The following is a 57,671-nucleotide window of genomic DNA, read 5'->3' on the forward strand; positions in this document are numbered from 1 at the left end:
CGTTCGTGTCCGGGGTGATCGGCCGCACGCAGACGCACGAACTGCGCTCCCGTTTCACGTTCCTGAGCGAGGACGGCCGCCACGCGTTCAACGAGGCCGTCGAGATCATCACCTACGCGCCGGGCGAGGAACCCCTGGCGATGCGCTTCGCGAACCACCTCGAACTCGACGACGACGGCCTGATCAGCAGGCTCGACATCTTCTGGAAGACCCCGCCGGTCATGCCGCCGGACTGGATCACCGTCGACTCCGTCATCGGCGAGCGCAAGGCCGACGCGTGAGCGCCGCCGCGGCGGGGACCCCGCAGGAGAACGCACCTCCTCTGGGGCCGTCGTCGGCCGGGCTCGACGGGCGCGTCGCCGTCGTCACCGGAGCCGCCCGCGGCATCGGTGCCGCGACCGCGGTCGCGCTCGCGCGGTTCGGGGCGGACGTGGCGATCTGCGACCGTGACGTCGCGGGAATGGAGCGGACCGCCGACGAGGTGCGGGCGGCCGGACGGCGGGTGCCGGTTCGTGAACCGGACGTGCGGGACGGCGCCGGCGTCGAACACTTCCTCACCGACAGCCGGGACGCGCTCGGCCCCCGGACACCCTGGTCAACAACGCCGGCGGCGGGTTCCGGGCGCCGTTCCAGGACGTCACGGCCAAGGGCCGGGGGGCGCTGGTCGACGAGAACTTCACCTCCGTCACGCACGTCGTGCGCCACGGCGTGCCGCTGATGAACGACGGCGGCTCCATCGTCAACGTCACCACCGTGGAGGCGTTCCGGGCCGCCCCCGGCTTCGCCGTCCACGCGGCGATGAAGGCGGCGGTGGAACAGCTCACCCGATCCCTGGCCCTGGAACTGTCGCAGCGCCGAATCCGGGTGAACTGCCTTGCCCCGGACGCGATTCCCACGCCCGGTGACGCCGGCCTCGGCGCGACCGTGCCGCACGACGGCGGCGAGGACTACGAGGCGTACGCGGCGAAGGTCCCGCTCGGATTCGGGACGACCGACGACTGCGCGGCGGCGATCGTCTTCCTCGCGAGCGACATGTCCCGGTTCATCACCGGGACGACGCTGCACGTCGACGGCGGGTCGCCGGCCGCGTCCGGCTGGACGCGCCGTGCGAACGGAACGTTCATGTTCTGACGCCGGATCAACCGTCCGCCATGGCGGACAGCGCCTGGGCCAGCCGTTCCAGCAACAGCGGGAGCACATCTCGGTCGGCGGGGCTCCAGGGCGCGGCCGCCTCGCCCAACAGCCGTGCCCACGCTTGCCAGATGTCGCGCAGCGTGGACGCTCCCGAGGCGGTGAGTTCCAAGGTGGCCGCGCGTGCGTCCCGAGGGTCGGGTGTGCGTTCGACCAGGCCGGCGGCGACCAGGTCGGTCACCTGTCGGCTGAGCGTCGTGCGACCCATTCCCATCTGGTCCGCCAGGTCGCTGAGACGGATCGGCTGGAAGTCCCCGATCCGGGTCAGCGCCAGCACCAGGTGGGTGGGCACGTCGACCCGTGCCTCCCGGCCGACCCGTTCCAGCAGACGTTCGTCCCGGGCCGCCCGCACCAGGTCACGCAGCGGCGGAACGAGCGCGGCCAGCCAGGTCGCCTCGCCGATGTCCGGCGGCGTCTCGGGCCCCGGAGCGGTGTTCCCGTCGTCGATCATCCGTGCCCTGTCCCGTGCGGTCTCCTACGGCCGCGACCATCGTAGCGATGTGGTTGCGCCATGAACGCAACTTGATCGGCGGAGCGCCCGTGCCGCCGCACGCGACCACCGGAGCCCGCCCGACCCGTTCTCCGGAGGACCGCATGACACACCGGCAACCGAGGATCGGCGAAGCCGACGGCACCGACACCCCACCGGGCGCGGCCCGCGCGCCGTCCGCGACGCCGGGACACTGTGGGAGTTGGTGGAACGTCGCGCGGCGGCGTCGCCGGACACCCCGATGCTGCTGGATGCCGACGACCGCAGGTTCACGTTCCGCGAGATCCGCGACCGGGCCGAGCGGGTCGCCGCCGGCTATGGTGCAGAAGATCCCCGAGCAACTCGAGATCGTCGACGCGTTGCCGCGCAACGACACCCTGCGCATGGTCCTCAAGTACCGACTGCGCGACGAGTACGCCGCGAAGCCCTGGACCCCGCACCACCCCTGACGACGAGGACATCGGCGGCAACTGCGGCTTCTCCCTCGCCCCGCTCAAGGCCCGGGACGCCGACTACACGCGCCGGATGACGGCCAAGGTCGAGGGCATGGCCCTGCCGGCACTGGAGAACGGCATCGACTGGAGCTGGGAGACCGCCGTAGGCTGATTGGTGGTGGCCAGTGCGTGCGGGCGCGTCCGACGCACGGATCCGGGCCGCGCGCAGTCTGCGGATCGCCTGTTCGGCCCCGGTGAAAGCGCGGTGAAAGGACATCGATGACTCAGCCGTCGAAGGCCGCGTCCTCGCGCGGTCGTGGCCGTCCGCCGCGACTGTCCCGCGAGAAGATCGTCGATGCCGCCGTGGCACTGGTGTACGAGGATCCGGGCATGCCGCTGACGGTCAAGCGGGTCGCGGAAGCCGCCGACTCGGCGCCGATGGCGCTGTACCGGTACTTCCCCGACCGGGACGACCTCCTCCACGCGGTGGCCGACCGGGTGGCGTCCGACATGCGGTTCGACAAGCCGACGGGCGCGACCTGGCAGGAGCGGTTGCGCGGCTGGATGTTGCTGAGCATGGAACACCTGCGGCCCTATCCACAGTTGCTGCCGTACATCGCCTCCACCCGCCAACCGAGCTGGCTGCCGTCCTTCGCACTGCTGACCGAGATGCTGCGGCCGTTGCGACTGGGCGACGAGGATCTGGCCATGGCCATCGCTCTCATCGGCACGACCATCATGGGCCAGGCGACCCTGGCCGCCTCGCGCGTCCCCGCGGCCGAGATGTCCGCCGTCCTGCGGGAGGCGCTCGGCGAGGCGGATGCGGTGGAGCAGGCCGAGGTGGGTCCGGTGGTCGACGCGCTGCCCGGTGCCTTCGATCGCCTCTACGACGTTGTCATCGACATCACCATCGCGGCGGTCGAGTCCCTCGCCGAAGACACCTCCGGGACGAGCCCCACGCCGAAGCGCGTCCGTGCGGCGCCGACGAACCCGATATTCAGCAGTGCTTCGTCGGCGTAGCCCATCGGGCGGTTCGTCGTGGGTTCGCGGCATCGAATGCGCCGGCGCTCGGCGGGTCCAGGGTGGGAGCGTCGTGCTCAGCCCGCGAGTCCCGGGGTCTGGGGGAGGGCCTGCTCGGCCCAGATCGTCTTGCCGGATTGCCGGTATCGGCTGCCCCAGCGCTGGGTGAGTTGGGCGACCAGGAACAACCCGCGGCCACCTTCGTCGGTGTTGCGGGCCCGGCGGAGGCGGGGTTGGGTGTTGCTGCCGTCGGAGACTTCGCAGACGAGGACGTTGCCGCGGATCAGCCGCAGGGAGACGGGGCCGTCGCCGCCGTAGCGCAGGGCGTTGGTGACCAGTTCGCTGACGACCAGTTCGGTGGTGAAGGCGAGTTCGTCCAGTCCCCACGTGGCGAGTTGTCGCACCGCCAGGTCGCGGGCCTGCCCGACACAGGCGAGGTCGTCGGGCAACTCCCATACGGTGCTGTCCCGGTCGGTCAGCGGGCTCACGCGGGCCAGCAGCAGGGTGGCGTCGTCCTCGCGGGGCTCGTGGGCCGGTGCGTCGAGCAGGTCGCGGGCGACCTGGTCCAAGTCCCGGTGCACGGCGTCGACTTGCTCGATCCGGTCGAGCAGCCTGCGCATGCCGCCGTCGAGGTCGTGGTCGGGGCCGGTGACCAGGCCGTCGCTGTACAGCACCAGGACGCTTCCCGGCTCCAGGGCGATGTCGGTGAGCTCGAACGGCATGCCGCCGACGCCGAGCGGCGGCCCGGGCTCCAGTTCGACGTACCGCGCGTGTCCGTCGGGGCCGACGACAACGGGTGGCAGGTGCCCGGCGGAGGCCATCCGGCAATGGCCGGAGACCGGATCGTACTCCGCGTACAGGCAGGTCGCCCCCGCGATCGCCGCCGAGCCTCCCGGGTCGCCGGGGAGCCGCAGGATCAGGTCGTCGACATGGGTCAGCAGCTCGTCCGGCGGCAGATCCAAATCGGCGAGGGCCTGTACGGCGGTGCGCAGGCGTCCCATCGTGCCGCTCGCCGCGAGGCCGTGGCCCACCACGTCGCCGACGACGAGGGCCAGCCGTAGGGAGGACAGCGGGATCGCGTCGTACCAGTCGCCGCCGACGCCCGCCGCGGACGCGGTCGGCAGGTATGCGCCGAACGTCTCGGCGGCCGGCGCACCGGTGCTCGCCCCGGCCAGGAGGCTGTGTTGAAGGGCCAGCGCGACGCGGCGTTCACGGGTGTATCGGCGCGCGTTGTCCACGCTCAGGGCGGCGCGCGAGGCGACCTCCTCCAAAAGTCGGGCGTCGTCCTCGTCGAAGGCATCCGGGCGCTCGGTGCGCCACAACTGCACCGCGCCGAGCATGTGGCCGCGGGCGAACAGCGGTACCGCCAGGATGCTGTGACCGCCCGCAGGCAGGATTCGGCGGAGCAGGTCGGGATCCTGCCGCGATCCGACGACCAGCTGCGGGGTCAGCAACGTTGCCCCACGTTCGAGGGTCAGGGCCTCCGGCCTGCCCGGCGGGACCGGGGGTTCCTGGCCGACCTGCACAAGATCGGCCGGCCACTCGGCGCCGCCCCGTGCGACCGCAGCCCGGACCGCGGGCGTGTAGCCGGTCGCCGGATCCCGCACGGGCTCGTCGCCGTTCAGGACGGCCCGGGCCAGGTCCACGGCGGCCAGGTCCGCCCAGCGTGGCACGAGCAGGTCGACCAGTTGCTGCGCGGTCTCCGTGACGTCCAAGGACGCGCCGATGGTCGCTGCCGCTTCGTGCACGATGGCCGCTCGTGACTCGGCGCGCACCTGGTCGGTCACGTCGTAGAGAGTCATCAGAAGCCCGCGCGGAGGAGCGTCGCGCGGGGGGATGCGAATGATCGCGATCCGCAGATACCGCGTGCCGTCGCTCGGCGTATGGGCGGCGAGCGGTTGCCGGCCGACGACCGGGGCATCGGCCGTCAGCGCGTGCCGGAGCTGCGCCCCGGCATCGTCGACACCGAGGGCGGCCAGCAGGGTGTCCGCGTGGGTGCCGACCCGGACCGGAGCGTGGCGGAAGAGTGCCGCGCCGGCGTTCGCGGCGATCACCCGCAGATCGGCGTCCAGGACCACCAGCCCGATCGAGTCCTGGATGAACAAGGAGGCGGTCAGCTGCTCCGCCCACTCGGGGGGCAGCCCGAGCCCCGCGACGAGCCGGTGCTGTTCGTACATGCTCGGACCGCTTTCAGTACCCCGGAAACCGGCGGGTGCTCTCCAGTATCTCCCTCCGTGGCCCGAACGAGCAGGTGCAGCCGATCCGCCGCGCGGCGGATACGCGCTCGGGGCGGCGGGCCGAGGGGCTCGCAACGGCATGGCCCGGGGCCGCCCGCCCCGAGGCGGTCGCGGACGGCACGACCGGTGAGTGGACGGATCGATGTCGGACGTCTGCATCGGATCGGTACGCTGACGACATGCCCGCCCCCACGCGCCGTTCCGCCGATTCCGCAGGCCGCTCCTCGGCCCCGGACCTTCGTGCCCAGCAGAAGCGATATACCCGGCAACGACTGATCGAGGCCGCAGCCGGTCTGTTCGAGGCGAAGGGCTACGAGGCCACGACCGTCGACGACATCGTCGCCGAGGCGGGAGCCGCCCGGGCCACGTTCTACCTGCACTTCACCGGGAAGGGCGACATCGTCGCCGAGCTGGCCGACCGTATCTGGGCGGACACGGCCGCGATGTTCGCCGCGTTCGGCGAACTGCCCGACTGGTCGCACGCGAGCATCCGGGCGTGGTTGAGCGCGTACGTCACGCGGGGCGAGGAGAACCGGCAGGCGCTGCGGATCTTCGCCGAGCAATTGCCGCACGCATTGCGCAACCAACACCAGGATCACGTCAAGGAGTTCGTCGCCCTGCTCACCCGGCCGCCCGAGCGCTGGGCACATTTCTCCAAGCCGGAGGCCAAGCGGCGCGCCTACCTGCTGATCACGCAGTTGGAGACGTTCATGCCCTCGTGGATGGCGGGCCGCTGGAGTCGGGAACGCTCGGCCATCCTGGACACGCTGACCACCGTCTGGCGCAACACCCTGGAGGCCGACAACGATCCCCGCGCAGACGTCGATCGGGCGACCGCACGCGGGTGACCCACGCCGGTCGCCGGCCGACGTCCCGCCCCGGACTCCCGACGCCGCATGCCCGGCAAGTTATGTGTAGCCTGTACGCAAAACCAAAAGACGAAACAGGATCGGCATTTTACGACGTCATCATGGCTATGATGACCATCATGTGAACGGGGCTGCACCGGCTCTCGACCGAGCCAAGGCCCCCAGCGAACGAGGAGTTTCGGCATGCCCGCACCCGAGGACGATCCCGTATCGCGGCGAATCACCCACGTGGAACTGCTGCACCGTCCCGGCGAGCGCGCGCAGGCCCGGCGGCTGCTCGAACTGCTGGGGTGTCGTGTCCTGGACCGGGGAGGTCACTTCTTCAGCGCCTTCGTCGAACCCGGGGTGACCGACTACCGGAGCAACGTCCTGTACGCGTCCGAGGTGACCCCCCAGCAGTGGGCCTTCGAACAACAACTGGACGCCGAGGCCGCCGACGGGCCGCTCGCCCGAGCACGGTCGGCCTGGAGCACGCACATGCGGGCGCATCCCCAGTACACGTACCACTTCGGGTTGCGGCTGCCGTCCGAGCAGGCACTGGACGCGGCCTTGGCGCACATCGAGGCGGCCGGTCGCGAGGGCGGCGAACTCGCGGGCCGGGTCGAGGTGGTGGCGGTATTCCGCCCCGGTGATCCCGGCGCCGCGACCGACACGATGGTCCAGGCGTTCGTCCGCACCGACGTCGTGGCATGCGGCCTGGTCGGCCTCGGGCAACACATCGAACTGCAATGGCACCTGCCCTCGACCACCTGACCCCCGCGACCGCTTCGATCGTGGCCACCGCCACTCGAAGGCATCGACCGGGCGCGACCTCGCAGGCAAGGTCGCGCAGGTGATCGAAGGCGTCAACGCGTATGGCGGCCGGCGCCCGGAGGGGTCGGATCGGCGTATCGCTCCCGAAGGTCTCGCTTGAGGACCTTGCCGCTCGGGTTCTTGGGCAACGACCGGGTCGGCACGACGGTTTTCGGAACCTTGAACCCGGCCAGAGTCGACGCGCAGTGTTCGATCAGCCCCTCGCCGGTGACGGTGGCGCCGGGACGCAGGACGACGGCCGCGGTCACCGCCTCGACCCAGTACGGGTGCGGCACGCCGAAGACGGCGGCCTCGACCACGTCGGGATGCATGTGCAGGACTTCCTCGACCTCGCGGCTGGAGACGTTCTCGCCTCCGGTGTTGACCATGTCCTTCTTGCGGTCGACGACGTACAGGTAGCCGTCCTCGTCGAAGCGGCCCAGGTCGCCGCTGTGGAACCAGCCGCTGCGAAACGCCTGGGCGGTGCGCTCGGGGTCGTTCCAGTAGCCGTACATGGTGTGCGGGCCGCGGTGGACGATCTCGCCCACCCGACCGGCCGGCACGGGGTTGTCGTCCTCGTCGACGACGCGGGTCTCCACGTTGAGTCCGGGGCGCCCCGCGGAACCGGCTCTGCGTCGTTGGTCGGCTGGGCCCAGTACGGTCGCCACCGGGGACATCTCGGTCTGGCCGTAGAAGTTGTACAGCCCCAACTCCGGTAGCCGGCGCCCGAGTTCGGCCAGCACCTCGACCGGCATGGCGGCCGCCCCGTAGTAGCCCTTGCGCAGGGAGGACAGGTCGCGGCGGGCGAAGTCGGGGTGGCGCAGCAGGGATATCCATACCGTGGGCGGGGCGAAGAACTTGGTGGCGCGCTCGCGCTCGATCGTCTCCAGCACCCGGCCGGGCTCCGGTCCCGGCAGGACGATCGAGGTGGCACCGAGGTGGACGTTCGGCGTGAGGAAGCAGTGCAACTGCGCACAGTGGTAGAGCGGCAACGCGTGGATCTCGACGTCGTCGCGGGACATGCCGCCGTCCACGATCGCGCTCGTGTACTGCGCCGTCAGGTTGCGAGTGGTCATGACGGCACCCTTGGGCCGTGACTCGGTTCCCGAGGTGTACATGATCTGCACGGGATCGTCGTCGTCGATCCGCGCCTCGAACGCGTCGCCCCGTTCCTTGCCGAGGCTGTCCAGCCGGACCCAGCCGTGGTGGTCCGTGTCGCCGATCACCACCCGCAACGGTGCGATGGGCGTGGCGAGTTGCAGCGCCTCGCGCGCGGTGTTCAGCACGTCGTCGCCGGCGATCATGCCGACCGCCCCCGAGTGTTCGAGCACGTAGGCGACCTCTGCGGCGGTGAGCATGAAGTTCACCGGTACCGAGACGGCGCCCACGCGGGCGAGGGCGAAGTAGGCCACCACGAAGCCGTGGCTGTTGCGGGACAGGACGACCACCCGGTCGCCCTTGGTGATGCCTCGGCGGGCGAGTGCACCGGCCGTGCGGCGCACCTGGGCGTCGAGTTCGGCATACGTCTGGCGCAATGCCCCCGCGACCACAGCGGTCTTGTCCGGGTCGCGGGCGGCGCTGCGCGCGAGCAGATCGGCGATGCCGTGGCGGCGCGCCCGCGTCACGTCGGCGGGCAGAGGGCGCTCGATGGTCATGACAGTGCTCCGGTCGAGGATTCGGGTGGTTGCGGCGACCGCGTCGTCACCTCGCGGTTCGCCGCCGCGAGGTGACGGTGGGGGAGCGGACCGCGTTCGCCTCCGGGAAGGGGCGGGAGGGGCTCGCTCCGGTCGGCCCGGTCAGGTGAGGAGGTATTCGTTCTCCTGCGGCGCGCGGGTCATCCACCAGTAGTCGACCAGGCGCCAGGGGTTGGAGACGACCACGCGGCCGGAACTGTTGCGGTAGTAGCCGCGGACGGAGGAGTGGCTCCAGACGAGACCGTCCAGGGCCCGGTCGACGGTCTCGTTGTAGGCGTCGTGGGCCTGTTCGGTGGGTTCGATCGCGGTGGCGCCGCGGGCGTGCATGAGGCCCAGGCAACCGAGGATGTAGTTGACCTGCGCCTCGCTGATGATGTTGACGCCGGCGCCGTGGTTCGGGCCGGAGTTGGGGCCGCCGATGACGAAGAAGTTCGGGAACCCGGGCACGGTGACCCCGCGCAGGGCTCGGGGGTCCTCCTCGCCCCAGACGTCGCGCAGGGCGACGCGGTCGCGGCCGGTGATGTCGATGCCGTCGAGCATGGGCAGCAGGTGGTACCCGGTGGCCAGGACGACGACGTCGACCGCGACCACCTCGCCGTCGGCGGTGGCCAGGCCCTCGGCGGTGGCGTGGGTGATCGCCGAGGTCTCCAGGCGCACGTGGTCGCGACGCAGCATGCGGTACCAGTCGCAGTCGCGCAGGATCCGCTTGCCGAACGGGGGGTAGGCCGGGACGGCCTTGGCGAGGAGGTCGGGCCGGCCGTCGAGTTCCTCGCGGGCGTAGGCGAGGAGCCACTGGCGGGCGTCCTCGTTGGCCTGGGACACCGATTCGGTCATGGTCCAGTCGGGGTCCACGACCACGCGGGGGTAGTTGCCGTCGGCGGTGATCCAGTAGGTGAGGGTGCGGAACCACTCGGCGTAGAACGGCACGTGCCGCATGGCCCAGCGGGCGCCGTCGGGGACGACGAGACCGTCGGCGCGGCGCGGCATGATCCACGAGGGCTGACGTTGGAAGACGGTCAGTTCACCGACTCGGTCCACGACGGCGGGGCCGAGTTGCATGGCGCTGGCACCGGTGCCGATCAGGGCGACCCGCTTGCCGGTGAGGTCGACGTCGGGGTCCCAGGCGGCGGTGTGGATCACCGGACCGGCGAACTTCTCCAGGCCGGGGAAGCCGGGACGCATCGGGGCCTGGAAGAACCCGATGGCGCTGATGACGGCGTCGGCCTGCTCCGTGTGTTCGACGCCGTCCGGTCCGCGGCTGGTGACGGTCCAACGGCGGGTGCTCTCGTCATAGTGGGCGCCGGTGACCTCGGTGTCGAAGGTGGTGTTCTCGCGCAGGCGGTGGGCGTCGGCGCAGGTGCGCAGGTAGTCCCAGACCACCTGGCCGTTCGAGTAGTACTCCGGCCAGTCGGGGTTGATCTCGAAGGAGAAGGAGTAGAAGTGGCTGGGGGTGTCCACCCCGATCCCCGGATAGCGGTTGGCCAGCCACGTTCCGCCGACGTCCGCGTTGCGGTCGTAGACGTGGTAGCTGTAACCGGCCTCGGCGAGCTTGATGGCCGCGCACATGCCGCTGAGCCCCGCGCCGATGATCACCGCGTGAAAGCCGTCCGGCGGACTGGCGCGGACCGTGCCGGGGACGGCCTCGCGAGCGCTGAAACCGCCCTGCTCGCGCAGCAGCGGCAGGAACTCGACGTCGACCGGCTCGCCGACGCAGACGGAGGCCATGCGTTGGAACAGCTCGTCGGGCAGCGGCCGATCGGCCTCCGGCGGGGCGGGACGGGTCAGCGCCTCGGCGAGCAGGTCGCGGGCACGGCCGGCAAGGTCCGCCCGGTCGGCCGCTTCCGTCGTCGGCGCGACGGCCGGGGCGAGTTCCTCCAGGAGCGCCGCGTCGCGGGTGAGCTGGATCAACGCCATCAACACGATGCGCGGGTCGGCCTGTGCCAACTGCCGCCGGATCTCGGCCCGATCGGTCTGCGGCAGGGGCAGGGCCGCGGCGCGAGGGCGCGGATACGCGGCTTCGACGGAGCGCATGGGCGTGGGCATGAGGGGCCTCCGGGAACGTTCTGCCTCGATCGTGGTCGGCCGTGCCCGGGACACCTCCCGCCGGCTGACCAATGAGGATGGTCAATAGACACGCTGTCCAGCGAGAAAAGAATGCCCACCCGGGCGACAACTGTCCAGAGCCACCGCCGAACATCGGACCGTGCGAGGTCACGAATTTGTGTACTGACCTCTCGAAATCAACCCGGTCCACCCGGTGGAATCGCCGAAACGCCGCCGCATGGTGGTCGGACCCCGGCCGTCGCGCTTCGGCGTAACCGGTCCACGAAACACCCGCAGCGGATGCCGGTGCGGGTGGCTGCGGAGGTGGAACGGACAGGCGATCCCTCGAATCGGCACCGCGCGCCCGTTCGCCCCTTGCGGAAGGGGGCGGGACGGGCGCGCGTTCCGCGGGACGCGTCAGACCACGCCCGGTGTGGCCCAGTCGGTGGTGGGGGCGATCGCGTAGGTGGCGATGAGGGCGCGGATGAAGTCCTTGTCGTTCATGGGGTCCGAGGGTTCGGCGACCTCGACTCCCCGGGCCCGCAGGTCGGCGAGGAGGCGTTCGAAGACGAGGTCGTGGGTGAGGTCGTCGGTGTGGTCCATGTTCTTCTTCAGTTCGTCGTGGTCCGCGTAGACCTCGGCGTTCCAGTGCACGAGCAGGCGCATCTCCTCGGGCCGGTAGCGGCGGATCGCCTCGCCGTCGGTGGTGATCGCCCAGTCCTCGCGGGAGGCGTCCCAGCCCAGGAGCGAACGGTTCTTCAGGCCGGGTGTGTCGCGCTCCTCGGGGCGGCCCACCGGGTCGCCGCGGTGGAACATCGACTCGTTCTGCACGACCACGCCCTTGTTCCACAGGGGGTGGTCCAGGCGCTTGGGCTCGCCGTGCGGCCCGTCGGGCCAGTAGGTGAAGGTGCCGTTCTCGCCGAGGTACCACCACGTGATGACCTGGGCCATCTTCACCAGGTGGTCGGTGAACAGCCCGGAGCGGCCCATGACGTTCATCAGCCACGTGGGGGAGTTCTCGTAGCGGATGCCGCGGAAGGTGACCGCGTCCAGGTGCGAGGTGAGTCCGCTGTGGTGCGGGCCGCAGAAGTTGAACAGCATCATCGTGGGGCGGGCGTACTCGCCGCCCCAGTACGCCTTCGCCAGGTCCAGGAAACGGGAGTTGTAGAAGCAGTCCGCCAACTCCGGGTACAGCACCGTGGAGTTCTGGGCGAAGAACCCGCGGAAGTGGGCGCCGGCGACGTCGTCGAGCGTGAGGTCGAGGACCTGGTCGTTGTCCGGGCCGCTGGAGGTGGCGACCAGTTCCTCGATCGAGTCGAAGGTCTGGGCGATGATCGTCCGCCACGGGCCGTGCTGCTTGAGGACGTCGAGGATCCGGCGGTGCTGGTCGTCGGTGTACACACCCTCCACGACTCTGGGCGGGGCCACCGGGCGCAGGATGTCGTTGAGCTGTGTCAGTGTCCGGCTCATTGTGTGTTGTCCTTTCCGGGCGGCCGACGCTCGGTGGCCGCCTGCGAATACTTGATCCGTACACAAATTCCGCCCCGCGTCACGCCGACTCCTCGTCGGGTGCGGCGAATCGCCGGGCTCGGCGCACGGGGCCGGCCGCGGGGGATCGCTCCCGGATCGGGAGGATCGTCGACGCGGGCGGGACCTCGACCCGCGGTTCGGGTCGACGGGTTCGTTCGGTGATTCCGGGGCGGTCGAGACGCCGGGAGCAGCCCGTCGGGGGCGGTGGTTCCCGGCACAGTAGGACGACGGGAAGGCGAGGTCAACGGGCTCGACCGTGTGACCGAGGTCATCCGGGTGAAGCCGTCGGTGGCCAGGATATCAATTTTGCGTTGCTGATACGCGAAATCCTGCCATCCGTCGGCGCGACCCGCCACCCCGGATCGTTCGAGATCGGCCCGGGAGGCGTGGAGCGCCGCCCGGTAGTCTTTCCTGTACAGGAATAGGTCGAGTCGGATGTGCTGCCGGTGTTCGCCGGGGAACGGGCAGGTATGAGCACGAACATCGAGGACAGGTCGTGGCGTGGTCCCAAGGCGTCGCAACGGCTGGCGCAGGTCCTGGCGCGGCCGATTCTCACCGGCGCCCTCCGTGAGGGCGACCGCCTGCCCAACGAGCAGGAGATGATGCTGCGCTACGAGGCCGGCCGCCCGACCGTGCGCGAGGCGCTGCGACTTCTGGAGACCCGCGGTCTGATCGTGCTCAAGAGCGGCCCGGGAGGGGGGCCGGTCGTACGACACCCGCGCAAGGACAGCCTGGGCGAGTCGCTCAGTCTCCTGCTCCAGATCGAGGGTGCCTCCTTCGGCGACGTCGCGGACGCCCGTCGCGCGTTGGAGCCGATGCTCGCCCGGCGGGCGGCGGAGCGGATCACCGCGGAGCAGGTGGTCGAACTCGACGAGACGGTACGCCTGCTGCGGGAGAACCCCGGCGACCAACAGGTGTTCGCCGTCCAGAACCAGCGATTCCACGCCGTGGTCGCGGAGGCGGCGCGCAGTGTCGTGCTGGACGTGTTCGCCAGTTCGCTCAAGGCGCTGGCGGACGGCGTGCGGGTGGGCGTGACCTATTCGGCCCGCAAACAGGCCGCCGTGGCGACGGCCCACGAGGTCATTGTGGCGGCCCTGCGGACGGGCGATCCGGACGCCGCGGAAGCGGCGATGCGCGAACACCTCGAAGAGGCCGAGCGGTATTGGCGTCGCCGATACCCGGACCTGATGGGCCGCCCGGTCGAGTGGACGTATTGAGGTCTCGCGACCCGGGCCCCGGCCGCGCCCGACGTGCCGGGGCCGGCCACCGTCACAGTTGCAGCGACTGCAGTTCGTAGTACTCCTCCAGCCCCGCGCGGCCGAACTCGCGGCCGCGTCCGGAGCACTTCACGCCGCCGAAGGGGGCGGCGGTGTGGAAGCGCCCGCCGTTGACGTCGACCTGCCCGGTGCGCAGCCGCAGCGCCACGGCGGCGGCGCTCTCCCGGTCCGGGCCCCACACCGCGCCGGAGAGGCCGTATCGGGTGCCGTCGGCGATCCGGATGCCTTCGTCGACGTCGTCGTAGGGGGTGATGGCCAGGACGGGTCCGAAGACCTCCTCCTGCCCGAGTTCCGACTCCGGCGCGACGTCGGCGAATACGGTCGGGCGCACGAAGAACCCGCGTTCGAGGCCGTCCGGCGCGTGCGCGCCGCCGACGGTGAGCCGGGCGCCGTCGGCGCCGGCGCGCTCGATGAATCCGCGGACGCGGTCGCGCTGGGCGGCCGAGATCAGTGGCCCCTGCTTGGTGGCCGGGTCGGCGGGATCACCGAGGGTGAAGCGGGCGGCGGTGGCGGTGGCCGCCTCCACCGCCTCGCGGTAGAGCGAACGGTGCACCACCAGGCGGGTCAGCGCGAGGCAGGTCTGGCCGGAGTTGAGGAAGCAACTGTTCACGGTGGCCCGCGCGGCCGCGACCGCGTCGGCGCCGGGCAGTACCAAGGTAGCGGACTTGCCGCCCAGTTCGAGCTGTACGCGCTTGAGCCCGGCCGCGGCGTGCACGGCCCGGCCGGCCGCCGTGGAGCCGGTGAAGGAGACCATGTCCACCTCGGGGTGGCGTACCAGCGCGTCGCCGATTTCGAGGCCGAGGCCGGACACCAGATTGAACACCCCGGGCGGGAAACCGGCCGCGTCCACCGCCTCGGCGAGCAGGTGCGGGACCAGCGGGGCGACCTCGCTCGGCTTGAGGACGACCGGTGAGCCGCTCAGCAGCGCGGGCACGACCTTGGCCACGATCTGGAGCAGTGGATAGTTCCAGGGGGTGATGGCCACGACCACGCCGACGGGTCGGCGGTGCACCAGCGAGTTCGCGACCCCATGGGGTTCCTCGATGCCCTCCGCCGCGGCCAGGAAGTCGGTCACGGCGCCGATCGGCAACATCGTCTGCAGCGGACCGGCCATGCGTACCGGGGTGCCGACATCGCGCACCGCGGCCGAGGTCAGCTCGTCGGCGCGGGCGGTGAGCGCGTCCCGGAGCGTGCGCACGAGGGCGATGCGCTCGGACTGTGGGGTCGCCGCCCAGGTGTCTGCCGCGCGGCGGGCGGCCAGCACGGCGTCGTCCGCGTCCCGGGCGGTGCCTCGCGGGACGTGGTCGTAGACCTGTTCGGTCGTCGGGTCGATCACGGGGACGGTGGCCGGGGACGAGGAGTCGCGGAAGCGTCCGTCCAGGTAGATGGTCGGTGGCATGAGAGTCCTCCCGATGGTGGGGGTGTCCGGGCGGGCGGTGGCCCTTGACGATTTCTCGGGTCAATGATCTATTCCATGTACATAGATAGCACGGGCATCGAGAGGCGGATCACCCAATGTTCGAAGGACGCATCGCCCGGTTCGACGCACCGGAGCAGCCGTTCGGGATCCGGGAGGTCTCGCTCGCCGGTCGCGGGATCCTCCCCGGCGAGATCCTGATCCGGGTCACCCGGGCCAACGTCTGCGGCAGTGACCTGCACGCCTGGCACGGCAACTTCGACACCCGCGGCCTCGGCGGCAAACTCCCCACCGTGCTGGGGCACGAGATGGTCGGACGCGTCGCCGCCCTCGGCGAGGGCACCGGCCGCGACACCGACGGCAAACCCCTGGAACCTGGGACGCGCGTCGTCTTCCCGTACTTCTTCAGTTGCCACGTCTGCCGGTACTGCGTCTCCGGACGCAGCGCCGGCTGCACCCGGCTGCGCATGGCCATGCTCACCAGTGCCGCCGAACCGCCCTACTACGTCGGCGCGTTCGGCGACTACTTCGTCCTGCCGCCGGGCGCGTTGCTCTACACGGTGCCCGACACGCTCTCCGACGAGGTCGTCTCCGGCGCCAACTGCGCGCTGTCGCAGGTGATGTACAGTCTCGATCGCGCACAACTGGGCTTCGGCGAGACCGTCGTCGTCCAGGGCGCCGGCGGCCTGGGCCTGTACGCCACCGCCCTGGCCAAGGCCCGCGGCGCCCGCACCGTGATCGTCCTCGACGCCGTTGCCGAACGCCTCGAACTCGCCCGCGAAATGGGCGCCGACGCCACCGTCGACATCACCGCCGAGACCGACGCGCGATCCCGGATCAAGAAGATCCAGGCACTCACCGACGGCGGCGCCGACGTCGTGGTCGAACTCGTCGGGTCACCGGCCGTCGTCGACGAGGGCATCCGCATGCTCGGCCGCTTCGGCCGCTACCTCAGCGTCGGCAACATCAGCGCGAAGCGTACCTACGAGGCCGACCCGTCCCGACTGACCATGACCAACAAGAGCGTCATCGGCGTCTCCCTGTACGAACCCTCCGCACTGGGCAAGAGCCTGCACTTCCTCGAGACCGTGCACGACCGCCTGCCCAAGCGGTTCACCGAAAGCACCGTCTTCCCCCTGGACGCCATCAACGAAGCGTTCCGGGCCGCCGACCACCGCGACGTCGTGCGCGCCGCGATCGTGCCCTGACCGCCGCCCACCGCCGCAACCGGTGCAACCGGTGCAACCGAACCCGCGAACCCATCCCGAACCCGAGGACTCGATGAGCAGCCCCACCGGACTCGACTACTCCCTCGCCGACCACATCGCCACCATCACCCTCGACCGCCCGCACCACAAGAACGCTTTCACCCTGGAGATGGTGGACGCCTGGGCCGAGGCCCTGCGCAGAGCCGAGGCCGACCCCGAGGTGCGGGTGGTCGTCGTCACCGGCGCGGGCGGCACCTTCTGTTCGGGGGTGGACCTGGACGCCTTCGCCGAGCGCGAGCGCACCCCCCTGGCCGAGCAGCAGCTCATGTCCCGCATCCACCAGGTGGCTTTTGCCGCAGAGGCACTGACCAAGCCCTACCTTGCGGTCGTGGCCGGCGCGGCCGTCGGCGCGGGCATGGACATGGCGCTGATGGCCGACATCCGGATAGCGGGCGAATCGGCCCGCTTCTGCGAGGGCTACGTCCGCGTCGGCCTCGTCCCCGGCGACGGCGGCTGCTGGTACCTGCCCCGCATCGTCGGCACCGCCACCGCCCTGCGCCTGCTGTGGACCGCCGACTTCGTCGAAGCCCCGGAAGCGCTCGCCCTCGGCCTGGTCAGCGCCGTCCATCCCGACGACCGACTCCGGGACGAGGCACGCCGGTTCGCCCTCAAGCTCGCCGCTCGTCCGCCGTTGGCCGTGCAACTGATCAAGCGCGCCGTACGCGCGGGCGAACGTCAGGACCTGCGCACCGCGCTCGACCTGATCTCCTCCCACCAGGCCGTGATGACCTCCACGGCCGACTCCCGCGAGGCGATGGACGCCTTCCGCACCCGCCGCCCCGGCGACTACACGGGGAAGTGAGATGACCACCACACGGGCACGCGAGACGACCGCCGCGGCGGGCGGCCGCCCCGCGACCGGCACCGCCGTCGCGGACCTGCGCCGCGAGGTTCGCGACCTCACCGCCCAATGGCGCGTCCAGGGCCGCTACACCCCGCGCAGCGACAACTGGATGCGCGGCTTCGCCCCCGACTTCAGCAGCGAACTCGCCCGGCGCGGCCTGCTCGGCCTCGCTTGGCCCACCGAGTACGGCGCCGGCCTCGGCCAGGTCGCCCGGCTCGCCGTCACCGAGGAACTCCTGCGCGCCGGCGCGCCGGTGGCCGCCCACTGGATCGGCGAACGCCAGATCGGCCCCGCCGTCCTGCGTTACGGCAGCCCGGAGCTGCGCGCCGAGATACTGCCGCCGATCGCCCGCGCCGAGGCCGTCTTCTGCCTGGGCATGAGCGAACCCGACGCCGGATCCGACCTCGCCGCCGTTCGTACCACGGCGGAGGCGGTGCCCGGCGGATGGCGGGTCAACGGCCGCAAGACGTGGACCACCGGCGCCCATCACGCCACCCACATCTACCTGCTCGCTCGCACCGCGCGTACCGAACGCAGGCATCAGGGCCTCACCGAGTTCGTCGTCGACATGGACACCGCCGGCATCGAGGTCACCCCCATCGTCGACCTCGCGGGCGAGCACCACTTCAACGAGATCACCTTCACCGACGTCCACGTACCCGCCCACCGCCTGCTCGGGACCGTCGGCGAGGGCTGGCGCCAGGTCGTGGAGCAACTGGCGTTCGAACGCGGCGGCCCCGAACGTGTCCTGTCGACGTATCCCCTGCTGGCCGGGTGCGTGGAGGCTCTCGCGGGCGACCCCCCGCACGCGCGTGACCTGCGCGTCGACCTGGGGAGGCTGACCGCGCGCCTGGCCACGTTGCGTCGGCTCGCGCTGCGGGTCGCCCGGCAGGTGGACGAGGGCCGGGCGCCGACGGTCGAGGCCGCCACGCTCAAGTACCTCGGCAACGCCTTCGAGAACGACGTGGTCGACTTCGCGCGCCGCGTGTGTCGGCGCATCCCGGACCCGGCCCTGCGGGCCGCGTTCGACCAGGCGCTGCTCGCCTCGCCGGGTTTCACCATCCGAGGGGGCGCCGCCGACGTGCTGCTGTCCCTGATCGCCAAACAGGAGACCCGCACGTGAAAGACGTCCACGCCGAATTGCGCGACCTCGTCGACGACATCACCGCCGGGCCCGGTGACCCCGACCGGCTGTGGGACACCGTCGTCGGTCTGGGCCTGCACACCATCGGCGTCCCCGAGGGCGACGGCGGTTCCGGCGGCGACGTCGCCGACCTGGCCACCGTGGTACGCCGCTTCGCGCACCGGGCGGCGTCCGTGCCGGTCGCCGAACACGCCGTGGCCGCCTGGGCGTTGACCTGCGCCGGCCGGCCGTTGCCCGCGGGCGGGCCCCTGGCGGTCGTGTTCGGCGGCGTTCCCGGGGTGGGCGGCCCGTACCCGGCCGTGCCCTGGGGCCGCCGCGCGACCGGCCTGGTCGTGGTCGGCTCGGACGACGTGGTTCGCTACGTCGACCTCGCCGGGCGGCGGGTCGTGGTGGGGGAGGGGGCCAACCTGGCCGGGGAACCGCGCGACGCCGTCGACCCGGGTGACATCCCCCTCGCCCACCTCGCCGGGGCACCCGACGCGGACGTGATCCGAGCCCGGATCGCCACGCTGCGCGCCGCGGCCCTGGCGGGAGCGTGCGCGGGAGCATACGAACTGACGCGCTCGTACGTCAAGGAACGCCGGCAGTTCGGGCGCCCCCTCATCGACATCCCCGCCGTCGCCGGCTCTCTCGCGACCATGAAGGTCACCGGGCTCCAGGTGAACGCCGCCGTGGACCGCGCGGTGGACCTGCACGCCGGCACCGCGGGCCCCGAAACCCTGCTCGCCGCCGCGGCGGTCGCCCGCGTCGTCGCCGCGGAGGCCGCCGACACCGTCGCCAGGCTCGCCCACCAACTCCACGGGGCGATGGGCGTCACCCGCGAGTACGGCCTGCACCCCCTCACCACCCGGCTGTGGGCCTGGCGCGACGAGTACGGCGACGAGGAATCCTGGGCCCGGCTCCTGGGCGCCCACGCGACCGACGGCGGGGAACTCGACCTGTGGGAACGGCTCACCGGCTGAACACCCCGCTCGGCCACCGCACGCCACCCCACCCACTGGTCGGTCCCACCGCCGCCGACCACCCCGCGAGGCACCACCCCTCCTCCGCCGCGCTGCGCTCGGGCCTGCCGCGCCATCGAGGCACACCTCGTCGCGCCTCCCGGTCCGTCGGCCGCAATCCGACACCGCACCGCCCCCGCCGCCGCACGCGAGAACCTGCCGGACACCGACCGCGTCGTCCATCGACGGGCGCGACCTCCGGTGGATCGGGACGTTGCTCGCCGGTCGCCCGGAGCGCCGGTCGGGGAGGCGCCACGGCCGTCGCCCCATCCGTGCGTTTCGTCGGGCCACCTTGGCGAGCGCACATAGAGTAATGCCTACGCAAATTCGATGCACCGAGCGACGTCGTGGGATTTGTGTACTGGACTATCGCAATTGTTCGGTCCACACTCAAGGCGCGATCCCGGGTGTCGACGGTCCGAAGCGGCCGATCCCCGATCAGTTGTCCGAATATGCGCCGCCGCGCGTGCTGCCGGCGATGCGACACCCCGCGACGGCCCGACAGTCGCCGTGTTCTCTTCCGACGAGAGGAAGCTCGTGCTCAGGAGACGCACCGGAGTCACCCCCCGGACTCCCGCCCCAGGCTCCCGCAACCGCGCGAGGTTGTGGGCCGCCGTGACCGCCGCCGCCGCACTCGTCGCCGGTTGCGGATCGAGTGGCGAGGCGAACCGGGCCGCCGACGGCCCGCCACGATCCGGCGGCAGCATCGTCGTGGACAGCCTCCAGGACGCGGCGACCCTCGACCCGTTCACGGCGCTCAAATCCGCCCTGGCCGACTCGCCGCGCCTGGACGCCCTCTACGACGGCCTCGTGTACATCGACGCCAAGAGCGGCGCCCTGCGACCGCAGTTGGCCGAGTCCGTCGCCATGACGCCGGGCAATCCGTCCGAGTGGACGGTCAAGGTTCGTCCCGGGGTCACCTTCACCGACGGCTCCGCCTTCGACGCGGAGGCGGTGAAGTTCAGTTGGCAGACCCAGGCCGATCCCGCCGTTCGGTCCTATCGCATGCTCGCGGCGTCGGGATTGACCCTGACCGTGGCCGACCCGCTCACCCTCACGGTGAAGCTGCCGGAACCCAACACCTTCTTCGACCGGGTGATCGCCCAGGAACTCAACTGGATCGTCTCGCCGACCGCGTACCGCGCGGACCCGAAGGGTTTCGGTGCCAAGCCCGTCGGCGCCGGCCCGTTCAAGCTCCAGACCTGGGTCCGCGGCAGCCGGATGACGATGGTCAAGAACCCGACGTACTGGGGCGGACCCGCCCGCCCGTACCTGGACCGCATCATCTTCGACGTGGTCGCGGAGGAGAGCCAACAACTCACCAACATCGCCTCCGGCCAGGCGCAACTGGTGAACTCGTCCAACGGCGCGAACATCCAACGGGCGCGGACCGAGAAGCTCGATGTCGACGAAGTAGTCTCGGGTGGTGGGCAGTTCGTCACCTTCAACACGACTCGCCCCCCGTTCGACGATGCGCGAGCACGTCGTGCCGTCGCGCTCGCACTCGACCCGGCCGACATGGCGAAGACCCTGCGCAACGGATACGTGCCGGCGCTCGGGCTCTCGCCGTCCCGGAACCCGTTCGTCTCTCCGGGCGTGGACCAGCCACGACCCGACAAGGCGGAGGCACAACGCCTGTTCGACCAACTCGCGGCCGAGGGCAAACCGATGACCTTCGGGTATCTCGTCCCCCAGAGCCGCAGCTCGATGCAGGTCGCGGAATACTTCCAAAGCCGACTCAACGAGTTCCGCGGGGTCCGGATGAGCATCGAGAGCCTGGACTACTCCGCCTACGCCACGCGGTACGGCATCCAACGCGACTTCCAGGCGACCCTGTCACAACAATGGTGGGCGCACCCCGAACCCAACCTCCACAACCTCGTGCACTCCCAGAGCCCCCAGAACTACGCCGGCCTACGCAGTCCCGAGATCGACGCGGCCCTGACCCGAGCGCGGACCAGCCAGGACGAGGTGGTGCGCCGGCAGGCGTACACCGAGGTCCAACGGATCCTCTCACGCGAACTCCCCTACTGGGTCTATGCGCAGGCCACCGTCGCGGTGATCGCGCACGCGAAGGTCACGGGCGTGGTCCAGGTCAACGACGGCACCTATCTGCCCGGTGAACTCGCCCTGACCGGCTGAGGAATCGGCGCGGGCTCGTCCCGTCGTCCACGCCGCGGCCGATCGCACCGCGCCTCGCCGGCGGCAAGCCCTAACCCGCCTTCCGCGGCGACGTCTTCACGACGTTTTCACGCCAACGCGCCCCCGGAGACAAGGAGAAGGACAAACATGCACGACCGCCTCGCAGTCCACGAACTCATGCATCGCTGGTGGTACGTCTACGACGAGGGACACTTCGACATCTGGCCGCAGATGTTCACCCGGGACACGTGGTTCACCTCCCGTACCGACACCGGCAAGCATCCCTATGAAGCCTTCATCGCCTCCGACAACCGCGGGCGCGACAAGGTGTTGGCCTGGCAGCGGGAACACCGCCTCGCCAGCCCGTACCCGCTGCGCCACAACGGCACCAACATCCACGTCGACGGCGAGACGGACCAGGAGGTCTCGATCACCTCGTACATCCACGTCACACAGATCGTCGGACAACTGCCTTCGGCGGTGGCGAGCGGCATCGTGCGGGCCGTGGTTCGCCGAGAAGGCGATGCCTACCGATTCGCCGTCGTACACGTCGTGCTCGACACGGTCGACTCCGTTGCCTTCGCCGAGCGTTCGGTCGATTCCTGACTTCGTAGGAGCCCGTCCCGGGACCGACGGACGACGTGCTTCGGTGATACGCCGTCGGGTCCCGCCGCCTGGGCGGCGCCGGCGGTTCGACCGGCCACGGGCGCAGCGTCTCGTCGTGCCTCGTCGGCAACCCGGGCTCCACTCCCGCCCCTTCCGAAGGCAAAGCAGGTTTCTCGACCTCCTTGCCACGATCCGGTTTCCTTCCCAAGGCCAAGCAGGTTTCCCGACCTCCTTGCCACGATCCGGTCCCACCTCGGCCATACCACACCTTCGAAGGAACGCATGATGGGAACTCCCCTGCACCGCCGCGACTTCGTCCGCATCACGGCCGCCTCCGGCGCGGTCGCCGCCGGTGTCGTCGCAGCAGCCCCCGCAGCCCGGGCCGCCGGGGTCGACGAGCCCGAGGCGGTGAGCGTCGCGAAGGGGGCGACGTTCCTGCACGGCGTCGCGTCCGGTGACCCCCTGCCCGACGGGGTCGTCATCTGGACCCGGGTCACCCCCAACCCGGACTGCCGCCCGGGCTCGCGGCGCGGCCCGGCCTCCCTCGTGTTCTGGGAGGTCGCCCTCGATCGCGACTTTCGGCACCCGGTGCGCACCGGTCGAACCCGCACCGGCCCCGACCGCGACCACACCGTCCAGGTCGACGTGCGCGGCCTGCGCCCCGGCACCACCTACCACTTCCGCTTCCGCACCGCCCACGACAGCTCGCCGGTGGGGCGCACCAGGACCGCGCCGGCCGCCCGGCAAGACATCGGGGGCCTGCGCTTCGGCATCGCGACGTGCACCAACTACGCCAACGGCCACTTCGCCGGCTACCGGCACCTCGCACGGCGCGGCGATCTCGACGCGGTGATCCACCTCGGGGACTACACCTACGAGTTCGCGACCAAGCCGGGGAACATCCGCGCCATGGAGCCATCCGTCGTGTGTCGCACGTTGGCCGACTACCGCGCCCGGCACGGCCGGTACCGCACCGACCCCGACCTTCAGGCGATGCACGCCGCGGCACCGATCATCGCCACGTGGGACGATCACGACGTATGCAGCGGGTGGTGGTCCGGCGGCGCGGACGAGCACGATCCGGCGTCCGACGGGAGTTGGGCGGACCGCCTCGCGGCGGCGAAACAGGCGTACTTCGAGTGGCTGCCGGTACGCCGGGCGGTGCCCGGTTCCACGCAGCGTCGGCTGTCCTTCGGCACCCTCGCCGACCTGACCATGCTCGACCTGCGCAGCTTCCGCTCCCGGCAGGTCGCGGCGACCGACACCGCCGGCCTCGACGACCGGGCGCGCACCCTCACCGGCCGCGAGCAGATGGGCTGGCTCAAGGACGGCCTCGCGCGCGGCACGGCCGGCTGGAATCTGATCGTCAGCTCCGTCATGGCGGCGCCGTGGTGGCTGCCCAGCGGACGTCCCGAGGCGCCCGTGACCGTCAACTCCGACCAGTGGGACGGCTACCGGGCCGAACAGAGCGAGTTGTTCACCCACCTGCGCCGGCACGACAAGCGCAACACCGTCTTCCTGAGCGGAGACCTGCACTCCTCGTGGGCCGGCGAGGTCCCGGCGCCCGGGGGAGGGGCACCGGTCGCCTCGCAGTTCGTGATGACGTCGGTTACCTCGACGCCCTTCGGCACGCTTTACCCCGGCGGGGTGGGCGCGCAGATCGTCGCCGCGATCCGCGCGTTGAACCCGCACCTGCAGTGGGGCGAAGCCGAATCCAACGGCTGCGGCGTGCTGGACGTGACCGCCGCACGTGTGCAGATGGACTGGTACAAGATCGCCGACCGTACCAGGCCGGACAGCGCGGTCACCCACCTGAAGTCGTTCGCCGTCGACGGAGCGACGAAGCGGATGGTGCCCGCGACCACGCCGGTGTGACCGTGCAGGGCGGCTTCACGCCGGCGCGGGGGTACGGCAGCGCGCTCGCCACCGGTGAGCCCTTCGACGGCGCGTCGCCCACCTCACGGGCGAACACGCCGGTGGGTGCCCGCCCGACGGCGGGCGTCGGACGGGCACCGGGGGCGGCTGCCGTGCCCCGTGTCGAGGGGCTGGGCCGCCCTGCGCGGTTTGCTTTCGCGCCGGGAGCTCACCCGGGGTGTCGCCGCCCGTGGGGCGGCCTGCTCGATCTGCTCACCGCGTCGGCGCGGGAACGCCCGCTGCCGTGCCCGGTGGACGACGCGCACCGGCCGGACCACGTGTCGGCCCGGGTGGTGGCCTTCGCGGCGCGCCGGCTACGGGAGGAATCGGTGCCCGTGGTCCCGGCAAGCCGTCGGTCGATCACCGGCCTGTGCGGCCTGCCCGAGTCGACGGTTCAGGGCCTCGGGACCGCCGCCGCGCCGGACCCGCGGGATCGACACGAGAACGACGGGGCCGCCGCCGCGACGGTCCGGCCCCGCAGAGGTTCGTCGTCGGTGTGGTGATGCTCGTGCGTCTCACACGGGCTTTCGGAGCAGGAAGACGTGGTATCCGGCGTGGTCGCGGACGAACTCGCGCAGCTTCGGCATGGCGTCGTCCATGGCGGACGTGGTGTCGGAACCGTAGCGCGCCAGGATCCGGTCGTGGTTGTCGCGATACAGGACGTCCATCACTTCGCCGCACAGCGCCAGGTCCTGGGTGTGGTTCTCCAGTCGCACGAGTTCGAATCCGGCCTCGGCCGTGCGGCTCAGCAGGGTGGCCGGGTTCTGCGGCGGCAGGGACGTCCACACGGCGCGAAAGACGGCCAGGTGTTCGGGGGTGGGGTTCCCGCGTTGGGTGAACTCGGTGAACAGCAGTCGGCCGCCGGGCCGGAGGACGCGCAGGGCGTGCCGCAGTGTGGCGAGTTGGTCGTGCATGTGCGGGAACGAGTCGATGGCCCAGGCGGCGTCGTACGACTCGTCGGCGTGTTCCGCACCGAGGTTCATGGCATCGCCGAGGCGAAAACGCACCCGATCGTCGAGACCCGCCTGCCGGGCGCGTGCCTCGCACAGGGGAATCTGCGAACTGCTGACGGTGATTCCCGTGACCCGGGCGCCGGTTGCGCGGGCCAGCCGGACGGCGGGACCACCGGTGCCGCAGCCGATGTCGAGCAGGTGGTCGTCGGGTCCCAGGCCCAGGGCGTCGATGTAGTGGTCGGTCTGCTGATCCATACCGAGATTGGCCAGATCGAGCAGGCTGGAGGCGGGGGCGCGCCCGTCGGGCGGTGCCCAACTGCCCACGTGGATGGCGGAGTCGCCGAGAATGAGGCTGTAGAGGTCGCCGAACTCGTCGTACGAGGCGCCCACCTCCTCGGGGGTCGGCGCAGTCTGTGTACCTTCGAGGCTTTCATCCGCTGCCATGCCGCTCACGATAGTGGCGAACCCACGACCCACAGAAGGCGATCGCCGGACATCGCCGTGCGACTGCTCCGCGCCACCGCGCGAACGCCATCCGGGGCGTCGGGTGTCGGGCGAGGGCGCGCCGCGGACAGGCGGATGGCGCATCCCCGCCGCCGTGCGGGTGTCCCGGGTGCGCCGGGCGGCAGTCGGCCGTGGTGCTCGCGTGCCGCCCCGGCACCCACGCCCGGCACGCGCGTGCCCCCATGGCGGGCCACGCCGGTGGAGGAATCGGCTGTGACGGTGGTCCGGAGCCGATGGCGCGTGGAGCGGTCCCGGTCGGCAGGCACGCAGGGACCCGGCCGGAAACCGCTGCCTGCGGTCGGGCGTCGGCCTGTGGTGGGCATACCGGGATGTCGCGGGCCGACCTCGACCCGTGGGGGCGGACGGGCGTCGTTAGGTGTGCCGAGGCAACTCCGCGGCGGCCCCGAGGCGATGGTGGTCGTGGGCGGTCGGGTGGACGCGGAACCGCGGACGGCCCGCCGACGTCACATCACCATGGCAGAGTCGAATGCGCGACCACCCGCCGCACGGACGACCTACGTCGTCACCGCCGCACTGATCGCCGCCGTCTGCATCGGGATCGCACTGTGGTTCCTGTTCGCCGACGGTGACGACGACAAGCCCGAGGCGGGGGCCTCGATACCGACGGTGTCCGACACACCCGTCACCGCCCCCGTCACCCCACCCACCGCCACCTCGCCCACCTCGCCCACAGTCACCCCCGCCGGGACCCCGGCCACGACGACGACCGCACCATCGCGCACCGCAGCCCCCGCCACACCCGCCGACGGCCGCCTCGACACGCGGACCGTCTCCTTCGCCGACGCTCGCGGCCTCCCCAAGGTGTTCGCCGTTGCCGAATCGGCGACCCAGGACGCGAACGTCCTGGCCGCCGTGTTCGCGGGCAACCCGTCCAAACGTCCCGGCGAACCCGTGCCCACCACCGACTTCGCGCGCAACGTCGTGGTCACCGTGACCGTCGAGGCGGGCTGCCTCGACCCCGAGGGCGCCCGCCTGTACGCGAACGGGAACCGGCTCAGGCTCGACGTACGCCTCCCCGACCGCAGCGCCCCGCCGGAGTGCATCGCCCCCTACACCCGGCTCGCGCGCTTCGAGGTGCCGCGCACGTCGATGCCGAAAGCACCGCTGCTGAACGGCACCCCGCCCGCCACCCCGCCCGCGAACGCCCGCTCCTGACCGGCACGTCGATCATGTGACACAGACCTCCGCACAGACCGCAGGCCAACCGGACTCCGACTCGACGCCATGCGTCGGGGCGGAGGGCAACTCGGGTGCCTGCGGCTACCGGTGGGCGTCCGGTACGCCATGGTGGCCACCGACCACGAGGTGTTCGTCTTTCGGGTCCGCACCGAACCGGCCCGACCGGCGGACCACTTCGTCGTGTCCTCCTGCGTGCCGACGTCTCGCCGGGCGCCGCCGCAGCGGTCTGCGGCATACTCGCGTCTCGGTCAACTCCCCACCCCACACCCGGATTACGGGCGACCGGCGGCCGCGCGCGGTAGGGTCGGGCCGGGGAGTGGGAGAACGTGTTCTCGCGTTGGTCACACGGCGCGAGGCGTGGGGGGAGTGCGTCGTGTCCATAAGCGCGTGCCTGGAGATCCATCAGATCAACGTCAGCCAGGGCGACTCGGTTCTGATCATCAACCGCGACCCGGTCCGGGTGAAGGCGGCGATCGACGCCGCGCGCGCGAAGAACGCGGCGCTACCCGATCCCGGCGAGCCGATCGACCATGTGCCCTACGCCGTGCACTACGACATCCCGCTGAAGGGGACGGTCACCAAGGCGCTGCTGATCGACGGCGGCAACGACGAGTTCGGCGGCGACGTGGTGGATTACCTGAGCACGCACGGCGTCGTCGACACGTCCGTGGCGTACCAGCCGAACCTCTACGTGATGATCAGCCACTACCACGCGGACCACATGGACGGCTTGCGCAGCATCTTCAAGCGGCGCAAGAAGCCGGGCTCCACCGTACTCGTGCGCAACATGCACCCGGCACGCGTCTACCAGGCGGCCGGCAAACGGGCCGGGATGAGCGGCGGCTTCATCGCGCTCCAGACCGACATCAACGAGGCGATGACGGGCAAACCCAAGAAGGAACGCACGCAGTTGGTCGCGATCTTCCCCGGCGGCCTGGACACCGACGAGGACTACACCAAGGTGTGGGATCCGCAGGCCGGGACCGAGACCGACACGGCGGAGGTCTGGCTCGGAAATTCCGCGAGCGGGATCCGCATCTCCTTCCGGGTGATCGCGTCGGGCCAGGCCGTGCGCAAGAAGCCGTACGGCGGCAACGTCGTCGTGTCGTCCAAGACGAAGACGGTGGACCAGAACGACCGTTCCATCGTGGGGATGTTGTCGTACGGCTCGTTCCGGTTCTTCATGGGTGGCGACATCGCCGGCGACGGCGGCCCCGCAGGCGGGAACCGCGGCAACAACGACAAGGCGGCCCAGTTGTTGCCCAACGACGCGCTGAAGTCCTTCACCGCGCACGCCGACGTCGAATCCCCGGTCGGCGACGCCCTCGTGCGGTTCTTCCCCATGCCGCACAAGCGGCGGCCCGGCAAGGACAAGGCTGCGAGCGCGGGCTACGCGACGGTGATGAAGGCGAACCACCACGGCAGCAAGTCCAGCAACGACGTACGGCTGCTGGCCTCCGTCCAGCCCATGCTGTTCCTGATCAGCAGCGGGTTCCGCTCGCTGTTCCACCACCACCCGACGCAGCACGTGATCAACCGCACCAACGACAGGGTGACCCCGCAGTGGGTGGACCTGACCGGAGCGCGGATCACCAACTCGATCGTCCAGACCTACGTCACCGAGTGTGCGGACGTGGTCGTCACCTCGAAAGGCAGCACCAAGAGGTTCGGCGTGAACCTGCACGACGCGCCGATCATGGGGGACATCGTGGTACGGCCGGTCGACGAGTCGGTGCTGGCGCTGCGCGCGGCGGATCACAACGACTACCCGGACCTGGTCGTCCAGGTCTACGGCACCGGCACGCTGACCAATCTCGACCGCACCCGGACCACCCTACGGCCGACGGAGCCGCGCAACTCCGGGCCCGGGGACATCTATCCGATCGGCCCGTTCGTGCACGAGACCGAGTTCTGATCGCCTGTTCGTTCTCTCCGTCCTGTTCGTGCACCCGACCCGGCTCTGCTCGCTCTGCTCGCCGCGATCGCGCGGCCGCTGCCGCCCGGGCGATGCGCGCCCGGTCCCCTTGGAGTCGCCATGCCGTTCACCCTGGTCCAGCCCGATGCGGGGAACCCCCGATATCGCCTCGACGGCGTCTTTCCCGAGCCGGAGGTCGAGGCGACGCTCGGCACCACGTACTGGAAGCAGGGCCCGCACTGGATCGGCTTCGACGAAGGATTCTCCGAATCGGTGGTCGTCCGCGCCTACTTCGACCCCGCCGAGTATCGGGAACAGCAGCGCGGCTTCGGCGCCGACCCGGCCGCCTTCCGATACGTCGGCTACCTCCAGTGCGCACAGTTCACGTTCCTCGGCACGCCGATCACCCCGGCGGCGTTCGGCGGCCGGGTCGCCGACCGACAGCCGTACGTCTTCGACCGGACGCAGAAGTACTTCGTCGACCTCGTGGACCCGGCGAACGCCCGGGCCTGCAACATCCCCGTGCCGCTGTACGCGTTCAACTCCCTGCTCACCGACGGTGATGTGCGCAGCATCGACGACCTGTACGCGCCGCACTCGCACGGGGCGTTGTGGGCCTCGGACCCCGACTTCCGGTACTCCGAGGCCGCCGTGCTGACCGCCGAGGTCCCGCCGGGGCTGCTCACCCCGGACGCCGTCGGGGACTGCCTCACGCCGGACAACCTGGTGCTCGCGCTGCCCGTGACGCCGGCGCAACTGGCCCACGCCGAGCCGTATCAGCTCGCGCTGCGGTCGCTGGCGACCACCGCGTTGCCCGGCGACGACGCGCCGTGGCTGCCCGACCTCGTCCGCGAGGAGGTGGCCGCCCAGGTCGTCGGCCGGTTCGTCCTGCTGACCCTGCCCGACGACGAGGATCTGGGCGACACGCTGGTCATCTACTCGCGGCCGGGGTTCGAGGACGACAGCGAGGTGTGCGTGCACGTGCTGTCCGAGTACGACATGGCCGAGCTGGTGGCGCGGACCGGCAACGAGGCGCTGTGGCGCATCAAGGAGCACCTGGATCCGTACGATCTCGGTTTGGCGGTGGACGGGTTGGCGCCCCCGCCGCAGGTGCGCGGCGCGCGGGGCCTGCTGGCACCGCCGTTCGCGTTCCCGCCGGAGACGTATCCGCTGGAACTGACGTACTGGATGTGCGCGGTCGGTGTCCGTGGCCGGGGTACCGCGACGCGCGGCAGCACCAAGCTGCTGAGCGCGGTGCGGTGGTCGGCGCTGTACCGCTACGACGACGACCGGGGCCGGCTGGTGTTCGGGGCCGTGCGCCCGCCGCGGTGGGTGGACGACTTCGACGTGCCGGCCGCGCTGAGGCGCTACGACCAGGCCAAGCGGGAGGCGCCGACGGGGGCCGGGTTCGACACCGGCAATTTCACCCTCGCCGCACTCAAGCGGGACAGGTTCGGGGCCGGCCCGAAGCCGGTCTACGGCTGACCCGCCCGCCGGCCGTTCCCCGCCCCAACCTCTGCCGTGTGCACCGCCGACCCCATGTGAGGACCGATCCGCCATGCCCGACCCCACGGACGCCGAGATCCTGAACGCGCTGCGCGGTCGGCTGGTCGCGACCCGCGGCCCGGCCGCCGCACCGGGCACCTTCGCCTACCGGCTGGACGCGACCACTGTGCCGGGGCCGACCGGCGACGTGCTGCGCCAGACGCTCAACCGGCAGTTGCGGCTGTCCGCGGGTGCCATGCCGACCCTCGTGTCGGCGGGCTCCCCGAGCGTGGACGCGGGCGTGCTCCGGCTCACCGGCACCTCCGACGTGCTGACCGGCGACCCACTGACCGAGGTCTCCCTCGTCTTCACCGTGTCCGCGGACCGCGGCCTCCGGTGCGCGTGGACCGCGCGACCGCCCGCCGACTGGCAATTCACCGACTCGTTCCCCGAGTTGATGGAGTCGAGGTTCGAGTATCTGCCGCTCACCGACGCCGTGTTCATCGCGACCACGCACGCGCACGTCGACCCGGCGTTCTTCTTCCCTCTGTATCCGGGCGCCGGGTTGAACTTCCAGGCGACCCTCGCGGTGCGCAGCGACCTGCGGCCGGTGGGCGGCGCGGCCGGCGACACCGGCGTGCAGCGGGTCCGGATCGGCGGGCGGGTGGTGGCCACCGCCCCGGGAGTGCGGCCGTCGCTGCAATGGGGCAGCGAGGCCCCGCTGGGCCCGCTCACCGCGGCACGCTTCGGGCAGAGCCCGAGCACGGTGCGCTCGGGCAGGCTGCGGCTGGAGTGCGGGAGGGATCCGGCCGCCGACGTGCTGATCGTCCAGGGCAGCACCGGAGTGGGTCGCGCCACGGTCGAGTGCTCGGTGGATCTGCCGACTTCGGGTGCCGGCCGGCCGGTGCTGCGGATCACCGGCCCGCTCGCGAACGCGGGCTCGACGAGCGCGGCACTGGCTCTGTGCGGAGTGCCGGACGCCGCCGCGAAGCGGCTGCCCACGTCACTGCTGGACCTCGCCGGGGCCACGGTGACCGGCTACGCCGAGCAGGTGTCCCCGGCCGGTGACGAGGCGGGCCGCAGCACCGTCACGCTCGGCTTCGGCACGGGCGAATGGACGCTGATACCGGGCGCGTTGGCGATATCCGGCGTCACGCTCGCCGTCACGGTCATCCGGGCGCCCGCCTACCCCACCGGAATCTCCGTCGCCTTCTCCGGGACGATCTCCGGCACCGTGACCCTGGGCGGAAAGCCGTTCGCGGTGCGCGCGACGGTGCCGGCGAACGGCCCGTGGCGGGTGGAGATCACCGACGACGACGCGGGCCGGCTGCTGTCCGAACTCGCCCGCCTGGACGGCCTCGCGGGTTTCGACGCCGCCCGGCTGACGGCCGCGCTGCCGCCGACACTGGTCGACGCCGGACGGCCGACCTCGGTGAGCGCGATCGCGTTGCTGGTCGACCCGGTGGCGCGTGAACTCCGGGAGGTCTCATGCACGATCGCCCAGCCGGGCGGGAGCGCGTGGCCGGTGCTCGGCGGCCTGCTGACGCTGTCGGGCTGGGCCGTCGACCTGACCGCGGTTCGGGACGCGGCCGGCGCCTGGACGGTGTCCGGCGCACTGCGCGGCCGGGCCGCGCTCGGCTCCGGGCCGCAGGCGCCCGCGTTCGACATGCGGCTGCCCGTACCCGCGCGCGACGACGAGCCGTGGACGCTCGTGCTCGACCGGGACACCCCCGGACGGCTGCCCTCGATCGGCCACGCGCTGGCCCTGCTCGGCGGCGACCCGACGGTGCTGCCCGCCGGGATCGCGACGCTCGGCGCACTGACCCTGACCCGGCTGGCCGTGGCCCTCGACCCGCGGACCCTCACGCTCACGCAGCTCTCGCTCGCGTTCGATCAGTCGGCCGACGCCTGGACGATCATCGACGGCAAACTCGCGGTCCGCGGTGTCTCCGCCGCCTTGGTGTTCGATCCCGAGACCGACCCGGTGGGCGTACTCGGCACCATCGACGGCGAACTGACGCTGTGCGGCAGCCCGGTGGACGTCACCGCCGTGAAGAACGACTTCGCGGGCGGCTGGCAGGTGCTGGCCGGATTCACGCACACCGTGCACGTGCCCGGCTTCGAAGCGCTCGACGGCTGGCTCGCCGGCCCGCGGGCGCGTGCCGCGCTGCCCGCCGCCCTGCCCCTCGCCAAGGGATTCGACGTGTGCCGGGTGGCGCTGGCGTTCTCCGGCGCGGCGGGCGGGGCGTTGGCCCGCTTCGGCTTCGCGGTGGAGGCCCCCGAGGCATGGACGCTGGTTCCCGGCCGCCTGGCCCTGACCGGGGTCACCGCCGAGGTGCGCAGTGCCTACCCCGTCACCGCGGACACCGTGGTCGCCGCCGTGTTCGGGACGCTCGCGATCGGCGCCACCGACATCCGGCTGGGCGCGGTCAAGCCGGCGCCGGGCCGGCCGTGGGAATTCACCGGACGCCTGGCAGGCGACCGGGTCCTGGACGTCGCCGAGACCGCCGCCGCAGTGGCGGCGCCGGACCGCACGCCCCTGGCCCTCCCGTCGGGCGCCAAGGATCGCGGGCTCTCGGACCGCGTCACGCTCACCGCCGCGGAGATCCGCGCGATCCCCGAGACCGGCGCGCTCCACCTCGAAGGCCGGGCCGAGTTCGACGCGTGGCGGATCCCGCTGGGCGCCGCGAAACTGCCGGTGACCTCGATCGGCGCGACCCTGGACCTGCCGGGCCGAAACGCGGCCGCGAGCGCGAGCGTGACCGGCACACTGGAGTACGCGGGGCTGCGCGCCGCGGTGACCCTGGCGCTCGGCGCGGCGTCCGCGCCCACCGTGCTCACCGGCACGGTCACGGTCGCCGACGCACCGCGCGTGTCGATCGCCGCGCTGACGGACGGGGTGTGTACCCCCGCGGCGGGCACGGGATGGCGGGCCGTCGCGCCGGGCAGCCTGGCGCCGTCGACGTTCGGCTCCGCCTCGCTCCACCTGAACGCGACCACCTCGCAGCTCATGTTGTCGGGGCAACTGGCCCGGCAGGGCGCCGTCCCCGCGTGCAACGCCTTTGTCTACCTCGCCCCGGATCCGCGCCCCGGGCAGGGCGGGCGCATGCACTACGCGGTGTCGCTGGTGGTCGGCGCGGGCTTCCGGTTCGACTCGATACTGCCCGCCGCGTGGAAGGTCGACGACCGGCTGCGGGTCGGCGAGGCACATCTGGTGGTGTCGGATCTCGCGGGCACCACCCTGGGCGAACTGAGCCGCGCCACCGCGCCGTTGCTCGAACGCGCCGGATTGTCGCCGGCGCCGCTGAAGAATCTCGGCGACCAGGCGCTGACACTGTCCACCGGGGTGGCCTGCGCCGTGCGGATCGACTTCGCGCGGACCGCGCTGTTCGCGCACCTGCTGGAGATCGGCATCGGTGCGGCGACGCCGACACTGTGGTTGGCGGCGATGATCGAACACGCCGACCCCTCGCGCACGGTCTTCACCGCCGACCTGCCCGACATCACGATCGCGCGCACCGTCCGGCTCACCCACACCCCCGACCGTCCGCGCGGCATCCGGGTCGAATACCGGCCGGCCCTGGCCGATCGGGTGGAACTGGCGGGTCGGGTCGAGCTGGTCGAGATCTTCGGGCGCACCTACGCCTTCGACGTGACTCTGGTCGCGGACGCGGCCGGGCTCACCACCCGAGTCCGACAGGGCACCGCGGACACCGTGCCGGCGCCGTTCATGCTGCGCGGTCTGGCGCTCGAACACCTCAGTGCGGACATCGCCTACCGATGGGCCGTTCCGGCCGCGCCCGGCCGCCCGGCCGTCCCGCAGACGTCGACGGTCATGATCCGCGGCCGGGTGCTGCTCGGGCCCGCACCCCGCACGGGCGAGCCGGACCGGCGGCTCGACTGCGCCGCGCGGCTCGTGCTCCGCGACGGCGTCCCGGTGCTCTACGACGTCTCGTTGGCCGCCGACTGGTCGCTCGCCGGGTTCCTCGCCCAGTGCTTCACCGGAACGTCCGCGACCCGGCCCGGCACGCTCATCGACGTCGGACTCCGGTCCGGCACCCGGATCTCGTACTACGAGGCGGACCGGGACCCGGGCGCCACGCTCCGAGCCCCCGACGGCACGGTGCCGCGCGACGGGTACACCATCGACGCCCGGCTCGCCGTGCGCCTGATCGCCGACCTCGACCTGCACGCCATCGTCACGGTCCTGCGCGACCCCAGGACCGGCCAGTGGGACCGCGTCGCGGCGACCGCGGTATTGGACGCGCCGCTCGACCTCGGGTTCATGTCGCTGGCGGGCACGACCCGCCCCGGCGGCAGCGGGACGTACCAGGGCGGCCCCGAACTCGGCTTCGAGACCGGGCCCTCGGCGACGGCGCGGTTGTCGGCGGGCATCAACTTCCTGGGCGAGGCGTTCGCGGTGGCGTCCGTGTCCGTGGCGCCCGGGCACGACGGGGGACGAGTGTTCACCGGGCGGCTCACGTCCCTGCGCTCCCTTTCCCCGTTCGGGCCGCTCGCCTGCGGGTTCCGCTACAGCACCCATCCGGCGGGCGCGGGTGCCGAGTTCGCGCTCGACGGGTGGCCGTCGTTCGGCCTCGCGGAGAACCTGGTCGACTTCGTGTCGGCGATCAAGGCGCTCGCGGACGCCGAATCCCTGTCGCTGTGCGGGCCGTTGGGCAAGCTCGTCGCCCGGCACGCGGTGAACACCTCGTACACGGTGACGCCCGCGGTGACCGCGGTGGGCGACGACCTCGTCTTCAGCCTCACCGGCACATGCTCCCTCACCCTGGTCGGGGCCGACGCCCCGTTCCTCACCTCGGCCTTCCCGGCGTTCGCCGTGCACATCCCGACGACCACCCGGTGGGACCGGCTTCCCGGCGTCCTCGCCGACGGGATCCGCGGCGCCGCCGCGCAGTTCGCCCGGGCACTGCTCGCGGACCCGGCGAAGATCGCCCTGTTCCTGGCGCTGGTCGTCGGGGAGGAGGCCCTCGACGTCGCCACCGTCCTGCTGTGCGACGGGCTGATCACCAGTGCGGCCGTCGAGGGGGTCGAGGCCGCCGCGCTGGTGCTCGCGACGATCGGAGCCGGGGGCATCCTGGGGTCGGCGACCGTCGCCACGCTGGCGGCGGCCATCGCGAAGGCCGTCTCCGACGCGGCAAGCCACGGCGGGCCCGGCACGAACAGCGGGATCGGCACCCCGGCGCTGCACGAGGCCGGCTACGACAACGGCACGGTCGCCGCGCGCTGGGCCGGCGCGAGCCGCGCCGCCGGGTACACGCTGGCCGTGTTCCGCCCTGACGGCACCCAACTGGCGAGCCGCAACCTGGGCCTGGTGCTCCAGGGCGCACTGCCGCTGGACCCGAACACGCTGCCGCCCGGCGACTATCCGGTACGGGTCAGGGGCATCCGAGGCCCCCTGAGCGGACTGTGGTCCGAGCCGCTCGTGCTGAGCAAGCCGGCCCCGCCGACGGCGACCCTGGCCTACGGGCGCTCGCAGCTCGTCGCGACCGGCACGCCGCAGGCCGGCACCGAGCAGGTGGTCATCCGGGTGTTCGACCCGAACGGCGTGATGCTCGCAAACGAGGTGAGGCCGGCCTCGGCCCCGACGCTGACGGTGCCGCTGCCGGTGGCCGCCGGCAGCGCCGTCCCGCTCGCGCAGCCGGTGCGGGGCGCGTACACGGTACAGACGCAGGCACTCGGGCACGGGCACTTCCCGGGGGCGTGGAGCCCGCGGGTGCCGTACACCGTCCTGTCGCAACCGGCGCCGACGATCCTGTCCGTCACGCAGTCCGCGGGGGACTTGACGATCGCCTGGAACACCCCGGTGCCGTGCGACGTGGCCGTGGTCGACCCGACCACCAACAAGGCCGTGGCCACCTCCACCGGAGTCCTGAACGGGCGTGTCACGCTGAGCCCTTCGCCCGCGCCGGTCTCGGGGCGGGCGTACTACGTCCATGTATGGGTGAACAACCCGGGCGTCGGAATGAGCGGATGGGCCGGCCGGGTGTTCAACGCCTGGGTGGTCGCCGCCCCCGCGCGCGCCGAACTGCGCAACGACCTGGGCACGGTCACCGCGTCGTGGACGGCGGTCGCCACGCCGGCGGGCGCACCCGCGGCACCCACCTACACCTACGAACTGGTCGACTCCTCCCCGGGCTCGGGCCCCTACGCGGTCGGCGGCGGCAAGGAAATCGTCGGCACCGACGCCCGCGGGGTCGTGCTCGCCGACGGACGCGCCCTGCACACCCGGTCGACCTACCGGGTCCGGGTGCGGGCCGAGATGTACGGCAACACCAGCGCGTGGACGACCTCGCCCGGCCTCCTGCTGGTCACCCTGCCGCGACCGCTCACCCCGCAACTCACCGCCGACGACGCGGAACTCACCCTGGTGTGGACGGACCCACCCAACATCGTCGCCGACGCCGCGCGCACCACCCTGACCCTCACGAACTCCGAAGGCCCGCTGCCGGCCGGCGCCGTTGTGCAACTCGGCTACGAGGCGGTGCTGTCGTGCGGCGGGACCGAGGTCGGACGGGCCCGGGCGATCACCGCGCGCGGCCTCGTGCTGCGCCGCGCCGACGGCCGCCGGCCCGCGCCGGGGGAGGAGTACACGGCCCAGGTGCGGCTGGCCACTCCGCAGACCACCGGGCCGTGGGCGCCTGCTACGGGGGTGGTCGTCCTGGGGGCCGTCCGCGACGCGCGGGCCTACGGGCTCCCGCCCAAGCAGAACCCGGTGTCGGTCTCCTGGACGGCCCCCATCGGCCCGCTGCCGCCCGGCCTCCACTACGAGGTCGTCGCCATCCGCGACCGCGACGCACTGGGCCGGCCGCTCGAAGGCGCGGCCCGCACGATCACCACGACCACCGTCACCCCGACTTCCGCCGACGCCCCGGCCGCCACGACCCGACTCGCCACCACGAACTGGTTCGGCTACTACATCATTCGCGTCCGCGCCCGCACCCTCCAGGCCGGCGGCCCCTGGTCCGATGCGGCCACCCTGGCCTTCCGCGACCCGGGAACTCCCTGACGCGGACGCCGAGATGCGGGCGGGTGCGGGTGCGGGTGCGGGTGCAGGTGCAGGTGCAGGTGTGTGCGGGCGGTCTCGCGGTATCGGCTTCTCCCATCGGATTTCACGGCCTCTCCGTGCCATCCGTCGACCCCGGTCGGGTAGCGTCCCAGGATGACCGTGACATTCGACGAGGCCGTCCGCGCCCGGCTGCAAGCCCCCAACATCTGGTACGTCGGCACCGTGTTCCCCGACGGAGCCCCCCAGGTCAGCCCGATGTGGGTGGACCTGGAAGGTGAGGGGGAGTTGACGTTCAACACCTCGGCGGGTCGGGTGAAGGAGGAGAACCTGCGCCGAGACCCCCGCGTCTACCTCTCGCACGCGGACACCGCCGACCCCTTCGACCGCGTGCAGATCAGCGGCGTGGTGGCCCGCTTCGTCGACGGTCGGGAGGCGCACGACCGGATGGACGTACTGGCCCGCAAGTACCTGGGCGTCGACCGCTTCGAGTGGACCATGCCGGGGGAGCGGCGCATCGCGGTGATCGTGCGCCCGCTCAAGGTGCGGCACATCGTCGGAGTGGAACGATTCCGGCCCGGCGGCCCCGTCCCCGCTTCCTGAAGGACTTCCTGCGTCGCCTCGAACGCTTCGGCGACTCGGCCGGGCGGAAACTGTCGACGACTTGAACGCTCGTATGGGTGTGCGATGTTCGGTGGGAGCGGTAGCGTCGGCTCGTGGAACGTTGCCCCGCTGCGCACGACGACGACCCGGTTCCTTGCGAGGGCCCAGCCGACGCGGTCCGCGTCGTGGATCAGCTCGGCGCCGAGACGCTCGCCTGTGTCCGGCACGGCGCCGTCCTGTACGCGTCGCTGCTCGAACCGCACGTGTACCCGGGCCCCGGCGGACGAGACGGCGACGCCGCCGAGGTGCATCACCTGGGCCGCGCGCTGCGCCCGTTCGCCTTCGCCGCCGACGAAGACCACGACATCACTCGCGAGATCGAGACCTACCTGAGGTATCGAGGCGCCTGACCGAGGGCGGACGAGCGGGGGAGGCCGTGCCTGCCCTCCCGCGGCGGAAAGCGTCGAGACTGCGGCCAAGACCGCAGGGCCGGTCGCCGCTCGCGGTGCGTCCCTGTCGCGCGGAGGCAGGGGTGCCCGGGGCGGAAGGCGGGCGCGGGGCGCCCGCCGTTCTGCGGTGTTGGAGCCGGGGCCACCCCGACACGGCCCGGATGACGTCGGGTTGCTGCGCCGAACGGTGCCGTCCGCGGCGTGCGGAACGCAGTCGACGGGAGCGCCCGGGATGCGGAACAAGGTGCCCCGGTGTTCGCGCTACCGGAAACTACGGGTGGCCGTGGTGCTGTTGGCGGTCCTGGTTGCCGGACTCGGGGGCTCGTTCCGCAGGTGACCGGCGCGCCGGCCGGAGTCGGCCGACAGGCGAACGGCTTCGAGTCGGTCCAGGTCCGCGACTCGGCCCGGGAGCACTTCGGCGGCTCCCCCTGCCCAGGACTGTGAGCCACGACGCGCGCGCCGGCCGACGAGTCGCTCGACCGGAGCGGCGGTTCGGTGGTGGCGGCGGGCAGTTCGGCCGCGCGGCCGACGACGTGAGGCGCGTGTCCGCGTCAGGCCGTCTGCCCGTTTCACACGGCCCGGGTCGGCGAAGTGCCGTCGGCCGAGGCGGACTCGGCGCGGTGCGTGCATCCACCCCGACCATGACGGCTCCGCCGGGCCGGATGATCTCGGACACCCCTGCACCCCGCAGATCGGCCATCGGGGGTCGACAGGAGCTCCTCGGCGATGTCGCACCTCGGAGGACGAAGCCGCGGTCCGATGTGGTCGGCGCGCGGACCATGCGGCGAACTCCCGCCGGTGGAAGCCCCGTTGGGGTGTCGTGTCCGTGCCCGGAGAACGTGGGCGGCTGCCGCTGCTCAGGGATACGTTTCGGGAGAGAGTTGCCCGGAAAGCTGGTGTCGGCCGGTACAACGGACCCGTATATTGGCGTATCGGATGTGCCGGTCATATCCGACAGCAGCGTGATCACTCTGCGGTGCTCATTCGTGCCACCCCTCACCCGAGCGGTTCCGGGGCGGTGTACGAGGGGTGGCTTCCAACATCATGGGAGAGCCGTAATGGTTGGGATCCGGCGCGGGCGTCACGCCCCGAACAAGGCATCACTCGGCATCCTGGGGCTCGTCGCGGCCCTGGTCCTGGGCGTATTCGTGATCAGCCCGACGGTCGGTTCCGCGGCATCGTCCGCCTCGACGTCGGTCCAGACCAGGTACAGCCCGCTCGGTGCCATCGCCAGTGGTCCCGCCGGCCCGGCGACCGCCAAGCTCACCGTCGCGCCGTACTGTTGCCCGTCCAGCGCGGTCGTGCTGACACCGCAACAGGTGATCACCGATCGCGACTCCCAGGGGATGAACCTCGGTCTGCCGTCCGACAACACCTCGGTCAGTGCCGTCGAGGTGTGCTACGCCGTCCTCTCGGCCACGGTCGGTCGGACGTACATCAGCCAGACGCGAGTGACGGACATGACCCTGCCGAACTCGGCGCTCGTCAGCTTCGAGGACAACACCGACCGAACTGCGGTCGGCCCCGCCTGCTACACGATGCCTGCCCACATCACGCCCACCGGGGCGATGACGCTCAGGCTGAGTGTGGTCTTCGGCAGTACCGCCGACCGCATCACGATCGGCATGGTCAAGCTCACGGGCCAGTCCGAGTAGCCGTGCCGTGGTGTCGCCGCGGTGGTCGGTGTGTGGGTGTCTTTCGAACGCGGGAGCAGTCGCGAACGGGCTTTGGCAGGACGGGCATTCCGCTGTTCGGAGTCCGTGGGTGTCGGGACGACGCCCTGCCGGGCATCGGCCACGCGTGCGGCCACGACGTCAACGGCGCGGCGGCGGTCGCAGCGGCCCTCGCGCTCGCCCCGCTCGCCGACGAATTCGGCCTGACCGTCAAGCTGTTGGGCACTCCGGCGGAGGAGTCCGGCGGTGGCAAGGTCTACCTGCTGGAGCGGGGCGCGTTCGACGACGTCGCGACGGCGATGATGGTGCACGCCGCGCCGATGGAGTCACCGCGCACGCTGCGGTGATGCCGCACCAGGGCGTCAACGCCGCCGACGCGACCGAGGCGATCGAACCGGGTGGGACGATCACCGGGGAGCACGGAAATCGGCTGGTTGAAGAGGTCCGGCCTGAGCCGGGAGTCGGACCCGCTCGTGTCGGACATGCATCGCGCCGTCAAGCGGGCCCTCGATCCCGCAGGAATCCTCAAGCCGGGCAAAGTCTTCGCGATGGACAACCGATGGCAGGGCGGTCTCCCCACCGAATGCGAGCCGGGTACCCCGCGCTGCCGACGCGGCGCGGGGTGCATTCGATGTTCGGGGACGAAAGGGTGTGGGCTGCCGTGTTACCCGGGGGCTGAACCGCCGGCGAGTTCGGTTGCCGCGTGGTCGCACCAGGTGAGGCCGGCCCGGGCCTGGCCGAGGCCGTAGGCGCGGAGCAGGGGTCGGGTGGCGGTGCCTGCTTCGGATTCGAAGTACGCGATCCAGCCGAGGAATTCGCGGCGCTTGTGGGCGATGAGGGCGAGTGCGTCCGTCGAGGACAGCGTGTCGACGAAGGTGAGCTTCAGCAGCGCCTCGTCACGCAGCCGGGGTGGGCCGGGCGGGGCGGCCAGCCAGTCGTGCAGGGCGGCGCGGCCCGCGTCGGTGGCCTGCCAGATCGTCTGGTTGCGGGGCCCGGAGGTGCCGAGCGGCTCGGTCAGGCCGAGGTCCTGTAGTTGTTTGAGCTGTGGGTAGAGCTGGGCGTAGCTGACGCCCCAGAAGGCGTCGACCTGGGCGAGCGCGGCCTGTTTGATCTCGTAGCCGGAGCGGGGCTGCAGCACGATGAAGCCGAGCGCGGTCCACCCGGTCTCGGTCAGCGGCGGCAGGGGTGCGGATTCGGTCACGGCTCTTGCCTCCTCAACATGCATGGCATATATGTATCCCAGTTATATCGGATCGCGTGGAGGTGCCACTCATGGAGCGACTGATTCTGGCCGACGCGACCGTATTGGACGGCGTCAATCCGTCTGCGGCGGGGCGGACCGTGGTCGTCGAGGGCGATCGCATCACGGCGGTCACGCCCGGCACGGTGGTGCCCCGGGACGGAGACCGGGTCGTGGACCTGGCCGGGCGGACGGTCATGCCGGGCATGTTCACCTGCCACTTCCACGCCACCTACCACGAGCTGGGGTCGCGGCCGAACGTGCCGTACGGCAACGAATACCCGCCCTCGTACCAGGCACTGATCGCGGCGAAGAACCTCGACACCGCGCTGGCGCACGGCTACACGTCCGTGATCGGCGCGGGCGCCGCCAACGAGGTCGAAGGCGGCGTGAAGCGGGCGATCGAGGACGGGATGACGCCCGGCCCCAGGTTCTGGCCCTCCGGTCGTGAACTGTCGACGACCGGGCACGCCAACGACGGGGTGCCGTGGCACTGGGGCATGCCCGCGCCCGGCGCGGTGCGGCTGTGCGACGGGGCCGAGGGCTTCCGGTACGGGGTACGCGAGGAGATCAAGCGCGGCGCCGAGGTGATCAAGCTGTTCGTCACCGGCGGGCACGGGACCACGGCGCCCAAGGACCGCATCGAGATGACGCGCGACGAGCTGGCCGCCGCGATCGAGACCGCGCACTCGCGCGGCGCGCTGGTGCGCGCCCATCTGGTCAACAAGCCCGCCATCATGATGGCCCTGGAGCTGGGCATCGACATCGTGGACCACTGCGACGAGATGGACGACGAGGTCATCGCGGCGCTGGTGGACACCCGCGCGTTCGTGGTCCCGTCGCTGCACTTTCCCAAGCACTTCCTCGAAGTGATGGGTGCCGGCCTGGGGTTCGCGGCGGACGCGATCCGCGCCGACCTGGAGAGCATGTACGCGGCGATCCCCAAGGCCCAGGCCGCCGGCGTGCGGTTCGTCCTCGGCGACGACTACGGCGCGGTCGGCTTCGCGCACGGCCTGTACGGGCGGGAGTTTCGCCTCTACACCGAGCACGCGGGCATCACCCCGGCGGAGATCGTCGGCTGGGCCACCCGCAACGGTGCCGAACTGGTCGGCCGCGCCGCCGACCTCGGCACCGTGGAGACGGGCAAGCTCGCCGACCTGCTCATCCTGGACACCGATCCCACCGTCGATCTCGCGGTTCTCGCCGAGGGCACGCCCCGGGCGGTCCTCAAAGGCGGCGAACTCGTGCACGGGCAGTTCCCCGGCTGACCACACGTGCCCCGACCGGCACCCCCGTACCCACAAGACAGAACCGCAGCACGGAGGTTTTCCATGGCGACCGCGATCGGCTCCATCCACCAGCTCGGCTACGTGGTCCGCGACGTCCGCGCGGCGATGCGGCACTGGACCGAGAACCTCGGCATCGGGCCGTTCTTCCACTTCCCCGACGCCGGCATCGTCAACACCTACTACCTCGGGACGCGCACCGACGCGCGCATCGCGGTCGGCATCGCCTACTCCGGCGACCTGCAGATCGAACTGATCCAGCAGCTCAATCCCGAAGCGCCCAGCGCCTACACGGAGTTCCTCAGTGAGCACGGCGAAGGGCTGCACCACCTGTGCCACTTCACCACCGAATACGACGCGTACGTGCGCCGCTTCGCCGACGCCGGCGTCGAGCCGTACCACTGGGGGGACGCCGGGCCGCAGGCGCGGTTCGCGTACTTCCCCACCGAAGGGCACGGCGGTTCGGTCGCGGAAGTCTACGAGAGTACGCTGCACGGCGACTTCTTCGCCATGATGCGCGACGCCGCCCGCGACTGGGACGGCACCGACCCGGTTCGCGAGGTGACCCTGTGATGAAGGCGGTGCGCAACACCGCCGACGGCATCCGGGTCCTGGAGGTTCCCGAACCGGCGGACCGCAACGGGGTGCCGCCGGTGGAGGTCACCGTCGTCTCCACCGCCATCTGCGGCAGCGACCTGCACCTGATGGCGATGGGCCCATCCCCGGTCACCCCCGGCCACGAGTTCGCCGGCCTGCTGCCCGACGGCACCCCCGTCGCGGTGCGCCCGTACCTTCCGTGCGACGCCTGCGACCAGTGCGCCGCCGGGGCCGGCCAGCTCTGCCGGACCGGCGGCGAACGCCTGCTGGGCGTCGCGATCGACGGCGGCATGGCCGAACGCGTCCGGGTCGATCCCGGAGCGCTGTTCCCGCTCGTCGACACCTCGGGCGCCGGCGTCGACCCGCGTGACGGCGCCCTCGTCGAACCGCTCGCCGTCGCCCTGCACGGCCTCAACCGCGCCGGCGTGACCGCCGGCCGGCGCGTGCTGGTGATCGGCGGCGGCCCGATCGGACTGTGCGCCGTCGCCGCCGCCCGCCACCTCGGCGCCGACGTCGACCTGACCGAACCGCGGCCACACCGCGCCGAAGCCGGCGAAGCGCTCGGCGCCCGCATCCGCGCCACCGGCGAATACGACACGGTCCTCGACGCCGCCGCCGTCCAATCCTCCTTCGACCTGGCGGTCGCCCACCTGCGGCCACGCGGCACCCTCGGCCTGCTGGGCACGTTCTGGACGCCGGTGGCGATGGACTACACGACCCAGATGAAAGAGATCACCATCGTCCCCGCCTTCATGTACGGACACCACCACGGCGCACCCGAGTTCGCACAGGCCACCGACATCCTGCGCGCCGTACCCGACTTGCCTCGGGTCCTGATCACCCACCGCTTCCCCCTCGACGAAGCCGCCCGCGCCTTCGCCGTCGCCCAGGACCCCGCCGCCGCAGCGATCAAGGTCGTCCTCGAACCCTGAGCGGAACCCCGCACACGCGCCCCCACCCTCACCGGCCACGCGCCTCACGCTCCACGGCCCGCCGCTGCGCCGGGACCGCAACGGATGCGGGTCGCCGAGGCTCGGCGTCCGCGTGGCCGGGGGCGGACCGGGCGATCGTGCCCTCGCACCGGAGTGGTCGGGGCGGGCGGGCCAGGCGTCGGTGATGGTGTCGGTGTCGGGTCGGTCAGGGTGCGCCACGTCAGGACGGCGGTGCCGCCCATGCGGGTGAGTTCGTAGCGGTCGCCGCGCAGCCGGGCGGCGTGGGGCGCGGCGGATTCCGTCGGCGTCGCGGTAAGTGTCGGAGACCGTGTACTGGTTGCCGAGCGTGCGCCATTCCGGTGTCGGCGTCCGGGAGCCCACGGCGGTCGGGACGTGGTGGTCGCTGCGGTGCCGGACGCCTTGGAGGCCGCGACGGGGAGGCCGTAGCCCGACATCGCCTCGGTGGGGGCCGGCACGGTCTCCAGGGACCGGTAGGCGGCGTACGCGGTTACCGGCAAGGTTTGGTGGTTCGTGTCTGCACCGGGTTCGGGGTTCCGTGTGTCCGGTGGGGTGGGTGTCGGGTTTCCGGGCTGTGCCAAGTGTGTTCGGTCATGGGGCGGGTTCCACGGCGTGCAGGACTGTTCGGTCCTCGTTCCCGGTGAGCAGGAGCGCGCGGCCGGTGTTGACGGCCCAGGGGACGGCGGTGTGGTCCGGCATCGTGAGGGCGCCGCGGACGGTCAACGCGACGGGGTGGCCCTCGCGGGTGCCGTAGACGCGATCGCCGGCGACGGAGCGGGCGACGGCGCCCGGGGTGACCGACGCGCGTCCTTCGGCGAGGTCGACGACGACGGGTCCCAGGGCCGCGAGGGGGCCGTCGTCGGAGCGGATCCAGGTGTTCGAGAGGGATCCGGCGGGGGCGTCGGCGTGGGCGAGTACCCGGCCGGAGGAGGAGTCGTGGACGGCGAGTGTCTCGGTGTCGTCCCGGGGCCCGGACCACACGACGGCGACCGACCCGTGTCCGCCGCCGGCCACGCGGAGCATGCGCGCGCCGGGGTGCGGCGGGACCGGGGCGACCCCGCGTGTCGTGCCGTCGAAGCCGAGCAGTTCCCAGGGTCCGACGGCGCGTCCCGCGAGGACGTGCGTGGCGTCGGCGGCCATCGCGACGGTTCCGGGGGGCACCCGGACGGGGGCGAGGACGCCGCCGCGCAGCGCGGCGGCCGATCCGTCGGGTCCGGTCACCAGGGGGAGGGCGCCGGCGTAGCTGACGCGGGCGCCGGGCGCGAGCGCGACGGTGTCGGGCGGGCTCCAGGGGCGGGGGCCGCCATGTCTGGGCCACACCACGAGTCCGTCCCGGGTCTCGGCGACGAGTACCGGCGCGGTCGGGTCGCCGGTGGCGTGGAGCGCGAGATGGCCCGCCGGCAGCGGTTCGCCGGCTTCCTCGATCCGCCCGTCTCGGGGATCGAGGAGGGCGACGCGACGGTCCGGCGTGAGTACGGCCAGGACGTTCCCGAGCGCGGCCACGCTCGGGCGGCCGGCTCCCGGCGGTGCGATCGACCGCGTCCAGGCGGACGTTCGTTGCCAGCCGGCCGGGGAGGTGAATGCGGCGGTCTCGGCACGCGAGGTCGTGCCCGGTCCGGGGTCGGCGGGTTCGTCGTCCGGCCACGCCAGGACCGCGGCGACCGTGACCGCCGCGGCGATCGCGAGGCCGATCGCGGCCGGGGTGACGCGGGGGAGGGACCGGGTCGCACGCCGCCGTGCGCGACCGGGGCGCGCGGGCGTGGTCGAGGGTGGCCGCCCGGTGGGCGGCGGGGCGGTCTCGGGCGGGTCCGGCGTCTCGTACGGATCGTGTTCGTGGGTGAGGTGTCCGTCGGGGTCGGCCCGTTGCCCGTCGAACTCGTCGTCGTCGGTCGCCGCGGCGTCCTCCCCGAACGTCGGGGCGTGCGCCTGGTCGTCGGGGGCCTCGTCGTCGGGTTCGGGATCGGGATGGGGTTCGGCCAGGAACGTGAGCGTCCCGTCCGGGTCGACGAGGAGTGGGTAGTGCGTGCCGTCCGGATCGATGTCGATCGCGCGTACGGGCCGGTCGAGGAGGGAGGCGGTGAAGCGCACCTCGTCGATGGCGGCGTGCCGGGCCTGCGTCCCCTCGGGAACGTGGACGGGCGTGCCGTCCACGGTCGCTGTGCCGTCCTGGGGGTACTCGATGACGAACAAGGGCGTGGCCGGGACGGCGGAGGCGTGGGTGGTCAACGGTTCTCCCGCGTTCTCGGGCGATTGGGGCGGGTGCGGTCGTGGCATGGGCGAGGCCCGGACGGCGCGCGGGTGGCCCGGCGGGGGCCGGACGGCGCGCGGGTGGCCCGGATCGGAAGGCCGCCCCGCGCGGACTGCGGCGCCTGACGTCCCGGCGCGCGGGGGCTTCGCCTTCGTGGGGCGGGACGCGTACGGGGCCGCGGGGCATCGCGCCGGGTCCGGCCGGGTGGCGGTTGTTCCGGTCGGACGTGTTCGGGACCGTCCCGCGCGTCGACGCCCCCGTCCGACGTCTTCGGTCCGACGTCCCGGGGGGAGACGGGGTCCGACCCCGCGACCAGGACGATCCTCTCGGCCACGGTCGGCTCCTCGCTGTCGTCGATCGAGTGGTCCCGGCCCTCGGCTCCCGCACCGTCGGCGCCCGCGCCTCTCGCGATACCGGTTCAACGAGCGGCCCACGCCCCGGCAACGGATCGGTCGCCCGATCGCGTTGGCGACGACACCGAACGGCCGGCCCGCCGCGCCCGCCCCGCGCCGAAAGACGCCCGAGCCCCGACCCCGAACCCCGACCCCGAATCCGTCGACACCACGCCGCCGATTCCGTGTCCGTCGACGTCGCACCGCCGACCCCGTGAACCATCCACCGCGATCCGCGACTCGCCCCGTGAGGCCACCACGGCACCCGAGTGACTCCCCGAGCGTCCGCGCGTTACCCCCTACGGGACAGACCTCGTGCTCACGGAGGAATACGTGCATATCACCCGACCGGCCGCCGCGACGGCTCTCCTGCTCCTGCTCCTGGCCGCCTGTGACACCGCGCCGGCCACCGGCCCCACCCAAGCCCTCGATCCCGCCCTGGCCGCGAACAGCGCGCCTCTCCCCGACGCCGGCACACCCCGGCTCCCGCCACCCGCCACCCTCCCCCTCGGCCCGACCGGCCCCGCGACACCCCCGCCCCCGGCGCCGTCCACCACGCCGCCCGACCCGCGCGGGGACACCCGACCGGCCGGATCCCCCCAGCCGCCCCGCGGATCCGGCACCTCGGGCCGTGTCGACCGTCCCCCCACACGACCCGACCGCGTCACCTCCCGACCGGACGCGGTCGACCCCTGGGCCGCCTGCGGCTTCGGAGTCCGCTTCGCCGGCGGCAAGGACGATTCCCCCCAGGCCCGCATCTGCCGCCCCAACCACGGCTGACTCCCCCCGAACGACGCCCGGCACCCATCCGAACACTCGATCCGGCCGCCATCGACCGCTACGGAGACCGCCTCGACATCGTCCCCGTCGACCTCGGCAGCCACCACTTCCCGGTCGAGTCCCCCCAAGCCACGGCGAAACTCCTGACGGCCATCCGCAACCGACGCGACCTCGGTGTGGGCCGTGGCCGATCCACGGCCCGCATCGCCCACGGCTCACGGCCCGACCCGGACGGCAGTGTCGAACCAATCACCGGTCACGGATCCCAATCGGCCCTGCCGACCGGCCACTTCACCCGCAAGGTAAAGAGTTCGACCGTGCCCAGCCCGCTGCGCCGGCGGAACGTCACCATCCCCAACCGGGTGTCGCACCGTCCCCGGAATGCAACCGCAGGCCGCCCGCAGGAAGGACGCACACCAACTCCCCTGGACGGGGGCCGGGCGGAACGGTTCCCTGGGTGCGGACGACGGCGGCCGGCAGGCCCTCGCGCCGTCGGTGATTCCCTTCGGCGACCTGAACGCACCCCGCCAGGCCGACCACACCGACATCGACGAGATGGTCCAGGCGTTCGCCCGGGACGGGTCAGCGGGTGCGTTCGTAGTGGCGGCGTGCCTTTTCGCGGTTGCCGCAGGCGGCCATCGAGCACCAGCGGGCGCGGTTGGCGCGGCTGCGATCGAGCAGGAACAGTTGGCACTCGTCATTGGCGCAGGCGCGTAGCCGGCCGGGCAGTTGCTTCTCGGCGGCGGCCCAGGCGAGAACGACCTCGACGGCCAGGCGGGCGTGCGGGGGAGTCTTGACGGTCCATTCAAGACCATCCGAAGTGAGTTCCGGGACCTGGTGGACGCCTTCGAGCAGCGGGCGCAATGCGGTGGGCGGGCTGTCTCCGCGCACTACGTCCCGCAGGATGTCCCGCGTTTCACGCAGCAGCGCCAATTCCGCGAGGCTGCCTTCGCCGTCATGCTCCCGCGCCCAGCGTCTGCCTCCGGCCGGATCGCCGAGCGCGTCCTGTTCCTCGCCGTTGACCAGTGGCCTGCTGTTGAGCAGGTCCAGCAGCGTGTCCATCGGGTGCCGCTTCCTTCCGACTAACCAGATCGAGTCGTTTGACAGGTTAGTTTACTCGTGCTTGCATGACGAGAAGCTAACCGGATCAAGCACGTGAAGGGGTTAGAGAATGCGCTCGGTGCACCACCGGACCGCCACCGTCGACGGCCATGAGATCTTCTACCGCGAAGCCGGCGCCGCAGACGCCCCCGCGATCGTCCTGCTGCACGGCTACCCGACCAGCTCGTTCATGTTCCGCGAACTCATCCCGCTGCTGGCCGACGACTACCACGTCATCGCGCCGGACCACCTCGGCTTCGGCCACTCCGACGCCCCCCTCGTCGAGGACTTCACCTACACCTTCGACGCCCTCACCGAACTCACCTCCGGACTGCTCGACCAGCTGGGCCTGGACCGCTACGCCCTCTACGTCCAGGACTACGGCGCCCCCATCGGATGGCGCCTCGCGCTCAAGCACCCCGAACGCATCTCCGCCCTCGTCACCCAGAACGGCAACGGCTACGAGGACGGTTTCGTCGAGTCGTTCTGGACCGACGTCTGGGCCTACGGGGCGAACCCCGGTCCCGACACCGAACCCGCCGTTCGCGCCGCGCTGAGCCTCGACGCCATTCGATGGCAGTACGTGCACGGTGTGCCCGATCCGAGCCTGGTCAGCCCGGACACCTGGGAGCACGACTTCGCCCTCGTCTCCCGCGAGGGCAACGACGAGATCCAACTGGCGCTGTTCCGCGACTACCGGAACAACCGCCCGCTCTACCCGCTGCTGCACGAATTCCTGCGTGCCGGCGAGGTCCCGGTGCTCGCGGTGTGGGGCCGCAACGACGAAATCTTCGGCCCGGCGGGCGCGCGGGCCTTCGCCCGGGACGCCAAGGACGCGGAGGTGCATCTGGTCGACGGCGGTCACTTCCTGCTGGAGAGCCACCTGGACGTCGTTGCGGGTTACCTGCACGGCTTCCTCGGGCGGGTGCTGCGATGAGAGCCCGGTGGGGCCGCATCGGATACCGGGCGAAGCACCCGGCCGCCGGTGGACCCGCACGGGCCGCACCGGCCGCAGGGGTGATCGGTTCCGTTCAGTTCTGTTCCAGGACGAATACGGCGCTGGTTTCCGGTGCCAGGGCCTCGAAGACGTGGGGGATGTCGCCGCGGTAGCTCACGTAGTCGCCGACGTCGAGTTCGACGGCCTGGTCGAGAGGCCCTGCCATCGCGCGTCCGGCGGTGAGGACGACGTGTTCGATCGTTCCCGGCAGGTGCGGTGAGGACCGGCGGGCTCTGCCGGGTTCGGCGCGGATCCGGTAGATGTCGCACTGCGCTTCCGGCGCGCAGGATGCGAGCAGTGTGGCCGTGTAGTCGGATTCCTCCGCGTGGGTGGGGCTCCCCTCGTCGGCGCGCAGGATGCGGATGGCGGGGCGCGGCGGTGTGACCAGCCGGCTGAACGGGACGCCGAGCGCCACGCTGAGCGCCCATACGGTCTCCACTCCCGGATTGCCCGTACCGGCCTCCAGTTGCGACACGGTGGCCTTGCTCAGACCTGCGAGGCGGGCGAGTTCGCTCAGTGACAGCCCCCTGCGCTGTCGCTCGCTGCGAACCGCGGCCGAAATCGCTGCGACGGGTGATGCCATGGGGGACGACTCCAGAGGCTTGTGGGTTCGACGCCGGCGTGGCCAGTGGCCCGGCATCGTCCGAACGTTCGCTGTGGCGAACGTTCGGGCGAAAAAATGTACAGTGATTCTGTCCGATCGGCAGCCGGAACGGGCGATCGATGGACCCCTGGACAGGACACGGAAAGGAGCAACGGTGCAAGGGACGAGCGGAGCGCACGCGTTGGTGCGTACGTTGGTGGACAGCGATGTGCGGGTTTGTTTTGCGAACCCGGGCACGTCCGAGATGCATTTCGTGGCCGCGCTGGACGCCCTGCCGCAGATGCGCGGGGTGCTGTGTCTCTTCGAGGGAGTCGCCACCGGCGCGGCCGACGGATACGGACGGATGACGGGGCGCCCGGCCGCGACGCTCCTGCATCTCGGGCCCGGGTTGGCCAACGGACTCGCCAACCTGCACAACGCCCGCCGTGCGAACACCCCGGTGGTGAATGTCGTGGGCGATCACGCCATCGACCACAAGCCTCTGGATTCCCTGCTGGAGTCGGACATCGACGCGCTCGCCGGCACGGTCTCCACCTGGGTGCGGCGTTCCACGACCACCGAGGCGCTCGGCGCCGACGCGGCCGACGCGGTCGCGGCGGCGCTGACCTGCTTCGACGGCGCCGAGGAGGTCGGACGGGGCTCCTCCCGAACCGGTACGTCCGGGTCCGTCTCGACCCTCATCGCCCCGGCGAACCTGTCCTGGTCGGCGGGAGGCCGACCGGCTCGGCCGGTGAAGATACCCGCGCCCCCCGCGCCTTCCGAAGAGCACGTGCGGTCCATCGCGAGGCTGCTGCGCTCGGGAGAATCGTGCGTACTCCTGCTGGACGGTGCAGCGTTGAGCGAGCGGGGACTGCGCGCGGCGAGCCGGATCGAGCACGCCACCGGCGCGCGGTTGCTCTCGCGGAACTGGGCCGCCCGCCAACGCCGAGGCGCGGGGGTGCCACTCGTCGAGCCCCTCGCGTACCGAGGCGAACAGATCACCGTGCAACTTCGGGACGCACAACACCTCGTCCTGTGCGGTGCGCGTACGCCGGTGACCTCGTTCGCCTACCCCGACCGCAGCAGTCTGCCGACGCCCCCCGATACCCGGGTGCACGTCCTGGCCGAGGACGGAGGCGCCGACGCCGTACTCGCGCTGGACATGCTGGCCGACCATGTCGCGCCAGGCATCGAGCCGGTCCTCGCCCCGCTGTCGCCGCCGCCACTGCCGCGCGGCGAGCTGACCGTCGACAACTGGACGGCGGTCATCGGCGCCCTGCTTCCCCACGACGCCATCGTCTGCGACGAGTCCATCACGGCGGGCATGGCCACACTCCAGCCGGCGACCGCCTGCTCACCGCCCCACGACATGCTGGGATTGACCGGTCTGTCGATCGGACAGGGACTGCCCTCGGCCACCGGGGCGGCGATCGCCTGCCCCGACCGCCCCGTGATCTGCCTCCAGGCCGACGGCAGTGCCATGTACACCCTGTCCGCCCTGTGGAGCCACGCCCGGGAAAACCTCGACATCACGACCGTGATCCTCAACAACAGCTCCTACGCGATCCTGCGCGCCGAACTGGAACGCGTCGGTGCCACCGCCGAGGCGTCCGCCCAACTCTTCGACCTGTCGCGCCCGGATCTGGACTTCGTCTCCCTCGCCAACGGCATGGGCGTGCCCGCAGGCCGCGCCAGGACCGCCGAGGAACTGGCCCGGCAGTTCCGTCGGGCCCTGTCCGAACCCGGCCCCCACCTCATCGAGGCCGTGCTGCCGCCGCGCGCCGGCTGAGGGAGTGAGCGGCTGATCACGGCCGTCCATGCCTTGTCGACCGCCACCTCGGCGGCCAGGAGCGGCGCGTCGTCGGTGCGCTCGAACGCCTTGAGACGACCTCCGGTGTCGGTGACCGCTGCCGCGACCGGGAAGCCGATCTCATCGGCGGCGGCGAGCACCGCCCCCGATCAGCTCGGAGGCAGCGGAGCGGGTGATGGTGGGAGCGGACTGCGACTTCGCCTGTGTTCGACGGTTCATCGGTGCCTTCCTGCGCGACGAATGAGGGTGGGGGTGATTGCCGGGGAGGGGCGTTCGAGGACGCGTCAGGCCGGTCGTGCGCCGGCGACGGGTGGCGGTGCACATGCCGGGAAGCGTGGGTCAGGAGGTGACACGCAGGACGAGCTTGCCGCGGGTACGGTTGTTCTCGCCGCGGGCGTGGGCCCGGGCGACCTGCTCCAGCGCGAAGACCTCCTCGACCTCGACTGCCACCGCTCCGGCATCGATGAGCTCGGCGATCCGGGTCAGGGCCGTGCCGTCGGGTTCGACCAGGAAGGCGCTCGCACGCATACCGCGCGCCCGAGCGGCCTCGGCCAGTTCGGCCGAGACCCCACCGGGGATCGCGACGAGCAGGCCGCCGGGGCGCAGCACATCGAGCGATCGGGTGCCGGTGCGGTCGTGATCGTCACCGACCAGGTCGATGACCACGTCGACGTCACGGACCGCGTCCTCGAAGCGGGCGGCGGTGTAGTCGACGAGTTCGTCCGCGCCGAGTTCGGTCAGCCAGTCGTGGCGGCCACCGCTCGCGGTGCCGATGACGTGCGCGCCCAGATGCTTGGCGAACTGGACCGCGAAGTGTCCCACCCCGCCCGCGGCCGCGTGGATCAGCACGCGCCGGCCCGTGCGGAGCCCCGCGGTGTCCACCAGCGCCTGCCACGCGGTCAGGGCGGCCAGGGGAACGGCGGCGGCCTGTTCGTGATCGAGAGCGGCGGGCTTGCGGGCGAACTGGCGCGCCGGTGCGGTGACGTACTCGGCGTAGCCGCCGGCCGCGCGGGGGAACCACGGCATCCCGTAGACCTCGTCACCGGGCTCGAAGGTGGTCACCCCGAAGCCGATCTCCTCCACCACCCCGGACACGTCCCAGCCCAGAGTGAACGGCGGCTCGCCCAGCACCCCGGCCATTCCACCGCCGGAACGCGTCTTCCAGTCCACGGGGTTGATCCCGGCGGCGTGCACCCGCACCAGGATCTCGGTCGGCAGGGGCGCGGGCCGGGGCACCCGCGCCACCCGCAGCACCTCCGGACCGCCGAATCCGTCCTGGATCAGCGCGCGCATCAAGGTTGCGGACATACGTCAACTCCAAGCAGGTGGAACGGCGGGAGGCCGGTCGTGCGGCCTCCCGGTTGGTGTTGGCGACGGTATCCACGCGCCTATAGTTACCCGCAAGGGTTACTACTTTCCTTTGGGAAGCAACCAGGTGAGGAGCGGTTCATGGCGATGGAATGTGCAACAGGCCGGCACAGCGACCACGACGTCTACGCCGCCCAGTGCCCCTGCCGCGCGATGCTGGACATGCTCGCCAACAAGTGGTCGGCGCTGGCCATCGGCGCACTCGAACAGGGCCCGCGACGCTTCGGCGAGCTGCAGCGGCGCCTACAGGGCATCAGCCCCAAAGTCCTCACCCAGACCCTGCGCCGTCTGGAGGACTCCGGCATCCTCACCCGCACCGTCTACCCCGCCGTACCCCTGCACGTGGAGTACGCCCTCACCCCTTTGGGCCACGGCGCCGCCGTCCCCCTCGGCCTGCTGCGCACCTGGGTCGAGGAGAACCTCGACAACACCGCCGCAAGCCCGTGCCGGCCCCGGAACGCCTGACCCTCCCCGCCACGACGGGTTCGTAAAGCCACGCGGCCGGACACGGACGGCCAACCACCGTCACACGGACGCACAATCGCATCGAGCCACGACCGTGGCTGTTGCCGATGGGGGACGGGGCTACGCCAACAGGCAGGCGTACAGGCCGCTGCTCGCATTTGTTCGGCTCATGGCGCGACTCCCGCCCCGCTCCGGCCCAGCCGCTATGCGGACAGTCGCCGGAGCCATTCCGCCAGGAGTTGTTGTTCGGCTTCGCTGAGGGCGTTCTGGCCGGGCAGCGCGGCGCGCAGGGCACGGGCGGCGCCGGCCGGCCCCTGTTCGCGTACGGCCGGTTCCCGGGTGGTGACGGTGGTCACCATGGATTCGCGCAGTGCGACGAGGAGTTCCGGGTTTCGCTGGGGCTCGGGCACCGACAGCCAGGTCAGGATGGCACCGCCGGCAGCGGCGTGGACGATCTGGACCGCGAGGCCCTCTTCCACGCGCAAGAGCCCTGCGGCGGCGATGCGGCGGATTCGGTCCAAGAGGTGTTCGAGGCCGATCCGGATGACGGCGGTGGACCGGGTGGGCTCGCCGTACATCAGCAGGTACAGCGCGGGGTTGGTCCGCCCGAACTCGACCACGGCGTCCCAGCCGTCGCGCAGTTCCTTGATCGGGTCCTGCGGGGCGGGGTCGATCTGCCGCTTGGCCGCCAGGAAGCGGGTGAAGCCGTGCTCGGCCACGGCGTCCAGCAGCCCCTCCTTGTCGCCGAACAATCGGTAGAGGGCCGGCGGCTGTAGCCCGGCGGCGTCGGCGACCGCCCGGGTGGTGACCGCGTCGCGGCCGCCGCGCTCCAGCAGGTCCATCGCGGCGTCGATGACCCGGTGGCGCGTCTGCTCGCGCGCCGTGATGCCGGGCTCCGCGCGCCGCGTATAGGTCGGTTCAACAGGCATGGAGCAACGATAGCGCCATCGAGACAGCCTTGCTATCAGTGTTATCGCATTCATGTTGACGTCGTTAATATCGATGATAACGTCGAAGGCGATTCACTGGAAACATCAGTACGAGGAGAACCGTCATGTCCGACCGTTTGCGGATCATCGGAGTGGAAGAGACCGTCGTCGTCCCGGCCGTCCACGAGGCGTACGAGCGGGCCGGATCGCCGCAGATCCCCGCGCGTGGTTTCGGGGACGGTCCGATCGCAAGGAATCTGCACGAGGTCGGGGAGCAGCGGCTGGCCCACATGGACGATCAGGGCATCGACGTCGCCGTGCTGTCCCTGTCGTCTCCGGGCGTGCAGGACCTGCCGGAGGCCGACGCCGTCGCGGTGGCCCGCGAGGCCAACGACCAGCTCGCCGGGATCGTCGCAGCCCGGCCCGACCGCTTCCAGGCGTTCGCCGCGATTCCCACCCAGTCGCCGGTGGCGGCCGCGGCCGAGTTGGAGCGCGCGGTGTGCGAGCTGGGCTTCCCCGGAGCCATGCTGTACGGCCGTACCGGCGACAAGCCGGCCGACCATCCGGACAACGACGAGCTGTACGCGACCGCCGAGCGGCTGGCCGTGCCGTTGCACTTCCACCCGCAGACACCGGTCCGGCCCGTCGTCGACGCCTATTACTCCAACCTCCCGGACCCCATGGGCCCCGTCCTGGCCGGAGCCGGTCTCGGCTGGTACTACGACCTCGGCGTGCAGTACCTGCGCATGATCTTCTCGGGGGTCTTCGACCGGTTCCCCGACCTGCAGGTGATCGCCGGACACTGGGGCGAGGTCGTGCTGTTCTACCTCGACCACATCGGCTTCTTCGGCGAGGCCGGCCGGCTGCGGCAGCCCCTCGCCGACTACTTCAAGCAGAACTTCTGGGTCGCGGGCAGCGGCACCAACAGCCCCCGCTACCTGCGCTGGACCGCCGAAGTGATGGGCACCGACCGGATGTTGTACTCCACCGACTACCCCTTCACCTACGGTTTCCGCCCCGGCGGCTTCCCCTACGTCGACACCAGCAACGGCGAAGCCCGCTCCTTCCTGGAGAACTCGCCCTTCACCGACGAGCAGAAGGCCGACATCGGCCACCGCAACTGGGAACGCCTCACCGCCCGCGCCAAGCGCCCCTCGGCCTGAAGCGCGCCCCCCACCGGCCGGCCGGAATGCCACCACGCCCTCCGGCCGGCCCCACCGTCAACCCCCGGCACCTGCCATCGGCGGGATCTCGGGTGGTCCGCGACGTCGTCCGAAGCGCACCGACGCGAGCGTGTGGTGGGCGAGTCCGGGCAGGCCCGCCGGGCCTACGTCGACACGTCGTTCTCTCCTACGTGGGTGAACGGCGCGGGAACCGCCTCGGCCGCGGCCTCGGTGTCGGAACGCGACCCGGCGGCCGGAGGCGAACAGCCGGGGCCGACGGTGCTCATGTTTTCCCGGCCAGCGCGCGCAGGCCGGCCGCGGCCAGCGGTGCGGGTGCGCGGCCCACGGTCTCGAAGCCGAGACCCCGGGTCAGGCCCAGGCGGAAGCGGGCGTGGATTCCCTCGGCGATGACCGCGGCCTTGAAGTAGCCGAGGGCGATGTAGAAGCCGAGACCGTCCAAGGCGCGCCCGCTCACGAGGCCGTAGTGGTGGGCCAGTTCGGCGGAGGCCGGGAGGCGGTCGCTGGTCGAGGCGGCCGTGCTCCCCAGCACCGGGGCGAAGGCCGGGTCCGCGTATGCCAGGTGAAGGCCCAGGTCGGCGAGCGGGTCGCCGAGAGTGGCCATCTCCCAGTCGACCACGGCGCGCACGTCCGTCGGATCGTCGGGAGCCAGGATGGCGTTGTCGATCCGGAAGTCGCCGTGCACGATCGAGACGCCGCTCTCCGGCGGGCACATCTCGTCGAGCCCGGCGTGCAGGGCGTCGAGGTCGGCGAGGTCTTGGGTGCGTACCCGGTGCCACTGGTCGTACCAGCGCCGGACCTGCCGGGCGAGGTAGCCCTCGGCCCGGCCGAAGCCGTCGAGTCCGACCGAGCCGGGATCGACGGCGTGCAGGCGGGCCAGGGTGTCCACGAGAGCGTGGGCGCAGCCGGCGATCCGCTCGTCCGGCAGCCTGTGCAGTTGCTCACGGGCGCGGATGACGGTTCCCTCGACGTACTCGACCACCGAGAACGGCACACCCAACAGGGCGGTGTCACCGAAGGCGACGGCGCGCGCCACCGGGACCGCGTTGCCGGCGAGCGCGGAGACGACCCGGTACTCCCTGGCCATGTCGTGTGCGGACGGGGTCAGCTCGCCCAGGGGTGGGCGACGAAGGACCCAGTCGGTGTGTCCGTCGGTGACCTTGTAGGTGAGGTTGGACCGTCCGCCGTGCATGAGCTCGGCGGCGAGTTCGCCGCGGAAGCCGGGCACATGTTCCTCGAAGAAGCGGTTCAACAGCGGCAGGTCCAGTCCGTCGGGGCTTTCTCCGGCGTCCGCGTTCACCGGGCGGTCGCCGTCTCGTGTCGGCGGACGACCCGGCGGGCGATGGCCCAGCGGTGGGTTTCCGAGGGCCCGTCGTAGATCCTGAACGGTCGCACCTCGCGCAGGAAGCGCCCCAGCAGGGCGTCCCCGGACACGCCCAGGGAGCCGCAGATCTGCAACGAGCGGTCCACCACCCGCCAGACGGCCTCGGCGCAGAAGGTCTTGGCGATCGAGGTGGACTGTGCTCCCGATCCTCCTCGATCGAGGTCCGCGCACGCCTGCAGGATGAGACCGTGGGCGGCGGCGATGTCGATCTCGTTGTCCGCGATCATCTGCTGGGCCATGCCCAGGTCGGCCAGCCGCGAGCCGAACAACTCGCGGCTGGTCGCCCTGGCCACCGCGATGTCCTGGGCCCGGCGGGCGATGCCGAGCCAGCGCATGCAGTGCGTCGTACGCGCCGGACCGAGCCGGACCCGGGCGTGGCGGAACCCTTCGTCCACCTCCCCGAGTACGGCGTTCTCGGGGACGAGGCAGCCGTCGAAGAACAGTTCGAGGTGTCCGCCGAACAGGCTCTCGTCGAGCGTGTCGATGTGTCGCACGATCTTCATGCCCGGGTTCGTGGCCTCGACGAGAAACATGGTCGCGCCCCCGGCGTCGCCCGGGGTGCCGGAGGTCCGCGCCATCACGATGGCGAAGGCCGCGCCGTCGGCGCCGGTGACGAACCACTTGCGGCCGTCGATGCGCCA

45 protein-coding genes and 4 pseudogenes (2 of these 49 running past the window's edge) are annotated in these 57,671 nt (G+C 71.7%); 33 read left to right on the forward strand and 16 right to left on the reverse strand.

The annotated features are described in order from the left end of the window. The 3 genes and pseudogenes from ABZ374_RS12835 to ABZ374_RS12845 all read left to right on the forward strand — a co-directional run. A protein-coding gene (locus ABZ374_RS12835) for a nuclear transport factor 2 family protein (RefSeq protein ID WP_360310057.1) crosses the window boundary here: on the forward strand, positions 1-281 show its 3' portion. Its footprint begins 163 nt before the window's first position; only the last 281 of its 444 coding nucleotides appear in the window; the start codon falls outside the window, past its left edge; the stop codon is at positions 279-281. Next, positions 278-520, forward strand: a pseudogene (locus tag ABZ374_RS12840) (SDR family NAD(P)-dependent oxidoreductase); the annotation flags it as partial. The gene ABZ374_RS12835 and the pseudogene ABZ374_RS12840, both read left to right, overlap by 4 nt. A 71-nt stretch (positions 521-591) precedes the next feature. Continuing rightward, the gene (locus ABZ374_RS12845; RefSeq protein WP_360310170.1) at positions 592-1,131 is read left to right on the forward strand and encodes an SDR family oxidoreductase; all 540 of its coding nucleotides are present in this window, start codon (positions 592-594) and stop codon (positions 1,129-1,131) included. 7 nt (positions 1,132-1,138) lie between these two features. On the opposite strand, the gene ABZ374_RS12850 is transcribed toward ABZ374_RS12845, so the two are convergent. Continuing rightward, positions 1,139-1,642: a MarR family transcriptional regulator gene (locus ABZ374_RS12850; protein WP_360310059.1), complete on the reverse strand. Its 504-nt coding sequence runs from the start codon at positions 1,640-1,642 to the stop codon at positions 1,139-1,141. Positions 1,643-1,998: 356 nt separating this feature from the next. Between ABZ374_RS12850 and ABZ374_RS12855 the strand changes: the two genes are divergently transcribed. After that, a complete protein-coding gene (locus ABZ374_RS12855; protein WP_360310174.1) occupies positions 1,999-2,130 on the forward strand; it encodes a hypothetical protein in 132 nt (43 codons plus the stop codon). A gap of 264 nt (positions 2,131-2,394) precedes the next feature. Continuing rightward, positions 2,395-3,135, forward strand: coding sequence for a TetR/AcrR family transcriptional regulator (locus ABZ374_RS12860; RefSeq protein WP_360310061.1), 741 nt, complete (start codon positions 2,395-2,397; stop codon positions 3,133-3,135). A gap of 77 nt (positions 3,136-3,212) precedes the next feature. Here the strand turns inward: ABZ374_RS12860 and ABZ374_RS12865 are convergent, their stop codons facing one another. Then, positions 3,213-5,312, reverse strand: coding sequence for a SpoIIE family protein phosphatase (locus ABZ374_RS12865; protein WP_360310063.1), 2,100 nt, complete (start codon positions 5,310-5,312; stop codon positions 3,213-3,215). Positions 5,313-5,551: 239 nt separating this feature from the next. On the opposite strand from ABZ374_RS12865, the gene ABZ374_RS12870 reads away from it, so the two are divergent. Further along, a complete protein-coding gene (locus ABZ374_RS12870; RefSeq protein WP_360310065.1) occupies positions 5,552-6,220 on the forward strand; it encodes a helix-turn-helix domain-containing protein in 669 nt (222 codons plus the stop codon). 204 nt (positions 6,221-6,424) lie between these two features. After that, complete coding sequence (locus tag ABZ374_RS12875) at positions 6,425-6,994, forward strand: hypothetical protein (RefSeq protein WP_360310067.1); 570 nt, start codon at positions 6,425-6,427, stop codon at positions 6,992-6,994. A 92-nt stretch (positions 6,995-7,086) separates the two neighbouring features. Here ABZ374_RS12875 and ABZ374_RS12880 read toward each other — a convergent pair whose 3' ends face one another. The 3 genes from ABZ374_RS12880 to ABZ374_RS12890 all read right to left on the reverse strand — a co-directional run bounded on the left by ABZ374_RS12880 (position 7,087) and on the right by ABZ374_RS12890 (position 12,240). Then, positions 7,087-8,688: a fatty acyl-CoA synthetase gene (locus ABZ374_RS12880; protein ID WP_360310069.1), complete on the reverse strand. Its 1,602-nt coding sequence runs from the start codon at positions 8,686-8,688 to the stop codon at positions 7,087-7,089. Positions 8,689-8,829: 141 nt separating this feature from the next. Beyond that, complete coding sequence (locus ABZ374_RS12885) at positions 8,830-10,770, reverse strand: NAD(P)/FAD-dependent oxidoreductase (protein ID WP_360310071.1); 1,941 nt, start codon at positions 10,768-10,770, stop codon at positions 8,830-8,832. 417 nt (positions 10,771-11,187) lie between these two features. Further along, positions 11,188-12,240 (reverse strand): hypothetical protein, encoded by a 1,053-nt coding sequence (locus ABZ374_RS12890; RefSeq protein WP_360310073.1) that lies wholly within the window; start codon positions 12,238-12,240, stop codon positions 11,188-11,190. Positions 12,241-12,770: 530 nt separating this feature from the next. On the opposite strand from ABZ374_RS12890, the gene ABZ374_RS12895 reads away from it, so the two are divergent. Next, positions 12,771-13,517, forward strand: a complete 747-nt coding sequence (locus ABZ374_RS12895) for an FCD domain-containing protein (protein ID WP_360310075.1) — start codon at positions 12,771-12,773, stop codon at positions 13,515-13,517. Between the two features lie 52 nt (positions 13,518-13,569). Here the strand turns inward: ABZ374_RS12895 and ABZ374_RS12900 are convergent, their stop codons facing one another. Further along, positions 13,570-14,976 carry an aldehyde dehydrogenase family protein gene (locus ABZ374_RS12900; RefSeq protein WP_360310077.1) on the reverse strand — a complete coding sequence of 469 codons (1,407 nt, stop codon included), beginning with the start codon at positions 14,974-14,976 and terminating at the stop codon, positions 13,570-13,572. 116 nt (positions 14,977-15,092) lie between these two features. Here ABZ374_RS12900 and ABZ374_RS12905 point away from each other — a divergent pair, with 116 nt between their 5' ends. From ABZ374_RS12905 to ABZ374_RS12940, 8 genes are all read left to right on the forward strand, one after another. Next, positions 15,093-16,202, forward strand: a complete 1,110-nt coding sequence (locus ABZ374_RS12905) for a zinc-binding dehydrogenase (protein ID WP_360310079.1) — start codon at positions 15,093-15,095, stop codon at positions 16,200-16,202. A gap of 73 nt (positions 16,203-16,275) precedes the next feature. Further along, on the forward strand, positions 16,276-17,064 hold the full coding sequence (locus ABZ374_RS12910; protein ID WP_360310081.1) for an enoyl-CoA hydratase-related protein: 789 nt from the start codon (positions 16,276-16,278) through the stop codon (positions 17,062-17,064). A 1-nt stretch (position 17,065) separates the two neighbouring features. After that, positions 17,066-18,229, forward strand: coding sequence for an acyl-CoA dehydrogenase family protein (locus ABZ374_RS12915; protein WP_360310083.1), 1,164 nt, complete (start codon positions 17,066-17,068; stop codon positions 18,227-18,229). Continuing rightward, positions 18,226-19,212, forward strand: coding sequence for an acyl-CoA dehydrogenase family protein (locus ABZ374_RS12920; protein WP_360310085.1), 987 nt, complete (start codon positions 18,226-18,228; stop codon positions 19,210-19,212). Before ABZ374_RS12915 ends, ABZ374_RS12920 begins: the two co-directional genes overlap by 4 nt. Before the next feature lie 654 nt (positions 19,213-19,866). Next, entirely contained in the window at positions 19,867-21,393 is a 1,527-nt protein-coding gene (locus tag ABZ374_RS12925; protein ID WP_360310087.1) for an ABC transporter substrate-binding protein, read from the forward strand. Between the two features lie 147 nt (positions 21,394-21,540). Next, the gene (locus ABZ374_RS12930; RefSeq protein ID WP_360310089.1) at positions 21,541-21,999 is read left to right on the forward strand and encodes a nuclear transport factor 2 family protein; all 459 of its coding nucleotides are present in this window, start codon (positions 21,541-21,543) and stop codon (positions 21,997-21,999) included. A 282-nt stretch (positions 22,000-22,281) separates the two neighbouring features. After that, positions 22,282-23,874 (forward strand): alkaline phosphatase D family protein, encoded by a 1,593-nt coding sequence (locus ABZ374_RS12935; RefSeq protein ID WP_360310090.1) that lies wholly within the window; start codon positions 22,282-22,284, stop codon positions 23,872-23,874. After that, positions 23,871-24,416, forward strand: a complete 546-nt coding sequence (locus ABZ374_RS12940; RefSeq protein WP_360310092.1) for a hypothetical protein — start codon at positions 23,871-23,873, stop codon at positions 24,414-24,416. Before ABZ374_RS12935 ends, ABZ374_RS12940 begins: the two co-directional genes overlap by 4 nt. A 12-nt stretch (positions 24,417-24,428) precedes the next feature. Here the strand turns inward: ABZ374_RS12940 and ABZ374_RS12945 are convergent, their stop codons facing one another. Beyond that, positions 24,429-25,310, reverse strand: a complete 882-nt coding sequence (locus tag ABZ374_RS12945; RefSeq protein ID WP_360310094.1) for a methyltransferase domain-containing protein — start codon at positions 25,308-25,310, stop codon at positions 24,429-24,431. A 534-nt stretch (positions 25,311-25,844) separates the two neighbouring features. Between ABZ374_RS12945 and ABZ374_RS12950 the strand changes: the two genes are divergently transcribed. The 9 genes and pseudogenes from ABZ374_RS12950 to ABZ374_RS12990 form a co-directional block, all read left to right on the forward strand. Beyond that, a complete protein-coding gene (locus ABZ374_RS12950; RefSeq protein ID WP_360310096.1) occupies positions 25,845-26,546 on the forward strand; it encodes a hypothetical protein in 702 nt (233 codons plus the stop codon). Between the two features lie 397 nt (positions 26,547-26,943). Next, positions 26,944-28,485 carry a hypothetical protein gene (locus tag ABZ374_RS12955; RefSeq protein WP_360310098.1) on the forward strand — a complete coding sequence of 514 codons (1,542 nt, stop codon included), beginning with the start codon at positions 26,944-26,946 and terminating at the stop codon, positions 28,483-28,485. A gap of 120 nt (positions 28,486-28,605) precedes the next feature. Beyond that, positions 28,606-29,970: a hypothetical protein gene (locus tag ABZ374_RS12960; RefSeq protein ID WP_360310100.1), complete on the forward strand. Its 1,365-nt coding sequence runs from the start codon at positions 28,606-28,608 to the stop codon at positions 29,968-29,970. Between the two features lie 73 nt (positions 29,971-30,043). Next, a complete protein-coding gene (locus ABZ374_RS12965; RefSeq protein WP_360310104.1) occupies positions 30,044-36,997 on the forward strand; it encodes a hypothetical protein in 6,954 nt (2,317 codons plus the stop codon). A gap of 153 nt (positions 36,998-37,150) precedes the next feature. Beyond that, positions 37,151-37,597, forward strand: a complete 447-nt coding sequence (locus ABZ374_RS12970) for a TIGR03618 family F420-dependent PPOX class oxidoreductase (RefSeq protein WP_360310106.1) — start codon at positions 37,151-37,153, stop codon at positions 37,595-37,597. Positions 37,598-37,710: 113 nt separating this feature from the next. Beyond that, positions 37,711-38,007 carry a hypothetical protein gene (locus ABZ374_RS12975; RefSeq protein ID WP_360310108.1) on the forward strand — a complete coding sequence of 99 codons (297 nt, stop codon included), beginning with the start codon at positions 37,711-37,713 and terminating at the stop codon, positions 38,005-38,007. A gap of 1,097 nt (positions 38,008-39,104) precedes the next feature. Then, positions 39,105-39,701, forward strand: a complete 597-nt coding sequence (locus ABZ374_RS12980; protein ID WP_360310110.1) for a hypothetical protein — start codon at positions 39,105-39,107, stop codon at positions 39,699-39,701. Positions 39,702-39,820: 119 nt separating this feature from the next. After that, a pseudogene (locus ABZ374_RS12985) lies at positions 39,821-40,098 on the forward strand (M20/M25/M40 family metallo-hydrolase); the annotation flags it as partial. A 12-nt stretch (positions 40,099-40,110) separates the two neighbouring features. Next, a pseudogene (locus ABZ374_RS12990) lies at positions 40,111-40,264 on the forward strand (FAD-linked oxidase C-terminal domain-containing protein); the annotation flags it as partial. Positions 40,265-40,383: 119 nt separating this feature from the next. Here the strand turns inward: ABZ374_RS12990 and ABZ374_RS12995 are convergent. Continuing rightward, the gene (locus ABZ374_RS12995) at positions 40,384-40,920 is read right to left on the reverse strand and encodes a PadR family transcriptional regulator (RefSeq protein ID WP_360310112.1); all 537 of its coding nucleotides are present in this window, start codon (positions 40,918-40,920) and stop codon (positions 40,384-40,386) included. 71 nt (positions 40,921-40,991) lie between these two features. Here ABZ374_RS12995 and ABZ374_RS13000 point away from each other — a divergent pair, with 71 nt between their 5' ends. The 3 genes from ABZ374_RS13000 (at position 40,992) to ABZ374_RS13010 (ending at position 43,774) form a co-directional block, all read left to right on the forward strand. After that, positions 40,992-42,227 carry an amidohydrolase family protein gene (locus ABZ374_RS13000; RefSeq protein ID WP_360310114.1) on the forward strand — a complete coding sequence of 412 codons (1,236 nt, stop codon included), beginning with the start codon at positions 40,992-40,994 and terminating at the stop codon, positions 42,225-42,227. Between the two features lie 63 nt (positions 42,228-42,290). Beyond that, positions 42,291-42,818: a VOC family protein gene (locus tag ABZ374_RS13005; protein WP_360310116.1), complete on the forward strand. Its 528-nt coding sequence runs from the start codon at positions 42,291-42,293 to the stop codon at positions 42,816-42,818. Further along, complete coding sequence (locus ABZ374_RS13010; protein ID WP_360310118.1) at positions 42,818-43,774, forward strand: alcohol dehydrogenase catalytic domain-containing protein; 957 nt, start codon at positions 42,818-42,820, stop codon at positions 43,772-43,774. The genes ABZ374_RS13005 and ABZ374_RS13010 overlap by 1 nt, the downstream gene beginning before the upstream one ends. 609 nt (positions 43,775-44,383) lie before the next feature. On the opposite strand, the gene ABZ374_RS13015 is transcribed toward ABZ374_RS13010, so the two are convergent. Next, positions 44,384-46,018 carry a hypothetical protein gene (locus ABZ374_RS13015; RefSeq protein ID WP_360310120.1) on the reverse strand — a complete coding sequence of 545 codons (1,635 nt, stop codon included), beginning with the start codon at positions 46,016-46,018 and terminating at the stop codon, positions 44,384-44,386. Between the two features lie 747 nt (positions 46,019-46,765). On the opposite strand from ABZ374_RS13015, the gene ABZ374_RS13020 reads away from it, so the two are divergent. Continuing rightward, positions 46,766-47,212, forward strand: a complete 447-nt coding sequence (locus tag ABZ374_RS13020) for a hypothetical protein (RefSeq protein ID WP_360310122.1) — start codon at positions 46,766-46,768, stop codon at positions 47,210-47,212. Positions 47,213-47,794: 582 nt separating this feature from the next. Here ABZ374_RS13020 and ABZ374_RS13025 read toward each other — a convergent pair. Beyond that, positions 47,795-48,274, reverse strand: coding sequence for a CGNR zinc finger domain-containing protein (locus ABZ374_RS13025; RefSeq protein WP_360310124.1), 480 nt, complete (start codon positions 48,272-48,274; stop codon positions 47,795-47,797). Positions 48,275-48,383: 109 nt separating this feature from the next. Here ABZ374_RS13025 and ABZ374_RS13030 point away from each other — a divergent pair, with 109 nt between their 5' ends. Further along, positions 48,384-49,250, forward strand: coding sequence for an alpha/beta hydrolase (locus tag ABZ374_RS13030; protein WP_360310126.1), 867 nt, complete (start codon positions 48,384-48,386; stop codon positions 49,248-49,250). A 94-nt stretch (positions 49,251-49,344) separates the two neighbouring features. Here ABZ374_RS13030 and ABZ374_RS13035 read toward each other — a convergent pair whose 3' ends face one another. Next, complete coding sequence (locus ABZ374_RS13035) at positions 49,345-49,893, reverse strand: helix-turn-helix domain-containing protein (protein WP_360310128.1); 549 nt, start codon at positions 49,891-49,893, stop codon at positions 49,345-49,347. Between the two features lie 175 nt (positions 49,894-50,068). Here ABZ374_RS13035 and ABZ374_RS13040 point away from each other — a divergent pair, with 175 nt between their 5' ends. After that, positions 50,069-51,682 (forward strand): acetolactate synthase large subunit, encoded by a 1,614-nt coding sequence (locus tag ABZ374_RS13040; protein WP_360310130.1) that lies wholly within the window; start codon positions 50,069-50,071, stop codon positions 51,680-51,682. Positions 51,683-51,753: 71 nt separating this feature from the next. Here the strand turns inward: ABZ374_RS13040 and ABZ374_RS13045 are convergent. Both ABZ374_RS13045 and ABZ374_RS13050 read right to left on the reverse strand, forming a co-directional pair. Next, positions 51,754-51,843: pseudogene (locus ABZ374_RS13045) on the reverse strand (heme-binding protein); the annotation flags it as partial. Positions 51,844-52,042: 199 nt separating this feature from the next. Continuing rightward, the gene (locus tag ABZ374_RS13050) at positions 52,043-53,011 is read right to left on the reverse strand and encodes an NADP-dependent oxidoreductase (protein WP_360310132.1); all 969 of its coding nucleotides are present in this window, start codon (positions 53,009-53,011) and stop codon (positions 52,043-52,045) included. 141 nt (positions 53,012-53,152) lie between these two features. On the opposite strand from ABZ374_RS13050, the gene ABZ374_RS13055 reads away from it, so the two are divergent. After that, entirely contained in the window at positions 53,153-53,536 is a 384-nt protein-coding gene (locus tag ABZ374_RS13055; RefSeq protein WP_360310134.1) for a helix-turn-helix domain-containing protein, read from the forward strand. A 203-nt stretch (positions 53,537-53,739) separates the two neighbouring features. Here ABZ374_RS13055 and ABZ374_RS13060 read toward each other — a convergent pair whose 3' ends face one another. Then, a complete protein-coding gene (locus ABZ374_RS13060; RefSeq protein WP_360310136.1) occupies positions 53,740-54,465 on the reverse strand; it encodes a TetR/AcrR family transcriptional regulator in 726 nt (241 codons plus the stop codon). Positions 54,466-54,590: 125 nt separating this feature from the next. Between ABZ374_RS13060 and ABZ374_RS13065 the strand changes: the two genes are divergently transcribed. Beyond that, positions 54,591-55,628 (forward strand): amidohydrolase family protein, encoded by a 1,038-nt coding sequence (locus ABZ374_RS13065; RefSeq protein WP_360310138.1) that lies wholly within the window; start codon positions 54,591-54,593, stop codon positions 55,626-55,628. Positions 55,629-55,911: 283 nt separating this feature from the next. On the opposite strand, the gene ABZ374_RS13070 is transcribed toward ABZ374_RS13065, so the two are convergent. Beyond that, positions 55,912-56,946 (reverse strand): phosphotransferase family protein, encoded by a 1,035-nt coding sequence (locus ABZ374_RS13070; protein WP_360310140.1) that lies wholly within the window; start codon positions 56,944-56,946, stop codon positions 55,912-55,914. Then, positions 56,943-57,671 carry the 3' portion of an acyl-CoA dehydrogenase gene (locus ABZ374_RS13075; protein ID WP_360310142.1) on the reverse strand. Its footprint extends 462 nt past the window's final position, so 729 of the gene's 1,191 nt are visible here — the last part of the coding sequence; its start codon lies beyond the right edge, outside the window; it ends in the stop codon at positions 56,943-56,945. Before ABZ374_RS13075 ends, ABZ374_RS13070 begins: the two co-directional genes overlap by 4 nt.

It is taken from the genome of Embleya sp. NPDC005971, from assembly GCF_040629175.1.
Lineage (GTDB): Bacteria > Actinomycetota > Actinomycetes > Streptomycetales > Streptomycetaceae > Embleya.

Bases quoted from the DNA above. Each gene is read 5' to 3' on its own strand.
- ABZ374_RS12865 (WP_360310063.1), bottom strand. From the start codon at position 5,312: ATGTACGAACAGCACCGGCTCGTCGCGGGGCTCGGGCTGCCCCCCGAG.
- ABZ374_RS12900 (WP_360310077.1), bottom strand. From the start codon at position 14,976: ATGCCACCGACCATCTACCTGGACGGACGCTTCCGCGACTCCTCGTCC.
- ABZ374_RS13065 (WP_360310138.1), top strand. From the start codon at position 54,591: ATGTCCGACCGTTTGCGGATCATCGGAGTGGAAGAGACCGTCGTCGTC.
- ABZ374_RS13035 (WP_360310128.1), bottom strand. From the start codon at position 49,893: ATGGCATCACCCGTCGCAGCGATTTCGGCCGCGGTTCGCAGCGAGCGA.
- ABZ374_RS13025 (WP_360310124.1), bottom strand. From the start codon at position 48,274: ATGGACACGCTGCTGGACCTGCTCAACAGCAGGCCACTGGTCAACGGC.
- ABZ374_RS12950 (WP_360310096.1), top strand. From the start codon at position 25,845: ATGGCAGAGTCGAATGCGCGACCACCCGCCGCACGGACGACCTACGTC.
- ABZ374_RS12860 (WP_360310061.1), top strand. From the start codon at position 2,395: ATGACTCAGCCGTCGAAGGCCGCGTCCTCGCGCGGTCGTGGCCGTCCG.
- ABZ374_RS13030 (WP_360310126.1), top strand. From the start codon at position 48,384: ATGCGCTCGGTGCACCACCGGACCGCCACCGTCGACGGCCATGAGATC.
- ABZ374_RS13060 (WP_360310136.1), bottom strand. From the start codon at position 54,465: ATGCCTGTTGAACCGACCTATACGCGGCGCGCGGAGCCCGGCATCACG.
- ABZ374_RS12895 (WP_360310075.1), top strand. From the start codon at position 12,771: ATGAGCACGAACATCGAGGACAGGTCGTGGCGTGGTCCCAAGGCGTCG.
- ABZ374_RS13055 (WP_360310134.1), top strand. From the start codon at position 53,153: ATGGCGATGGAATGTGCAACAGGCCGGCACAGCGACCACGACGTCTAC.
- ABZ374_RS13005 (WP_360310116.1), top strand. From the start codon at position 42,291: ATGGCGACCGCGATCGGCTCCATCCACCAGCTCGGCTACGTGGTCCGC.
- ABZ374_RS12880 (WP_360310069.1), bottom strand. From the start codon at position 8,688: ATGACCATCGAGCGCCCTCTGCCCGCCGACGTGACGCGGGCGCGCCGC.
- ABZ374_RS13010 (WP_360310118.1), top strand. From the start codon at position 42,818: ATGAAGGCGGTGCGCAACACCGCCGACGGCATCCGGGTCCTGGAGGTT.
- ABZ374_RS12965 (WP_360310104.1), top strand. From the start codon at position 30,044: ATGCCCGACCCCACGGACGCCGAGATCCTGAACGCGCTGCGCGGTCGG.
- ABZ374_RS12970 (WP_360310106.1), top strand. From the start codon at position 37,151: ATGACCGTGACATTCGACGAGGCCGTCCGCGCCCGGCTGCAAGCCCCC.
- ABZ374_RS12960 (WP_360310100.1), top strand. From the start codon at position 28,606: ATGCCGTTCACCCTGGTCCAGCCCGATGCGGGGAACCCCCGATATCGC.
- ABZ374_RS12905 (WP_360310079.1), top strand. From the start codon at position 15,093: ATGTTCGAAGGACGCATCGCCCGGTTCGACGCACCGGAGCAGCCGTTC.
- ABZ374_RS13000 (WP_360310114.1), top strand. From the start codon at position 40,992: ATGGAGCGACTGATTCTGGCCGACGCGACCGTATTGGACGGCGTCAAT.
- ABZ374_RS12855 (WP_360310174.1), top strand. From the start codon at position 1,999: ATGGTGCAGAAGATCCCCGAGCAACTCGAGATCGTCGACGCGTTGCCG.
- ABZ374_RS12930 (WP_360310089.1), top strand. From the start codon at position 21,541: ATGCACGACCGCCTCGCAGTCCACGAACTCATGCATCGCTGGTGGTAC.
- ABZ374_RS12945 (WP_360310094.1), bottom strand. From the start codon at position 25,310: ATGGCAGCGGATGAAAGCCTCGAAGGTACACAGACTGCGCCGACCCCC.
- ABZ374_RS12910 (WP_360310081.1), top strand. From the start codon at position 16,276: ATGAGCAGCCCCACCGGACTCGACTACTCCCTCGCCGACCACATCGCC.
- ABZ374_RS12850 (WP_360310059.1), bottom strand. From the start codon at position 1,642: ATGATCGACGACGGGAACACCGCTCCGGGGCCCGAGACGCCGCCGGAC.
- ABZ374_RS13050 (WP_360310132.1), bottom strand. From the start codon at position 53,011: ATGTCCGCAACCTTGATGCGCGCGCTGATCCAGGACGGATTCGGCGGT.
- ABZ374_RS12885 (WP_360310071.1), bottom strand. From the start codon at position 10,770: ATGCCCACGCCCATGCGCTCCGTCGAAGCCGCGTATCCGCGCCCTCGC.
- ABZ374_RS12915 (WP_360310083.1), top strand. From the start codon at position 17,066: ATGACCACCACACGGGCACGCGAGACGACCGCCGCGGCGGGCGGCCGC.
- ABZ374_RS12890 (WP_360310073.1), bottom strand. From the start codon at position 12,240: ATGAGCCGGACACTGACACAGCTCAACGACATCCTGCGCCCGGTGGCC.
- ABZ374_RS12875 (WP_360310067.1), top strand. From the start codon at position 6,425: ATGCCCGCACCCGAGGACGATCCCGTATCGCGGCGAATCACCCACGTG.
- ABZ374_RS12980 (WP_360310110.1), top strand. From the start codon at position 39,105: ATGGTTGGGATCCGGCGCGGGCGTCACGCCCCGAACAAGGCATCACTC.
- ABZ374_RS12870 (WP_360310065.1), top strand. From the start codon at position 5,552: ATGCCCGCCCCCACGCGCCGTTCCGCCGATTCCGCAGGCCGCTCCTCG.
- ABZ374_RS12935 (WP_360310090.1), top strand. From the start codon at position 22,282: ATGATGGGAACTCCCCTGCACCGCCGCGACTTCGTCCGCATCACGGCC.